Here is a 57,671-nt window from a genome sequence, read left to right on the forward strand (position 1 = left end):
CTGTTTTCATAATTCGAAAATAGAGCGGTGTAACAAGCGACAAAGAGCCTTATCGTTTGCTCAATCCTCTTTGATTTAAATACTCTTTCATAAACAGTCGAGGCAAGCGGGAAAAGCTGCCTATTGCTGTTGTAGACCAGGAGCGTTCAGCATTGGTTTTTGTCCGTTTCGCATAATAGCACTTTGTTTCATCATCATAGGCATGAATGATGTCTTCTTTATTGCGAGAATATGTATTTTCATGATAAATTCCTTCAAATGGTATCCGTGGTTTTTTTTCATTTGTTTCAATAGGATGACCTACAGCGATTCCAAATACAGGATAGACATAATCAGGTAAATCTAGTAGCTCAGTAATTTCGATGATTGCATCTCGCACCCCGCCGATATAGCAAATACCTAACCCCATTGATTCCGCAGCTATCGCCAAATTTTGGGCTGCCAGAGAAGCATCAACAGCACCCACTATTGAGGCATCAATTCCTGACAACGTTTCTGTCAAATCGATTCCTTTTGCCTCTGCCATCTTTTTTATGCGATACAAATCAGCACAAAAAACAAAAAAGTGCCCTCCCTCTGCAATAAAAGGCTGATTTCCAGCGACTGCAGCAATCTCTTTCATCAGACGTGGATCTTCAACACCGATGATTGAATAAGATTGTTGATAGCTTGCGGTCGAAGCTGCTTGAGCCGCTGCAACGAGTGTCTTGATTTCTTCCTGTGTAAGTTTTTGCTCACTAAACTTGCGAACTGATACATGATTAAGAATCGTGCTTACTGTTTCGTTCATAATACCCTTCTTTCTCGAATAGATACATTTTCTCTCGACCTATTCTTTATTTTCACATCGTACTTGTGTGTCTTTGTCATTAGCAAAGCTTGTGAAATTACTAGATTGTTGCTTAGAAATTGGACCACTACAATAAATTCTTTATCGTAATTTCAGCAATTTGTTGTGCCATCGCCTTGTTTCTCATCGAAGCATTCAAGGTTCGCAGTCCATAATAGGCATTAAGGTAACAAAGAGACAGTTCTTTGGCTGTCTTTGTCGTTTTGATCTCTCCACTAAGCAGACTTTTTTCTATATGCTTTTCAACTTCTGCCTCAAGTTCCTTTGCATGTTGTTCGGACCATAACACCACGGCTGGATCAATACTGCCTCTTTCCATCGCTGCATTGATCAAATAACAGCCATTGCTGTCTTCTTGAAAATCTACTTCAATTGCCCAATTTAATAATGCTGTTAATTTTTCTAAAAGCCCTTTTTCCTGATCCAATAATTGCTTTTGCTCTTGAATCCAGCGCTCATGATATACACGCAATGTTTCTACGTATAAATCGTGCTTACTACCAAATGTGTTATAAAAGCTACCTTTCCCCAGCCCTGTTTCGCGACATAGATTCTCGGTTGAGCAGGCTTCATAGCCATGGGACCAAAATTCATGCATAGCAATCTTCACTGCTTCTTCCTTATTGTGTTTTTTAGGACGTCCTCGCATCTTTCCAGCTCCTTTTCTTTACCGATCAGTACATAAACAGAGTATCATTTATGTACCAACCAGTCAAATATTATTTTGAGTTTTCATCTGCTTGTCCCTTCTCTTTTACACAAATGCTATTGTTAAGCTTCATTTATTAGTTTATTTCTCGTGTTTCTTTCAAAAGCTGAATGATATCTGCCTGTTGTTTGATGATCGTATCTTGTTGCTTGATTTTAATCCAGTTTTGATCGATTTGGATAGCTGCTCCGAGGTCTTTGTAACTGAGTTTGGGGATCTCCATGAACAGTCCGCGGTGAGCAGCTAAGTCATTAAAAATCTGAACAGACAGACCCTCACTCAATTCATGAACCTCTTTTTCTACAATATACTGGTTGATCAGGTCTTCTACAGTCAAACTCTTTTTTCGTTTCTTGCCTTGTGTACCATTCGAATTTTCGGATTTCTTGTTCGTACCAAACATTTTTGTTCTCCTTTCGTTAGGTGATCTTTTCTCCATTTTGTGATTCCGTGTCTCTTCTTCAGTAACCAAAATAAAATCGAGAGAAACCTATACGATATATTTTGTCATAAAACAGCATTGTTATCTACACATTATTGTTTTTAAAGATAAAATTAACAAAGAAGAGATTACGATCAGGTTTTATCTGTCTTAGAATTCCAACTTTATTTCTGCTATAATACCCTCATAAACACATAGGAGGTACTCGATGAAAAAGCATTCCTCAATTGCTTTCTAGGGGACGACGCCAATGACAGTGACTTTGGACTACACTTACTGCTGGGTTGTGGGCTGCCGCAACACAGTGCTTAGCACAAAACGAAAAAACTAAGCATGGTACGGATTGCGAAATCGCATGAAGCTGGAAGCAGAAGTAATCGTTACGGACGGTGAATGTGTCCCTAGCCAAAGAAGCCTGATGAAGAACGAACGGAACCCTTTTCTCTCAAAAGAAATCATTCTTTTGGAGGAAAGCAAAATGAGAAAAGATGAAAATACGACCTTTGTTTGTAAAAACTGCAGTACGCCTGTGGCACCCTTGACCAATGGTTCTTACCGCAACCATTGTCCCCAGTGTCTCTACTCGTTACACGTGGATATTCGCCCGGGTGATCGTCAAAATACTTGCCATGGCTTGATGCGACCGATTGACTATCGCCAACATTCCAAAAAAGGCTATCAGCTCCTGCATGAATGCACTCGCTGCAAAAACCAGCAGTGGAATATCGTGGCACAGGATACGCAACAGCCAGACCATTTTATTGAGTGGTTGACTCAAACCGCTGCGTATCACTAAAAAACCAAAGAAGACCATGCTTAAGGCTGGTCTTTTTTGGTTATCAGAACAACGGACCCCTTATACCACTAACTGCTCATAAACATTGTCGTCATAAGAAGCGCTTGCTTTAACCTAAAAAAACAGCCCGCTGTTTCGTCGATTGGTTGACGAAATTGCGGGCTGTCCTGCTAGTGTCTTCTTGATGATTTTACGTTGGTTTGCGCTTATTCAAAAACGAATTGATTGTGATACAGTTCTGCATAAAAGCCGTCAGCCGCCACCAATTGATGGTGATTGCCTTCTTCAATGACTTTGCCATCCTTCAAGACAACGATGCGGTCGGCATTCAAAATCGTCTTCAAGCGATGGGCGATCACAAAACTGGTTCGACCTTTGATCGCTTCATCCATTGCTCGTTGAATTTTCGCTTCGGTCACGGTATCAACGTTACTGGTGGCTTCATCCAAAATCAACAATTCTGGATTGGTCAAAATCGTTCGGGCAATACTCATCAATTGTTTTTGACCAGTACTGAAAAGATTATTCTCTTCGGTGATCTCCGTGTCATAGCCTTTTTCCAACGTCATAACAAACTCATGGATATTGGCTTGTTTCGCTGCTGCAATGACTTCGGCTTCAGTCGCTTCTGGTTTCCCAAAAGCAATGTTTTCGCGAATCGTCCCTGAGAACAACACGGATTCTTGCAAAACGATTCCCACTTGAGAACGCAGCAGATCCAAGTCTAGCTCCCGGATGTCGATGCCGTCAAAGGTCACAGAACCACCATTCACATCATAGAAGCGATTCAACAGGTTCATGATGGTCGTTTTTCCTGAACCCGTCGGTCCGACTAATGCGACCATTTCGCCTTTGTTGACTGTGATCGAGACATCTTTTAGGACCAATTTTTGACTGTCATACCCAAAGTCCACATGATTCAAAGCAACCGCCTCTTTGATGCCCTTCACTTTGATCCCGTCTTTTGGTTTGACTTCATCAGGTTCATCAAACATTTCATTGATTCTGCGCGCACCGGTGATCGCCAATTGAATCATGCTGTAACCAGAAGAGATCTGCATCAATGGTTGGTAATACTGCTGCGAATACTGGACAAAGGTCACAACTAATCCTAAAGCAACAGAACGTTCTAAGTCACCGTTCAATGCTAACCAGCCACCAAAGAAAATCACGATTGCCGTGTTCAACAAGGACATCCCTTGCATCAAGGGGAAAAGCAGCCCAGAGTAGACTTGCCCTTTGTAGGTAGCTTCGCGGACTTGTTGGTTGTGGACCAAGAAACCGTCGATGGTTTCTTCTTGCAGTCCATTGGTGATGATGATTCGTTGACCACTGATTTTTTCATCAATATAGCCGTTTAATTTTCCGACTTCATCTTGCTGCAGATCGACATATTTGCGGGCTTTTTGGATCACGATCACCGCGATTAAGACCGCAATCGGGGTAGAAGCAATCGTTGCCCATGCCAATTCAACGTTTTGACGGAACATCATGATCAAGATCCCCACCATTAAGACTACATTGGTCAGCACTTGCAACAATGCTTGGTTCAGACTGTTTTGGATGTTATCCAAGTCACTGGTAAAACGGCTCAAAATATCACCGTCTTGATGAGAATCAAAGAATTTGATCGTCAATTTTTCCAGTTTATTAAATAAACCGATCCGCATTCTGTTGGTTGATTTCCCCACCACTTGCGTGAACAAGATACTATAAACAAAATTGGCTGCACTGGCTAAGACATAAAAAATCAACAATTTCCAAATGATCGATAGAAAAGCTGATTTATCATCGACCCCTTGCATCAAACCACCAACATAATTCGCCAACTCTTGGAACGCTTCTCCGACAAAGACTGGCGCTTGCACTTGCAGATACGTTGCCAGAATCACCGTCACAAAAATGAATAGAAACGACCACTTGTATTGTTTTAAGTAATGGTAGAAAAATTTACTCGCTTTGAACAAATCTGTCATGGTTACTCCTCTCCTTTCTGTGTTGCGAAGATTTCTTGATAGATGGCATTGTTATTGGCTAAAAATTCATGGCTTCCTTCACCAACCAGACGTCCATTATCTAAAACGAAGATGCGGTCGGCTTTCACAACAGAGGCAATCTTTTGCGCGATGATGATCGTTGTCGTGTCTTTTAATTGTTTTTCAAACGCTTCGCGAACCAATTTTTCCGAACGAGCATCTAATGCACTCGTACTATCATCCAAAATCAAAATTTTCGGTTCACCGATCACTCCTCGAGAAATCGATAAGCGTTGCTTTTGCCCTCCAGAAAAATTGCTGCTGCGCTCGGAGACCGGCGCTTCAAACCCAGCGGTCAATTTTTGAATAAATTCACTGGCTTGGGCGATTTCCGTTGCGCGAGACATCTCAGATTCTGAGGCGTCTTTTTTCCCTTGCCGCAAGTTTTGGGCAATCGTTCCTGAAAAGAGGATCGCTTTTTGCAAGACAAAAGCGACCGTTTTACGCAAGCTTTGTTCATTGACTTCTTTCAAGTCAACGCCGCCAACTCGCACGACACCTTCCGTTGGGTCAAACAAACGGGGAATCAGCTGCGCCAGTGTTGATTTGCCGGCACCAGTCGCCCCTACGATCCCAATCATTTCGCCAGGTTTGATGGTAAAACTGATAGCCGTTAGGGCATTTTTTTCATCCCCAGGGTAACGGAAACTGACGTTTTCAAAAGCGACACTTCCAGACAACTCTTGTTCTGGGACATCTTGGTATTGCAGATCCGGTTCGGTATCTAGAATCTCTTTGATCCGTTTTAGCGAAACTGCAGCCCGCGATGTCATCATCATCATCATGCCGCCGATAATGATCGCCATCATAATTTGCATCAAATAATTCATGAATGAGGCAATTCCCCCAATCAAGGTTGGATCATCTTTCGCTAGATCACTGACAAAGAAGATCGCGCCGACGACGGCTAAGTTGGCTGCCAGCATAAAGGAGGGGATCATTACAGAGAACAAGGTTCCTACGATAATATTATGCTTCGTTAACGTTTCACTGACTTTGGAAAAGCCTTGTAGCTGGTTTTCTTCTTGAACAAAAGATTTCACCACACGAATCCCCATCAAATTTTCTTTAGCAATCCCATTGATTTTGTCGATCAAGTTCTGGATGATCATAAAGTGTTTGCCCATCCGTGTAAAGGAGAGTGCCGTAATCACTAGGACAGCGATAATTAGTAAGACGATGATCCACCAAAGTTGCGGCATGGTTGTCATCGCCAAAATGAAGGCACCGATAAATAAGAACGGGATGCGAAACAACGATTGCAGCGAGATCATCACTAAGTTTTGAATTTGCGTGATGTCATTGGTCAAGCGCACCACTAGGTTTCCTGCCGAGAAGGTTTCGATATTACCAAATGAGAATGTCTGGATTTTCCGAAACATCTCTTCCCGAATATCGGCACTAACGCCTTGCGCCACTTTCGCAGAAAAAATCGTGTTGATAATCCCTGCAACAAGGCCTAGCAATGCTAGCCCAATCAGCTGCACACCAATTTTTTTCATTTCATCATTGTTTTCGGTAATAATTGATTCTAGCACTTGCTGCAAGAGCTTCGGCTGCCATAATGCAGCAACGACCATTAAAATGACCGATAATAAGGCAATGCCAGTTGCCGCTTTGTACTTTTTGACATGGCGTAAGACCAGATCCATATACGTACCACTCCTTTGTGTTTAGCAGAAAAGACTGCCAAAAAATTTCGGTTGCACAACAATTTACCATGGATCACGACGGGAAACAAGCGAACAAATAAAACAAAAAGAGCTTTCATGAAAGCTCTTTGAAAATATTGCATAAATGTTGTCGAAAATAACGAATAGTAAAGGGATTATGATGATCCTCGATACTGGTTTGATTATTTTTTGTCGCTAAATCTTTGACTTACGATTCGCTGTTTTCCAGCTCACTTTTTTGTTTTTTTGTCAGTTTTTGTTTGACTAAATCGTAGGAAACCAAAATCATTTGTTCGATGTTTTCTTCCATCAAGGCATCAGATGCCAACTTGATGGTATTCCAATGGGTCTTATTGGCATAATACCCTGGAATGATGACGTCAGGAAATTGCTCTCGCAGCGTTTCGTTGACCTCGGGCAGATTTTTCAAAGTCAAAAACGCTGTTTCTTCTGGTTGTGGACTCATGATTCCAAACTGCTTTCCTACTAAATCAAAGTAGATTGCATCCCAATCTTCGCGATAATAGACTTTGGCTCCCGGCAAGCCTTCCCCAAATGCTTGAAATCGCTGCATTTTTTGTGCAATCTTTTCTTCAATCGATGTACTCATTGTGTGTCCCCCACTTTCTGCTATCAAAATCGCCATTTTCTGTCTCAATTTTGACAGATTGAATCGCTTGCTGCTCTATTTCCTACTATTATACATGGTTGTCGTGGAAAAAGGGATTTTTTATCAGTGGCATGTCGACTGATAATGACGTTACATGCAGCTGTAAGCGGCGTTACATTCATTCACCTTTCTCAGAGGACACAAAAAAGCCCTCATCAGCGAGTAAGTTGTACTCGCCAATAAGGGCAATTGATTACTAGATGTCACGGACAAGATTCATTTGAGAATCTTAGTACCAACCATTTGCTTCCCAGAATGCTTTGGCAGCAGACCAAGAACCATAACGTGATGCAACATATTCATCGGCAACCTTTTCTTGGTTAGCAGCTGAATAGTCACCATTTAAGTAAGAGTTGGTTAATTGGTAACGGCCATAGTATTGTCCGTTTGTCGCTGTGTAAGAACCACCAGATTCTTTGTTGGCGATCCATTCTTTTGCTGAAGCTTCTGAGCCGCTAGCTGAAGAGCTGTAGCTTGAGCTGCTTTGTGTGCTTGCAGCAGATTGTGTGTTGCTTGATTGTGAAGCTGCTGGTTCACTTGGTTGTTGTACACTTGCTGCAGCAGTCGTGCTTGCAGATTCTGTATAAGTTGCAGTGCCATCTGTAGGGATGATCAATGCTTCCCCAACAAAAATCAAGTTTTTATCAGCAATCTCGTTTGCTTCAACGATCGCATTGATCGTATCATCAGAGCTATAACCATAAAAGTTAGTAGCGATTGTTGATAATGTATCACCAGATTGAACAGTGTATTGTTCGTCTGCAAAGGCGTCTTTCCCACCTAAGAAAAGGCCGAAACCGGCAAGGACAGCTGTACTAAGTAAAACAGTTTTTAAAGACTTCATATAATTAAATCTCCTTCTTTGAAACTCATTTTGCGTCATTTGAGATGACTCAAGCGCATAAACAAGTCTAACATCGAAGAATATTTCATAGGTAAAGAATTCATTACAGATGATTACGAAAACGACAGTTGCCTTACGTTTCGTAAGAATTTGAGAATCCTATCATATCAAGCTTTGTTCTGCTGTAATTTTCAACATTACAGTTATTTTGTTTTCAGGTAAACCAGTTAACCTTAGAAAACCTTTCCTATATTACAAAAAAACCTCTTTTTACACAGGATTGTAACAAAAGAAGGAACGAGACAAGGTCTCATTCCTCATTTACTTTCTATTTTTTCTTCACTGGGATCAATTTATTCATGACGATCGCCGCAATAGCGCTTAAAGCAATCGGTGAATCTAATAAATATTGTAAGAATTGAGGCGCAGATTCTTTGATTTCTGCTGGCATAAACAACAAGCCGATGGCAATAATCAACGGTACCCCGATAATATACAACTCCCGCTCGGAAAACTCTTCATTCTTAATGACCCGAAAGCCGCTCAACAAAATAATGACGCAGACGACCGCGAACACGCCGCCGATGACAGCAGAAGGTACTGCGTGAATCAAGGCTGAAAGTTTTCCCATGAAGGACAATAGGATAAACCAAATGGACGCCATCACAAAGACTTTTTTACTAGCAACCCCTGTGATCGAAATGATCCCTGCATTGGTAGAATAACCAGTTACAGGTGTCGTTCCAACTAAGGCGGCAACCAAGCAGCCTAACCCTTCACCGATCACGCCTTTATTGATCTGTTCATCCGTAACAGGTTCTTCTGTCACAGAACTGACCGCGTACCAAGTTCCTGTTGTTTCTGCTAGGAGAACCATATAGATCACTAGCATCGTTAAGATCGCTGAAACATCAAAATGCAGGCCATAGTTTAGAAATACCAGTTTTGGCAGACTAAAGAAAGAAGCATCCGCCACCGACTGAAAATCAACGCCTCCCATAAAGGAAGCAATCACGGTACCGATAACCAAAGCAATAATGACCGAACTGATTCGGAAGTATTTTCCCATTCCTGGAAAATAATCGCCTAACATGGAAAACAAGATCAAAATCGCAGCAGTAATCGCAGCTAACAACATGTTTTGATTGGCACTTAGAGTTTCAGTGGCAGGATAGATATTGCTAGTAAATGCTGTTGGCAGCAGCGTCAAACCAACGATCATGATGATCGTTCCACTGACGATCGTAGGAATAAAATGACGAACGATATACTTATAGATGCCAGTAAAACCTAGTAAAATGACTGCTGCGGCACCAACAATGCTGGCACCTAACACCGTGTCCATACCGTTGGCACCAAAATAAATACCGATGATCGCTCCAACGGGTACAAAGGATGGTCCTTGACATACGGGTAATTTCAAGAAAAAGAGGACTTGGATCAAAGAAGCGATCCCTGCTCCTAAAAAGGTCGATTGGATCAAACCTGATGCGTCTGAAGAGGACATTGCCACCGCGGTTGCGATAATAAATGGCGGCACATACACGTCCATTGCCAACACATGCTGTAATCCTAAAAGTACTGCTTGACCAAAGGGAATGTCTTCATTCATTCCGATCGTTAAATGTTTGTTTTTCGTTGATTCCACTGTCTCATTCTCCTCATTTTTCGTGTACTTTTTTTCCTTGGACCCAGACTTGGCGAATATTTTGCATCGTTGCTAAGTACAGGATTTTTTGTAATCTTGCTTCGGGTGAGGTGAACACACCGAAGTCAGGCAAAGGATTTTCTTTTTGTCGCGTATCGATCACTTGCACATCAAACGCATACCCTTCTTTGATGACACCTACTGGTAATTTCAGTGCCTCACCGCCGCCTTTTGTCGCCAATGAGAACGCATCGATCACGGATATACGAGAATCAGCTACTCCTCGTGTGTTTTGAGGAAGCGTGACATCCACGCCATCTTCTAACATTCTCGAAGACATCACAGCTTGTTTGATGTTGTCATACAAACTCGGTGAAAAACCGCCGGAGATATCCGTTCCTAAACCAATCGTGACTCCTTGTTCTTTCAAGCGCTTGATTGGGATCACGCCATTGGCAAAGTAGGCATTTGAAATGGGACAGTGCGCAACTGCGGCGCCGGTTTCAACAAAACGAGCGCCGTCAGCTGGGCTGATGAAATTGCCATGAGCCATCACTGCTTTTTCACGCAACAAGCCGAAATCTTGCAGCACTTCGGTATCCGTTTTGCCAAATCGTTCTTGAACAAAGTCATGTTCCCATTGCCCTTCACTGCAGTGGGTCTGAACATGAACATCATATTTTTCAGCCAATGCGCCTAACCCTGCCAAGCCTTCATCGGTACAGCTGGGGACAAATCGCGGAGTGACCACAGGATAAACGCCTTGTGGGGCGGTCTTTGCGATTGCTTGTACTTCTTGAATAAAACGTTCTGTATCCGCTAATGCCTCTTCTGTTGACGCGTCTCGATAAAAAGCAGGATTGGCTTGGGGATCGTCCATGACGACTTTTCCGACTAATCCCCGTTGACCAAGAGTGGCACAAGTCTTCGCCAATTGAAGGCTCGCTTCTAGATGGATCGTTGCAAAATAAAGAACCGTTGTCGTTCCTCTTGCCAATAGCTGTGCCACCAAATCTTGATAGACAGCTTTGGCAAATGCTGGATCGGCATATTTTGCCTCCAGCGGAAACGTGCATTCATCTAACCAGACATTTAACGGTTCATCTAACGCGATCCCTGCTTGCGGCCATTGTGGGGCGTGGACATGCAGATCGACAAATCCTGGTAAAAAGCACTGGCCTTCGGATAAAGCCTGAAGATTCTCTGATGCTTTTGCCAGCTCTACCTCATACCCTTGATCTGTTTTGGCAGTAACTTTCGTGATAATCCCTGCGTCATCGACTTGAATCAAAGCTTCTTCTATATATTCTAGTTTTCCATCAGTTGGCGTATGGAAAACATCTCCTTTAAAATAGCGAATGGTTGCCATTTGTTTGATTTCCCCCGTTCTCTAAGACATTGTCAGGAAAAAGCCGTTCATTTAATGTTCCTTTTTCACTAACACGATGTTCTTATTTTAACGCTATTCGAAAATAGTGCAATAAAATTCACTATCATAAAGGAAGATAAAACGCTGAACGTTCGGTTTTTATGCGATTTCAAAAAAAGACACCGTCTAGAAATAAGACAGTGTCAGTTAACGACGCTTATACTTTTGTTTTCTTTAATTGCCGATAAAATACCACCAGTCCACCTACTAGCAAACAGAGTACTCCTGCAATCGATCCCCATTTTGCTGGCTCTAAAAAGCTTTGGATCCTTGAGGTCTGATTCGTTGCCGTCGTTCCTGATAGCTGAAACAAGAAAGCCAGCGGCTGATGTTCAAAACGAAGAATGACAAACAGGAGTGTCATCAAAAGAAATTGATGTACCAGACTCCCTTTGCTTTGTGTGGCATACTTGGCTAAACTCTCCTGCTCGATTGCTTCGGCTTTTGCCGCCAAATACTGTTTCGTAAGCCATTGATTCAATCCCGCATTAAAGAAGCTAATGACGAATAAACTTATTGGAATCAGTGTGTCGCTGCTGAACAGAAGAACACCTGCCATCAGCCCAAGTAAATATGTTGGTACCAGCTGTTTTTCTAAACGATGAGCGAGTTTTCCTCCGAGAAACATGGCACCAAAAAGGCCCAGTGCATATGGTAAGTAAACGTGCGTGCTTAGCGCTTGTGCTCCAAGTCGACCGGTAACATACACCGAGCCGAAAAGAAAAAGAAAGTTTCCGATCACCCCACGAATGAAGGTGAGCACATTTAGATGGAGTGGCTGTTTCCACGAGCGGCTGCGTTTCGTTAAAGTGATCAGTAGCAAAGCAAAGAGAAACAAGAAGCCAGTGATCGCCCATTCAAACAGGGCATTCGACTTGATCAATCTTGCTGCTCGCAAGCCAAACAGTAAGAGAAAGAAAAAGAAATACAACAAAAATTGCTTGTTGAATAACTGGTTGCGCTGCATCAACGGTCTTTTTGGGAGGTTGTTGAAGGTTTGACTACTCTTAGCTGCCAGCACAAAGAGTGCAAAATAACTGCCAAATAGGCCAACGCCTTGAAGGTCATCAGACAACCGTAAGGCAAACAGTAAAACGAAAAGAAAGAACAGCGCCTCCTTCCAATCATTTTTCAGCGGCTGTTCAGTGAGCTTGGCTTTTTGGCGTACCATCAGGTCAGCTGGCGGCAGCCAAGAAGCACTGATCCCCAACAAACCAGCCGCTGGCAAGAGTGCCACGCTCCACCAAGTGCTCAAGATACCCACCAATGCGCCGGCGCCGCCGATCAAGACACTTGCTGCTAACAGCGATGGTGCGAAAAGCGCCGTAAGCGTCTGTAAGAAAAAGACCCCTGTCATGCGAAAGGTATAAAAGAGCGCAAAGGCTAATGCTGCACTTAGCGACTGCTCTTTGCTCAAAGATAAAAAATAAAGATACGGGATGATCGTGATCGTATTGCTGATGATCAAAAGTGCGGTATGGGATTTGAAAGCTTTCATCGTCCGACTCCTTGGTTTGATTTAAGGTTCCATCTTTCTTCTATCCTACACCTTCAAGCAATCCTGTCAACTTGAGGGAGCTTCTAAGCGATTTCTCTCGTTTGACAAGCCACTAAATAAAGGCAGAAAAAACATGCAAAGAGGTTTACTGTTTCGTTTCAGACTTACTCTAAAAAACGTAGCACAGATTCCATCAAAGGAAATCGTATGCTACGTTCAATCGAAACACTTTATTCGATTTTCCCCACCGACTGTCGCACTTTTAATTGATGAGGACTAATTTTCCGATGGCTAGTTTCTGCTTGATTGGTGATGATGTCTGCTAGTAATTCAGCTGCTTCATAACCGATTCGTTCCATATCTTGGGCAACGGTTGTTAATTCAGGCGTTACATAACTAGCCAAAATAATATCATCGAATCCAATGACCGAAATATCTTCAGGAACCCGCAAGCCCATATCTTTGATTCCACGTATCGCTCCGATTGCCATAATATCACTGGCACAGAACAATGCAGTGATTTCTTGATTATTTTCTAGCAAATTTTTACAAATCAAGTAGGCAATTTCTTCTTCGTAATTTGCGTATTGAATATAGGATTCATTTACTAGCAAACCGTGAGCTGCCAAAGAAGCGCGATAACCTCTTTCTCTAAGTTCACTGACATTGGCATCACGGCTTCCGTTGATCATGCCAATTTGTCGATGATTATTGGCAATCAAAAAGTCCACTGCTTCTTGCGCCGCTTTTTCATTGTCAATCGAAACCAGACCAATCATAGGGTTGTCGATTTCCATATCGATCAAAACAGTCGGCAAAGAGGTTTGCTGTACTTCTTGGTAGTATGGATCTGTCGTTTTTAAGCCTTGAATCACTACTCCAGTGATATTGTGCTCATTGCAGAACTGACTAAACGTTTTCTGCTTTTGTTTCTCGGTGCTTGTTCCATAAAAGACAAATTCAAAATCTGATTGATCCGTATAGCGATAGACCCCATTCAACACTTCCAAAGGCATCGTTGATTTTCGATTAAAATTCAACTCATTTAAAATCAAGGCGATCGTTTGTTGTTTCTTCGAAGACAGTGTCCTTGCTGCCATATTGGGGGAATAATCTAATTCTTTCGCTATTTTTAAAATTTCTTGCTTGGTTTGCTGGTTGATATCACTATACCCATTAAAAACTTTAGATACAGTCGCTATTGATACGCCGGCTGCCTTTGCCACATCGCGAATCGTTGTTCGCATTTGCTATCTCTCCTTTATCCAGATACCACCATCAGTCTTACTAGCGATCAATCGTGTTTCCTCCGCTAACTGACAGTCAATACATTGATCCTTTAAACTGATTTTAACAGGTTCTCCTTGATAAAAGAGCGTAAATTTTAGTTCTTTTATTTTCTGTGGCAAGTGATTCGCTAATCGCAGCCCTTGATCGTAATACAAACCAGCAAATCCGTAAATCAAGCTCAGCCAGCTTCCGCCCATATTGGCTGCGTGAATGCCATCGACAACATTTTTTTGTAAATCCGTTAAATCCATCAAAGCCGTATCCATGAAATAACGATACGCCTTCTCAGAATCCCCAATTCGACTCGCCATCACGCTGAAAATAGAACGAGATAAGGAAGAATCATGCGTCGTTACTTGCTCGTAATAATCATAATCTTTTTTTAATTGCTCAAGACTGAAATCTCCTGTATAAAGCATTTGTGCCAAAACCGTATCGGCTTGTTTACAGACCTGATGTTTGTAGATGACCATCGGATGATAATGTAACAGGAGAGGATACTTTTCAGCCGGTGTAGTTTCAAACGGCCAGACTGCTTGTTCTAAGAATCCATCATCTTGTTTGGTAATGCCTCGCTGTTCATCGTAGCCAAAATACATTAAATCGGCTGCCTGCTGCCAAGCGCTAATTGATTCTTGGTATTTTCCAAATCGCTGTGCTAACTCAATTGCGTAGTAAAGATTGTTTTGAACCATCTTATTCGTATAAAAATTATTGTTAACAAGAGCGCTGTATTCGTCAGGTCCGGTCACTCCATTGATACAAAAAGCAAGCTTGCCGTCTTTTTCTACCAGATCGCCATAACTCAACCAGAATTTTGCCGTTTCAAAAACAACATCACTACCCACGGTTTCAATGAATCTCTCATCACCTGTCACCCGTTCATACAATTGGAATGCATACACGATATCCGCATTGATATGAACTTGAGCGGTTCCCGCTGGATAGTAAGCACTTGTTTCATGTCCGTCGATTGTCCGCCAAGCAAATAATGCTCCCTCTTGCCCTAGCTCCTGCGCCCGTTGTTTGGCTTGTGGTAAGATGTTCCCTCGATAAGAAAGTAATGCTTTGGCAATTTCAGGATTCGTAAAAATAAAAAACGGTAAAAGGTACATTTCCGTATCCCAGAAGTAATGACCTTCATAGCCTTCCCCCGTCAATCCTTTGGCCGCGAAATTTGTTCTACCATCTCTTCCTGCTCCTTGATTCAAATGAAATAAATTGAATCGAATCCCTTTTTGAAGAATTGGGTCTCCTTCGATTTGAATATCACTGGCTGCCCAAAAATGCTGGTAGCTTAGTTGCTGCTCTTGCAAGAGAACTTCAAAATCGGCTAACTCTTGTTTAAAAGGTGTTTCGGGATTTTGATTATCTTCAAGTAATTTCATTTGGAAAACCGTCGTAAGCGTATCTTCTGCTTGTAATTGCTTTTCGCCATTGATCACGCGAATTGCTATGCTTCGTTGACTAGTTTCAGCGGTCCAAATCGCATAATCCTGATAATCAGCTTTTCGTAAGCGATGTGCTTTACTGGCAACCCGCGGATCATCTGTTTGAACAATTGCTGCTTTTTGTTCTAACGGATGTGTCATGGAAATTGGCTCTGAGAAATTGGTGTTCTTGATTTGATACTGACATACGTAAAGTTCACTTCGTGTCACAGAGGCAAACGACTGCATCACCAATTCAAAAGTTTTACCTAGTGGCGTTACTACTTTATAGGATTCATCCAACACACCTTTTTCCAAATCCAAAGTCATTTGTATAGGCTTTACTTGCCATTCTGAAGCACTAGAGTCCTCGTCACCAATCTGTAAACGTACGCCTCTTAAATTCGGCAGCTTGATGATCGTCTGATGCTCTTTGGCATAGCCGTATGCCCATTCACCATATTGGATTGGCTCACTATCAAAAAAGCCATTAACAAAGGAGCCTGGGTTTCCCTCGTAAAGCTCATTGACTTTTAAGGGGTGACCTGCACGCACGCCAATTTGACCATTGCCAACTGCAAACAATGTTTCTAGGTACTCAGGGGTTTGATGAGAAAGTTCCTCTGCACTTACTTTAAACGAATCATTTTTCGCCATCCATTCGCACTCCTTGTAAGAAATATTTATTGAACAGCAAATAAATGATCACAATGGGAATGATCGTGATCACACTTGCCGCCATCGTCTGATCCCATCGTACACCACCATTTCGACTTTGGAAAGTCTGCAACCCTAGAGTCAAAGTATATTTACTTGGCGTAGTCAAATAGAGCATTGGTTTCATGAATTCATTCCAAAAGCCCATAAAAATAAAGACAGCTTGTGTCGCGATCGATGGTTTTGCTAATGGCATCACGATACGAAAGAATGTTTGAAACCTTCCCAAACCATCGATCGCAGCAGCTTCTTCCACATCTTTAGGAAACGACAAAAAGAATTGGCGCATCATAAAAATATTCCCGATATTGATGGCAGCCGGTAAAATCAAGGCCGAAAAGCTATCTAACATCCCTAGATTCATCAAGATCAGGTAGTTGGGAATCAACAAGACTTGAGCTGGCACCATCATCAATGCCAAAAAACCATAGTAAATTCGTTCACGTCCTGGAAAATTTAACCTTGCTAAGGCATAACCAGCCATCGTATTTAATAAAATATTGATCGTCGTTCCAATAACCGATATGATCACGGAGTTTAAAAACCAGCGCATAAACAAGGAGGAGCGCCCTAAGACATAACGAAAATTGTCTAGAGTAAACTCATTCGGAATCAAGCTCATATCTCCAGAAACAATTTCTCTATAAGGCTTGAAAGATGCAGCGATTGCCCAAATAAAAGGATAAAACGTCAACACTGCATAAAGAATCAAGATTATATAGAGAAGGATCTTCAATAGTTTTGTTTTCTCTTTTCCTTTCATTGACGTTACCCTCTTTCTTTGTTCAATTTTTCTGCTAGAAGTGATGTAGTAAAAATAATGATTGCCAATACAATCGCTAACGCAGCCGCATAGCCCATCGTGTTCATTTGTCCAAAGGCGTATTGGTAAATCATTAGTGACAAGGTCAGAGTCGAATTGTTGGGTCCTCCTGATCCGTTCGAGAAGATATACGCCTGATCAAACATCTGAAAGGTACCAATGATGCCCGTCAGCAATACATAGGTAGTGATTGGTCTTAGATAAGGAATCGTAATATATCGTAATTTATCCACGGTTGTCGCGCCATCGATCTCCGCTGCTTCGTACAACGAATGAGGCAGATCAACTAAGGAAGCCAAATAGATCGTCATATAATAGGGCACGGTCGACCAAATATTCATCACCATAATCACTTTCAACGCATAGGCCGGTTCTTGTAAAAAATTGATTGGTTCTGAGTAAAATCCTAAATTCATAAATAAGTCATTGACTGGACCGTAAATATTAAAAATAAACATAAAGATGATCGTCAACGCTGAACTAGAAGTTAGAGTCGGTAAAAAATAAATCATCCGAAACAATTTTTTCCCTTTGATTCCTCTGCTACTTAAAATATATGCAATGATCAAAGCAAAAATCGTTTGTAATGGAACGACGACCAACGCGAAAGTGGCCGTATTTCTAAGTGCGATTCGTGCTTTTTGATCGGTAAAGATACGTACATAATTCTCTATCCCTTTAAAAGAAAACGTATTGGTAAACAAATTGACATCGTTGAATGATAGATAAAAAGCAAAGAGAACAGCTAAGACGAAAAAGATTCCTACGACAATAATTGCTGGAGCCAGAAAGAGCCACGCCTGTCGGATTTCTTGCCATTGGCTTTTTGTATAGTTGTGTTTTTTTCGTTCCATCGTGTTGTCACCTTTCTCCAAAGAAAAGAGGGAGGGTCTCCCCCCTCTTTATAATGTCTGACTAGTTTGCTGTAATATCCGCATTCGCTTGATCATCGGCAGCTTCCATCGCTTCTTCAAAGGTCATGCTTCCATTCAAAGCATTAGGTAAAAAGTTTTGATACGCTTTGTTGATGGTATCTAGAGTGGTTCCATTTTGCCAAATCGTTGCATAATCCCATGCCTCTAAGTGAACATTCAAGTCACTATTTTCAGTGATTTTCGCTGCATCTGCAACATCTTGGCGACTAGGCAAGGTTCCTGTCCCTTCTACCCAAGCTTGCATACCACTTTGTCCAGTAGCGTGTTGAATCCACTTATCTGCCAAGGCACTTTTTTCAGTCCCAACATATTTTCCCCAACCGACAGAAAACATCATTGACCCTTCCGTTCCTTTATACGTTGGCATTTCTTTTACAACAAAAGGAATATCAGGAAATTCTGTCTTCAGAGTCTCATACACCCAGTTTCCTTCATCCATGATCGCAATTTTTCCAGAACCAAAAGCTTCGCCGTTCCAACCTGTTCCGATGTCTTGCGGGGTAACCGCTGCTTTCGTATCGACCAATTCTTTTAAAATTGAAAGATTATCAACTACTGCTGGGTCAGCCAAATTAGCCGTCCCGTCTTCATTGATTGGTTGAGCATTTTCACGCGTTGCAAGATGGTAGTTACGAGCCATATCTTGGTTATAACTCATGGCAAAAACATTCCCTTCACCATAAGCTTCATTGATTTTTTCTTGAAACGATGGCAGCCATTCGACATACGCTTCAAGAGTGTCTGGTACTTCATCGATAGATACACCAACTTCATCAAAAATCGCTGTATTGAAATAGAGTGCTAAAGTTGACATATCTTTAGGAACAGCCTGCAGTTGTCCATCCGAGGTCGTAAAAGCATCGATCAAGCTATCATAAAACTGTTCACTTTCAAAATCAGCCGGATCCAATTCTGCAAGTGTGCCATTCTCCGAGAACCATGGGAACATATAGGCATCCACATAAAAAACATCAGGTGCAGTTCGACCTGCCATATCAGCTTGAATTTGGGTGTTATAATCGGTATATACTTTCTTTTCAACTGTAGCACCCGTTGCTTCTTCAAAAGATTGGATCATTTCATCCAACGATTTTTCTTCCGCCTCATTTCCACCCCAAACACCGATCGTTAACGAATCCCCCGTGAAATCCGTTTGATCTGTCGAACTACTGGTGTCTTCGTTCCCGCCACAAGCTGCCAGCAATGCTGCTACAGACAATAGAAGCCCTGTTCCTACTACTTTTTTCCATCCAGTCATTTTGTTTCCTCCTAAAAATTGATTTTGATTTGTTCTTTAAGCTGATAAACTTTATCAAAAGCGATAAACTCGATCGCTTGCTCCCCATGGTTAGTGACCGTAAAACCTTCCTGTGTGACTTCAATCCGTAATGGCTGTTGGTGCCACATAATACCAAAATCAAGTGCTTCCCAAGCCTTTGGTAAATGTGGTTCAATTCGTAACTGGCCGTCTAAACAACGCACGCCCCCATAACCGAAGACTGTCATTTGCCAAATCCCACCGAGTGATGCTGCATGGATCCCTTCATTGGAAGACAGCATATTCTCCCCCATATCGATATTGATCGCTTGTTGAAACAGGTCATAAGAAAGTGCTATTTCCCCTAAATCAGCAGCGAGGATGGCATGTGTCGATAATGACAAGGAGGAATCATGGAGCGTTTTTGGCTCATAGTAATCCCAATTCAACCGTTTCTCTTCTTTTGGAAAAAGGTTCTCAAATAAGAACAAGAGCAAGAGGACATCGGCTTGTTTTGATACTTGCATTTCATTGACTTGTTCTAAGTTATACTCGTGGAACAATGTGCCTACTTGCGAATCATTTTTATACTTGGTGAGATCGATTTCTTTTTTCGACAAATAGGTATCGTCTTGTGGAATGATTCCTGCTTCATTCGGCTGTGGTAAATAAATTGCAGCTACTTTCGCTTGCCATTCTTGATACGCCTCATTTAACGGCAGTTTTTCCGACAGTTTCCCAAAAAGTTCCGACTGGTTCTTTTTCAGCTCGTCATATAATGAGATTGCTAATTGAATGTTCCAGTGCGCAGTATGATTCGTGAATGCATTATTATCGACATGCTCCTTATATTCATCTGGTCCAACGACGTCTAGAATTTCATAGCGTTTGTTTTCATCGGACCACTCTAAACGACTCGCCCAAAAAATCGCCGTATCAAAAATCACTTCATAACCTTTTTCCCCCGCGAATTGTTGATCATTCGTTACATCGATAAATTGCTTGATGCCATAAGTAACATCACTGGTAATATGCTGTTCAATAAACCCTGACCAAATTTTTGTTGGTAAGCCTGTGATAATATCCGCAGCGCCCCAAACTGGCGTAGTTTCACCATCTTCAGGCCAAGCAGATTCCCACGGAAATTGGGCGCCTTGATAGCCGTTTTCAGCAGCTTTTTTGTGGGCACCAGCCAAACCTAAATAGCGGTAAGTCACTAATTTTTTGGCGATTTCTGGGTGTGTGAAGGTAAAATAAGGCAACATAAAAATCTCAGTATCCCAAAATGTATGTCCTTTGTACCCTTCTCCCGACAGGCCTTTGGCACCTATGTTCATGCGTTCGTCATGGGCTGGTGTCATCACATGCAGGTGGTATTTCGCAAAATGAATCGCTAGTTGATCTAGTGGGTTCTCTGTCTTAATGTTGATTGGAAAAACGGACCAAACTTCTTTGTCCCATGCCGCGGCTGAAGCTTTTGCTAATTCCTGATAGCCGTTTTTACGAATCTCTTTTAGCTCTTCAAGAGCAATCCTCTTCAACTCTTGTGGTGATTTTCCTAAATATTCTTTATCGATACTGGTATAAACAGAAGAAAACTTCTCAATCTTCAACATCTCATTTGCGGCTAACGTTTGCCAATAACGATTGTAGATTTTTCGTCTACCCATCTCGATCCGTTTCTTGGTTTCATCATAGCAATCTACTGTTTTTTCTAAATTATGTGCTGTGGAAAGAACAAAGGCGATGTTAGATTGAGTGGTTTTTGGCATCATTTGTAAAAATCGATTATCGACGAGTGATTTGTCTCCTTCAGTAAAATGCTGCGAACCACTATTTGTCATCTGTCCATCAATACCAGAAATAATTTCCAACGTGACTTCTTTTCCTAAATTCTTGATCATCACTTGTTGCGCAAACACATGCTTTTGTGCAAAGGAAACACATCGCTTAAAGGTCAGTTCGACATTGATCTGACCATGCTTCCATTGAAAGGATCGCGTTAGTTCCCCTGTTTTCAGATTTAAGCAACGTGAATAGTTTGAATAAGTGCCTTTTGATAAATCTAATCGTTCGCCATCAAAAAGGAGTTCCATCCCTAACATATCAGGTACATTGGGCAGCTCAGTCACTTCATTTTCGTCAAATTTATTAAAGGTTCCTGCGACAAAAAGATTACGGGTTTCACCAACATATTTCTCTTCTGTGGCAGAGCGCATCCCCAGATACCCATTGCCCAAGCACATAATCGCTTCTGCCTTGCCTAACCATTTTGTATCAAAGGCCTTTTCTGTAATTTTCCATGGGTCTTCTTTTAAATACTGCATTGCTGTTTCCATTTTTTCCTCCTAGATCTTAAGAAAACGTTTTAGTTTCTTTCAAAAATTTTTTTATTTATAAAAATAATTATTGGACCGAAATAAAAGCACAATCAAGCCCATTAAATAACTACCAATTACTAGAACAATTGCTGCGTTAAGAAAAACAAATCCTACGATTAAGTGAAGTGGCGCATAATAAGCATAATCTCTAATTACTTTTGCGGCTTGGTATTCGTTTCGCCACTTCCAAGCAATAAGACTCGCACTAGCCCAGGCAAGAACAACTAACAAAAACAGAGCTTGTGTATTGATTTCTACTAAAGGATTTCCAGCTAACAATTCATCGAAGGAGGTTTCGCTCATAGTGATCATTCTCCTCTTTCTTATTAAATCCCACCGTACTCTGTCCTAATATATCGTGTAAAGTTTTTTTCGTACCCAAATAGACTAAGAAAGAACCAATGAAAAACAACCAACCGATCATTGGCAAAAAGTAGAGCAATTTTGCTACTTCCCTCATCCCCACCGTTAGTAGATCACGCTGATTCGTAAAAACAACAAGTTTCGCAAAATGCTTTCCAATCGTTTTTCCTTCAAAACTACTCAAGCAAACCATGTTGTAGACCACAAAGAGCAATTGAGGCAAAACAATAGTTATTCCAGCAGGCACCATTAGAAGATAGCTAAGCATTGTACTAGGAAGAAAAATAATTATTCCATCAATTAAAAATGCTAGCAATCTTAAGATCAGCATAAGTACCCTCCTTTCGAAAACCTTTTCGTTACATCCACATATTACCAGACATTTTTTCTCCATTCAAGCGTTTTCACAAAAAAATTCTGAGAATATTCCTATTACCAGAGAGAAAAATAGCTATATCGCTAAAACGTTTTAGTTTGTCTGTTTTTTTGCAAGCGATTTGATTGGGAACCAGCCGCGGTTATGATACCATGAAGCAAACACGAAAGAAGGCGATTTCTTGGATTTATGGCTTACAAATGTTCAACTTGAGATGAGTTATTTAAAAGAAGGCGACTGGTCTTATGGAACCAAAACAGAAAATACAGCAATCGGGATCAATGATGGAAAAATAGCGGAGATCGTGCCGATGTCCGAATGGCAGGCATCAAGTGAGGCGACGATCATTGATGGGGAAAATCAGTTATTGTTGCCAGGATTGATCGAAAAACATTGTCATTTGGACAAAAGTAAATTAGGTACTCCTTGGCGTCCAGTAACGCCAGCAGCTAGCTTGGTGGAACGATTCGAAACTGAGATTCCCCAATTAGATGCCTTACCGTTATCAATCAAAGAACGCGGACAAGCGCTGATTGATTTAGAACTACCTCACGGTGTGGTGATGTTCCGCTCACATATCGATATTGAACCAATGACTCAGCTGCGTTATTTTGATGCGATCACTGAATTAGTCGCCGAACAACCTTTTGGCTCGGAGTTGGTCTTATTCCCACAACATGGCTTATTGCGCTCAAATGCAGCTTCTTTGATTGAAGAAGCCTTAGCAACGGGCAAAGCTTCTTATATTGGCGGTGTTGATCCTTATACACTCGATCAAGATTATAAAACTTCCTTACGGACAACTTTTGAACTTGCTCAAAAAGGGCATGTCGGTATTGACCTCCATCTTCATGATCGGCAAGAAGCTGGCAGAGCGACCGTCAAAGAAATGATTCGTTTGACGAAGGAATTCAATATGCAAGGAAAAGTAGCGATCAGTCACGCCTTTGGTCTAAATGACTTTGAGGGAGAAGAACGCAAAGAAGTCTTTCAAGCCTTAGCAGACTTAGAGATCCATATCATTTCAAGTATTCCCATCAGCCCAGGAACGATCCCGCCACTGAAGGAATTGCAAAGCTATGGCGTGGCTGTTCATATCGGTTGCGACAATGTCTATGATTCTTGGTCTTCTCTTGGCGACGGTTCTTTACAAGAAAAGCTGGCGCGCTATTTAGAGATTTTTGCCGTCAAAAGTCAGGAAGACTTGACGCAAGCCCTAGGTCTGGTTACTGATGGCAAAGTGCCCTTAGATAAAAACGGTGCGCAGCAATGGCCTAAGGTTGGTGATTCGGCTGATTTCTTGCTGACACCAGCTGCTTGTACGGCAGAATTCGTTGCCCGCAAAGGCTTCGTCAGCAAAAGTTTTTATCAAGGAACGGTTGTCTTTTCAGCTGAATAAACTATCTGATAACAACGAAAAGAAAAGCCATTGTCTGAACTCAGCAGACAATGGCTTATTTCTTTCGATCATTAAACGTTTCTCAAAAATTCCATTTTACCCAATCAGCAAATAATTCTGGCCAACGGACAACCGACGCTTCGATCCCATGTTGATCGCTGTTGGCGGTTTCTGGCGTTCCTAAACTTAACCCGTGACCGCCCCGAGGGAAAATGTGTAGCTCATAAGGTATATTAAATTTGCGCAGCTGTTCGGCAAAAAGGAGGCTGTTTTCCGCCAAGACTAATCCATCTTCTAACGTATGCCAAAGAAACGTTGGTGGTGTCTGTTCATTGACTAAAGTCTCTAAAGACAAGGCGGCTTTTTCTGTTTCGTAACGATCTGCTAATAATGAACGGAAGGAATCTTGGTGCCCAAGTTCTCCACTAGATAATACTGGGTAGCTCAACAGTAACCCGTTAGGCCGCCATTCTTCATTGGCTCCTTGTAAAGCCTCTGCTAGAAAAGGTTGCTGCCAAGACACACCCAAGTTAGCAGCTAAATGGCCACCAGCTGAAAAACCAGCAACGATGATTTTTTCAGGATCGACGTGCCAGGTGTCATGATTGGTGCGGACAAGACGAACGGCAGCAGCCAATTCCTTTAAGGCTAACGGATAGACAGCCGGTTTGATACTATAATGCAACACAAAGGCTTGGAAACCAAAGCTCATCATTTTGATGGCGATAGGTTCCGCTTCTCGATCCGACAACATTTCATAGCCGCCGCCAGGACAGATGATGACAGCTGGTCGGACACGATCTGGTTCCATTTCAGGAGAATTTTCGATGACATAGGTAGTTAAACTTGCTTGGCTTTCTGGTAAAAGTGCAGATCTTTTTTCATGTATCACGGGTTGCGCCTCATTTCATTGTAATTTTATAGACAATTGGTTGGTCGGTTTCAATTGGTTCAAAAGTTAGTTGCAAGCCTTCATCGGTCACTTGCCAATCAACAGGCTGTTCTTCGTATCCTAGAATCGTGACGGTTTTGATGATGCCGTGAAATTCTGGCAAATTTTGGTCTTTGGATTGTGCCAGTGCTTGGATCCTTGCGTGTCCATTCTCAGGACTTGCCATGCCAATCGCATACAACGAATCCCCCTGAACCGTAAAGCGGAAATCCTGGCTCGTGTATGTCGTCGCCTGTGCTTCTTGAAATTGGCCCGAAACTACGGTCGTGGGCCCTTCCCCTGCTTTGCGCCATGGTTTCGCTTCATAAATGGCTTCACCATTTACATCCAGCCACGCACCGATTTCTTTTAAGATCGCTTGATCTTTTTCTGGGATCGAACCATCCCCTTTCGGCCCGATATTCAAAAGGAGATTGCCGTTTTTACTGACGACTTCGATCAAATCCTGTAAAATCTCACGTGTTGTTTTATAATCCAATGTCGTGGTATAGCACCATGAATTACGAGCGATTGCTGTGTCTGTTTGCCAGTAAAAAGGTTGTGGTTCGGCAAATTTCCCCCGTTCAATCTCCACGATACCGCTACCAAACATCATGGCATCGTGCTTGTAGCAAATACCAACTTGTTTGCCCCATTCAGCCCCACGATTGTAATAGTAAGCAGCGAAAAGTTGCAAATGCTCCTTGAAGGCTTCATGTTGGATCCACCAATCAAAATACAGCAGCTCTGGTTGATAGTTGTCGACGAGTTCACAGGTTCTAAGCAGCCAATCATCTAAAAATTCTTTTGACGGGTATGGCTCGCTAAAGAGACTTTCATGGTCTGGCTCTGGCATCGCTGGCCAGTAAAAGTCGCCTTTTGCCAACGGCTCCTTGATATCACTGTCAAAATCCTTACCGTGTCCCATAAAAAACCAATGTTCGGCACGATGAGATGAGGTACAAAAATGCAGGCCTTGCTCCTCTGCTGCTTCTTTTAGTTCCCCAAGAATATCTTTTTTCGGCCCCATAACTGACGCATTCCATTCAGACAGTTCGCTTTTATACATCTGAAACCCGTCGTGATGTTCTGCAACGGGAAAAATATAGTTGGCACCGGCTTGTTTGATCAAGCGAATCCATTCATTTGCATCAAATTTATCTGCGGTAAACATCGGAATAAAGTCTTTGTAGCCAAAGTTTTTTTGTGGACCATAGGTTTCAATATGGTGATCATATTCTGGATGGCCTTTGATGTACATATTTCTTGAATACCATTCATTGTGAAAGGCTGGAACACTGTACAGTCCCCAATGAATGAAGACCCCAAATTTTGCTTTGCGGAACCATTCCGGTAGAACAAAAGCGCCCAATGACTGCCAATTTGGAAAAAAGGGGCCTTGATGTGCGACTTGCTGGATCGTTTCTACTGTGATCATTGTTTTTCCTCCAAAATACCGACTGTTTCCAGCCATGTTTTTGCAATCAACACATGTCCTGCAGTCGAGGGGTGCACGCGATCACTGCTTAAGACATAGGATGATTGATAAAGCAAAAAATCATCAAACTTTTCCTGCGTATCCCCTAAAAGGATACCATACTCTTGCGCTACTTTGGCAAGCACTTGTTGGTAATTGGCAAGCATTTTTCTTAATGGATCTTCTTTGTTGGCTTCAACCATAAACGGGCTCAAAAGAATCATCCCCTTGACATTTGACAAGGTCTGCTCGATCAAATCACGCAGCTCTGATTCAAATCTCTCGAGCCCCACTAGTTCCGTTTGAGCAAAGGTTCCATCAAAATGCCGCCACACATCATTCACACCGATCATGATCGTTACCCAATCTGGTTGAAATGCCAACACATCATCCTTCCAGCGCTTCTTCAAATCGACAACCGTATCCCCACTGACACCCCGGTTGACGATCATTAATTCCATTTGCGGGAGTAATGCTGTGGTATAGGCGTTGATCAGATGAACATAGCCGTCCCCCCATGAAGACCAACCTGCGGGTATCGCTTGATAATTTCGATTGCTATCTGTGATCGAATCCCCCATAAAAAGCAAACGATCTTTTTTATCCACTATCATTGTTTTCCTCCTTAAAGAAAGAAGACTGATCCGCTGGTGCTGGATCAATCTTCTTAAGTGATTGCTTATCCAAAGGCTGTATACTCACTTTTGCCAAGGAACCGTTGGCAAATCACTCGAGCGATTCTTTGTTTGTTTTTGATTAGTCCCCAAATTCTTTCGCTACTTCTATCCGTTTTTCGTTTTGATCTTTTGCATTGTTCATGTCAAATTCCAAAACGGTTTGATAGCCAAGACCATCTGCTGTTTCTTGCATTTCTTTTAGCAATTGATCAAATTCTGCTTCATCTTTGGCAAAAACCATTCGCCAAGAGTACTCGATGATCGTCGCTTTGGCTTGGTTACGCAACGTAGAGATCTCTGAACTATCTTCTGGCGCTACATAGCTGGCACCAGGGGCAACTAACAATTGGTCGTTCTCCTCTAAATAGCCAATGGTGGATTCTGCACCACCCATATTTTTTGACCAATCTTCTTTTACAGGATCGGTTGTTTCATTTTGGTAGCTTTCCCACATCGTATAAGCATAAGGGAAGCCTGTATCAGGATTGATATCGATCGGTAATACCGTATTGACGTTGAGTGCAGATACGCCATCTTTGTAACTTCCGCCACCGTATTCTTCTGGCACATCCCCATCACCATCTAGCAATGCTTGTTTTCCGAACTCAGTTAAGACAGGCTCGCCGTCTTTCATTTCCCAAGTCAACCCTTCTGGACCACTACTGCCGCTTGTTTGAGAAGAATTTGCTAACACACCTTCTGATGAGTAGAGCCAGTCAATGAAGGCTGCGATTCGCTCTGGGTCTTCGGCATTAGAACCGATCCCGATAAATTGTTTGCCACCGTATACTTCCGCACCATAAGAGAAGATTTTTTGATCTTGGATCGGTGCCAACATAAAGCCTTTTCCTTCAGTCAAGTTCGTGGTCGTATTAAAGGCCGCTTGACCTAACCAAGGCCACCATGAAAATAACACTTGTCCTTCTTGAAATTTTGCAAAAAGTGTATCGTAATTTTGCGTCGTTGATTCCGGGTCAACTAAGCCCATTTGATTGGCTTCGAAGTAAAACTTAAGTGCGCGAATATATTCAGAATCACTATCGAGAATGCTTTGATAATCAGATCCATCGGCTTTTGCCAAGACAAATCCTGATTCATCGTACCCATAGTAGGTGACAAGCTGTTTGCCTGCATTCATCATGTTGCCGTCCCAATCGCTGAATAGAGAAAAACCATACACTTTTTTGCCAGAATCTGTTGTTGGATTGTCTTCTTGCATTTTTTGAATCACAGGAAGCAGGTCTTCCAATGTCCCGATTTCTGGGTATCCTTGCTCCCCATAAAGATCCCAACGCACGTAAGCACCAAATGTAGGGTCTAATCCTTCTGAAGGATCGGTGGCCTTTAAGGTAGAAACAGAAGTTGGAAAGCCATACAGCCCATCGGCATCTTTGTTTAGATTTTGAACAGCCGCATCGAAGCGCTGAACGTTTTCCATAGTTTCATAATACTCGCTCGCATCGGTCAACAAACCTGCTTCAACCAATTCGTTGTATTGTTGGCCATTATCAACAATGATCAAATCACCCAAATCGCCTGCTGCCGTTCTCGTTTGATAAAGGGTATCACCGTTTCCAGCAACGTTTGGTGCGATGATGTTCAATTCCATATTGAATTTATCCCGCACGATTTTGGCAAACCACCCTTCTTGCATCCCCATATAGTTGGCTAGCCCATTATAGACATCGATCGTGATCGTTTCATCGTAGCCACTTTCACTGGAAGCAGCATCTGTCTCAGATTCAGCCGCTCCTCCACAGCCGGCTAAACTACCTAGCAATGTCATGCCTAACAAACCTGTTGTTACATATTTGGACATTTTTTTCATTTTCTTCCCTCTTTCTTTTTATTAGCCTTTCACCGCACCCAACATAATTCCTTTAACAAAATACTTCTGGAATAGCGGATAAATGAACATGATTGGTAAAACAACAATGACTGAAACGGTCATGCGGATCGACGTCGGCGTCTGCGTTGTTGCTGCTGAAGCGATGCTAGAAAGTGATCCCGATGTATTTTTGACCATTTGTGCTAACGAATTGGCTTGATTGATATACGTGTAAAGAAGGTATTGCAAGGAGTAGAGACTTTGATCCGTAATGTAAATCAGTGTATCCTGGAAGGAATTCCATTGACCCACTGCCGAGAAAATCGCTACTGTTGCTAAAATCGGGGTACAGTTGGGTAAAATTACCCGAAAGAATACTTGAATGATGCCAGCTCCATCCATTTCAGCTGCTTCTTGCAATGATTTGGGGATCGACTCAATATAGGTTTTCACCAAGATGATATTAAAGGGCTGAACGACAGCCGGCAAAATATAGACCCAAAAGTTATTCGTTAAACCTAATGTCTTCATCGTGATGAATAATGGAATCAACCCTGCATTGAAATACATTGTAATCACGACAAAGCGATACCAAAATTTTCGTTTCCACATTTTTTCTTGGGTAAACATGAAGCCTAAGAAGGCTGAAGCTAAGACAGTCGCGGCGGTACCAATCACCGTTCTAGCCACCGAAACCGTTGCGGCTAGAGGCAATCCTTTTAGCTGTAACACTTGACTATAGTTTTCAAAATGGATCTCTTGTGGAAAAAAGCGAATTTGGCCTAACGCACTCAACTCATTATTACTGATTGAATTAATGATCAAGTAATAAAAGGGATACGCGCAAATCAACGTAATCAAAAAGAAAAAGGTATAATTGAGGATACTAAACGTCAGGTTTTCACGTTTGCGTACTTTTTTCGCCTTTTTCTTTTCACTAATCGATAGTTCCATTGATATCCTCCTCTTCTAAATAATGGATGTCCCCCGAATTTTTTTCGAAGCAATATTGACGATGGCTAACAAGGCAACAGAAATGACGCTTTTTAGCATACTGATCGCGGTCGCTAGCGATAGACTATTTCCGCCCATCCCTAAATTGTAGACATACAAATCGAGGACTTGGATCGTGTTTCGATTGAATGCATTTTGGAAGACAAAGTACTGATCCATTCCGTTGTTCAGCAAGTTGGCGATAGACAGCATCAACATCACAAGGAACGTCGGCATCAAGGCAGGTAGTGTGATATGACGCATCAGGTGGAAACGATTCGCCCCATCGATTCGTGCCGATTCATACAATTCGGGGTCAATTCCTGAAATGCCTGCAAGATACATGATGGCACCCCAGCCCAAGCCTTTCCAAATATTCCAAAGACACATCATCAGCCACGTATGATTGCCGCTATCCAAAAATTTGACTGGATCGGTAACGAAGCCCCATTCTTGCAGCAACGTGTTTACCAGCCCTGTTGAAGAAAACAAGCTAAAGGCAATCGTATACACCAAAACCCAACTGATAAAATTCGGCAGCGTGGTCAGCGTTTGGACCAAATTTTTAAACCATTTGCACTTGATTTCGTTCAGTAAAATGGCGAAGCCTACTGGTAGGATCGAAGTGGCGATCCCTAAAAAACTCATGGCAAAGGTGTTTTTCATTACTTGTACGATCTGATCCACTTGTGTTGGACTAGAGACAAGAAGTCGAAACCATTTGAAGCCTACGAACTCGCTGCGCGCTAAACCTAATGCTGGTTTGTAATCATAAAGTGAATAAATCCATCCATGCAAAGGAAAATAAGAGAACAAAAACACGAGAATCAGAAAGGGAACGATACATAAAAACAAAATCTTCCCTTCTCGTGTCACCCGCTTATTTTTTCTTGGGACACTGCTTAGTTTACTTTCCATTTTCCTCCCCCTTTTTTTGTAACCGCTTTTACATTTTTAATACTAGCACCTGAATGCTTATTTGCCACCTGTGAAAAATAGAGGTCAATCCGTACATTTTAGACTTCATTTTTCTTTTATTTATAAAGAACGTTGATCTATCAATGTTTTCGCTAGAAACCGCTCGAATGGTAAGGCTTTCAAAATTTGTTTTTTGCGAGTACTATAGGAATATATCAATTTTGGAGGGATAAAAATGAAGTACAATCCTGATGGTCAACTGTACAAAATAACCACCGTTTTTTCACAATTTACATTGTTAAATTTACTATATATCATTAGCTGTTTGCCAATTATTACGATTGGTGCTGCGACAGCTGCCCTTTATGAAGTGACGATTCGTTATGCGGATGAGGAGCGTGGTGAATTGATTGTAGGCTATGTGCGAGCGCTACGAGCAAACTTTATGAAAGCCACCGGTAGTTTTCTCCTTCTTGGGCTCCCCATGGTAGCACTACTGTATAGTAGCTTGTTTTGGTTTTCCTCAAAAACCATTCTTGCCAGTATTTTTGCTTTCGTTCTAATTGTTACAGCTATTTATCTGTTTATTGTGTTAGTCTATTGCCTTGCCTTAATTGGACGTTATGAAAACAGCTTTAGGCAAACACTAAAAAATGCGTTTCTGTTACCGATCGCGGACCCTGTCCGTTCGTTAGCTCTCGCACTTATTCCTATCGCTGCGTTTTGTTTTGTTGTTTTATTTCCGTTGTTTAAATTTCTCTTGTTGATTTTCGGCTTTTCTTTTGTTATTTATTGTAGTTCGTTCCTGTTGCTTTCTATCTTTCGTAATCAACAAGCATGAAAAGAATCAGTCATCTCTCACTTTTTCGTCGTCTGAGTCAGTTTTCCATTCGGCGACAATTGTTCATTCTTTATCTACCTGTTGTTTTTTTATCCACAGTGACTATAGGTCTCTTATTGGTCTACGATTCAACCAAACAGCTGACAGGCAATTACCAACACTTGGCAGAGTTGAATGCTCAGCGTGTCAAATCTGTTCTTTTTGATACAACAAACACGCTGACCAACACGGCGAGTTCCTTATCAAACGATACCCATCTACGTCAACTTTTAACTGCCAATTACCTTGACGATCAAGAAGCGATTGTGGACATCAATAGCTATGATCAGCTAGATGAGATCAGAAATCTTCAAACCTCGATTGCGAAATTAACTATCTATACGACGAATCAAACCATTCCGAACTATAAATATTTTCAACAGGCAGATGACACGATTCAAGCGACCGCCTGGTACCAACGAGCGCTCAAGCAACCCGATGCTTTTTTGATGACGATGCCAGAGGATTACAAAGCAAATCGTTTGAGTCTTTATAAAACGTTACCTTTGCCTTTATCAAAAGAAACAGCCGTTTTGGAGATCCAAGTCGATTACAATTATCTCAGTAACCGACTTCGTAATTCATCCTATGAATTGGAATTACAGTTAAATGATGATGTCATCTTTTATAGCGACAAAATCAATCAAGTTGGGGAACCGGGACAGCTGACAGCTCTTTCTGAGCCGCAAACGAGTGCTGCCTTTTTAAAAAATGATGGTACCAAGGTGATGCTCACCAAAAGCACCTTACCCATGAGTAACAAAGAAGACATCATCACGATTTATAGTGCGGATACCAATGCCTACAGCAATCTACGCACCAATCTGATCCGGTGGAGCACGATCGTTTTGGTGATTTTGATCACTACTTTCATCATCGTCTTTCTCTTTGCTCGATTCTTTACTAAACGAATCTCTCAACTGCAGCAGGCGGTCTACTTTGCCTCGATCGAGGATTATGATTTCTTTCAAAATATCAGCGGCGAAGACGAGATTTCACAGATCTCTCTTGATTTCCACAAGATCATTCAACGAATCAAGAAAAAAGAAGAAGAGATCTACCGTTCACGTTTGGCACAGCAAGAGCTGTTGACTCAGCAGCAGCAAATGGAATTTAATATCTTAGCGGGGCAGATCAACCCCCACTTCTTGTTCAATACATTAGAAACGATTCGTATGATGGCGCTGACTTCTGGCAATTCTGACGTCGTTTATGCCATCAAGTTACTGGCAAAATCGATGCGCTATACGCTAGAAGCCCACGGAACCAAGCGAACGAGTTTAGAAGAGTCCTTAGATGCGGTTCACGTGTATGTCAAGATCCAGCGGATGCGCTTTGGCGATCGAGTCAACTTTTCCTATTCAGTCTCCAATGAGATCGACCAAAAAGAAGTCCAAATATTGCCCCTCCTGATTCAACCATTGGTGGAAAATGCCATCTCCCATGGTTTGGAAGGCATCACCTATCCAGGGTTTGTCCGTTTGACGATCACCAAAGACGGCCATGATCTGGTGATCGTGGTACAAGACAACGGCAGCGGGATACCGCCAGAAAAACTCGAACACTTGCAGCAAAAAATCAAGACGCCCTCCACCCATGCCAAAAAGAACATTGGGCTAGCCAACGTCAATCATCGGGTCAAAATGTTTTATGGACCTGAATACGGCTTGACGATCGAGAGTGTGTTGGGCAGCGGCACACAAGTCACCTTGCGGATCCACGATCTAAGCCAAGATTCATCTTCTCCTCACTAAAACAGCAAAGCCCCCCTTCGATTCCTGTTTCAGAAATCGAAGGGGGGCTTTTGATTGATTAGAAATCCCGCACACGAAGGGTTTGTTGGGATGAAGAGGCGCTGGCATAGCAGCCTACCATGATCCCAGTAAAGACACCGCCAACTTCAGTAGTCAGATATTTTGTTTCTCCACTGCCTAAAGGCTGTGCTTGTCCTTGCTCATCAACAACAGAAAAACGATAAGTTTCTTTATCGGCGCTCAGCTGCAAGGTGACTGTATCTGCTGCATAAGGCAGTTTCTTTTCCACTTTCCATAGGGAGCCGATTTGTCGGCGGAAAACTAGCTGCTGACTGGACGCCGTTTTTTCCAGGTATCCCTCATAGTGATGGGTGGCATTTAAGAAAACCGTCAATCCCGCTTGTCCATCCGTTAGTTGCCGACAATCAAAGGTTGCTTGAAATTGTTGATCAAAGGCGGTTTGCCGTTGGAACACAGCCGCAAGTTTGCCTTGATCAGACAGACCCGTCTGATTAGGATGCAGCAAGAAGCCATGCGGCTCTTCTTCAATCAACGTCGGGTCCCATTCGAATAAAGTCACGTAATCAGGCTTGCTGCTCTTCTTTTGTGTTTCCTTTGGTGCCGCTGCTGTGTCTACCTGAATGGTTTCTGGTAGATGACCTTCCTCGCCAAACACCGGCCATGGGTTTGACCAGTCCACTGGCAGCAGGCATGTTTCCCGCCCTAACAAATGCCTCAAAGGATAGCTGATGGGGCGTACTGCTAGACAGACTGCCCACCAGTTGCCTTTAGTATCTTGCACGAGATCCGCATGCCCTGCGGCTTGCAGTGGCAGATTCGTACTGCGATTGGTCATCACTGGATTGTTGGGGCATGCTTCATAGGGTCCCGTCAAGGAACGGCTGCGGGCCATGGTCAGCATATGCCCATAGGACGTTCCGCCTTCGGAGATCAACAGGTAGTAATAACCGTCTTTTTTATACAAGTGGGGGCCTTCTGGATCAGCCGCTCCGCTGCCCGTCCAAATATTTTGCCGCGGGCCTAGTTCTCCAGAAGCCAAATCGATCGTCCGCAGATAGATCTCCTTATGGGTGCCTAAGTAATAGGTCTGCCCATCGTCATCTACGAAAATTGTTGGGTCGATCCCAGGGGTGTCCAGCCAAATCGGGTCAGACCATTCACCAGCGATGTCATCCGTCCAAATCAGAAAATTGCCTTCTCCTCCTTCGTTTGCGCCAACGTTAGTACAAACGAGGTAAAAGCGGTCCTTGATGAAACGCAAGGTTGGGGCATACAGACCAAAAGCATTGGGGTTTTTCGTCGGTAGCTTCAACTGCTCAGGTCGCGAAAGTCCATGGCCAATCAGCTGCCAGTCTGCCAAGTTTTTACTGTGATAGATTGGTAATCCAGGAAAATATTCAAAGGTACTCGTCACCAGATAAAAGTCTTCACCGACACGGCAAATACTGGGATCTGGATGAAAACCAGGTAAAATTGGATTCGTGATGGTTCGCATGGGCATCTAAAACTCCTTTATCGTGGTTTGGTCAGCCGTCAGCTCATGGCTCGTTTTTCCAGCAGTCGTGTGTATCTGCAAGAATGCTTGCTGGATGCCAGTCAGCTTGACGATCAATTCTTGATCGGCTCTTTCGACAGCCACCTCGCCAAGCCACTCACCGTGGTGATCATAGATAGCGGCAGCGGTCTTGTCTTGCGGATCAAAAAGATGGATCGTTGGCTGTTGGGCATAGTCATAGACTGCTTTGGTTTGTTCATGGCCTTCGATAATGACTTGATTTGGTCGGACTAACAGTGGCAAGTGGAAATAGTCATAGGTTTCTTGGTACCAGCGTCCGCCCTCGTATGCTTTGCCAGATAAATAGTCGATCCAGTGCCCCTTCGTTTTCGGTACGTAAAAGGAGACTGTTCCTTGATCATTAAAAATGGGCGCCACTAAAAGGTGTTCCCCCAGCATGTATTGGCGATCCAAATGATGGGTCATCTCGTCTTCAGGAAACTCTAAGACCATTGCCCGCATCATCGGAATCCCCGTTTGAGCGGTTAGCACCGATTGGGCTTGCAAGTAAGGCATCAAGGACAGTTTTAACTTGGTAAAGGCTTTAGCTACCGCCACGGCTTCGTCGTCATAGACCCATGGCACTTTGTATTCCCAGCTGCCATGGTAACGGCTATGGGAAGACAGCAGACCAAATTGTGTCCAGCGCTTGTAGAGGTCTGGAGTTGAGCCAGCTTCAAACCCTGAGATATCGTGGCTCCAATACCCAAAGCCGCCTAACCCAAAGGACAGACCTGCCCGCAGCGACTCTGCCATCGATGGATAATCTGAGGTACTGTCGCCGCCCCAGTGTACAGGCAAGCGTTGTGAACCAACCGAAGCTGCCCGCGCAAAAACGATGGCTTCTTCTGCTCCCTTGACTTCTTTCAGCAAGTCAAAGACGACCTTATTGTATAGATAGGCGTAATAATTGTGCATTTTTTCTGGATCAGAGCCATCATAGTACACCGCATCGGTGGGAATCCGTTCACCAAAATCCGTTTTGAAGCAATCCACACCCATGTCTAATAAGGCACGCAGCTTGCTGTTGTACCAAGCGATCGCTTCAGGGTTGGTGAAGTCGACGACCGCCAAACCAGCTTGCCATTTGTCCCATTGCCAGACATCTCCATTGGCGCGTTTCAAAAAGTAGCCATTCGCCATCCCTTCATCAAACAAGGGTGATTTTTGCCCAATGTAAGGATTGATCCAGACACAGATTTTCAATCCTTTGGCTTTCAAGCGCTGCAGCATTTTTTCAGGTTCTGGGAAAGTTCGTTCATCCCATGTGAAGTTGCACCACTCGTATTCTTTCATCCATAAGCAGTCAAAATGAAAGACCTCAAGAGGGATATCACGTTCTGCCATACCGTCTACAAAAGACGTCACGGTTTGTTCATCATAATCCGTCAAGAACGAGGTACTTAGCCACAAACCAAAGGACCACGCAGGCGGCAACGACGGTTTCCCCGTCAAATCAGTGTAGCGCTGAATCACTTGTTTTAACTCATCGCCGGCAATCACAAAGTACTGCAGCGATTGTCCTGGATTGCTGAATTGAACACGCGAAACTTTTTCACTCCCCACTTCGAATTGCACCCGATCTGGTGAATTGACAAAGACGCCATACCCTTTATTACTTACATAAAAAGGAATATTTTTATAAGCTTGCTCTGTACCAGTCCCCCCATCGGCATTCCAAATATCAACACTTTGGCCATTCTTCACGAAATTAGTAAAGCGTTCCCCTAAACCATAGATCGTTTCTCCCACATCCAGAGTCAACTGCTCGCTGATATGGGTATTTGCTTGCGGATCGATCACTAAGGCTTTGCTGCGAGGCTTGCTTTGGGTAATCAGCTGTTCTTTGTAATAAAACGAAGCTGTCACATTTTCCTCTTTGGTGATTACGACTTGCAAGTCTCCCGAGCGAAAAACATAGGATTGCTCGTCTTCTGAAATATCAGGAGTGATCGCTTCTGTCATCAATTCAAAATCGGGGGCTTTGGCTTGGACCCCTTTATAGTTATAGAGGGTGATCCCAATGATATTGCTTCTAGGGGTAGTGACTTCCATCGTTAACAATCCGCCATCCAGCGTTGCCCCTTTATGCCCAACATAGCTATAAGGCAGATATAAGACCAATTTGTTTTCTTCTTTACGGGCATCGTAGACATGCACCGCAAATTTCACATCAAATCCTTCACGAAATAACCAACCGCCATCTGAAAATTTCATTTTTTTCCTCCTTGTTGGATCAATGTCAACGCCCCTAACAGACCAGAATCATTATAGTAACGACAAGTCTCGATCGGCACTTGGAAATCTGGCCAATGGGGGTTCTCATTGATTGCTTGTTTGATTATAGCTAATAGATCAGGGTGTTGGCTGATGCCGCCGCCGATCAGTATTTTTTCGGGATTCATCGTGACAGCTAGGTTGTAAATCGCAAGTGCGACATAACGTGCCCACTGTTTCAGGATCTCCTGCGTTTCAGGATCACTCGACCGCTGTTGCATGATGGTTTCGCCTAGAATCTCCTCTGATTCAGGAATCGCTTTTGCCCGCCGATAGGCAGCAATCAGTCCTCTCGTTGAAGCTAGATCATGGAGGGTCGCAAAAGAAGATGCTTGAAAATCAGTGATCATCATTCCGAATTCTCCTGCCCGAAACCCATGTCCGTGAATCAACTGGCGCTGATGAACGAGCGCGCCACCAATACCGGTGCCTAATGTGATCATGACAAAATCTTGTACGTCAGCAGCATTGCCGGTAGAAAGTTCTGCTAAAGCAGCACATTTTGCATCATTTTCGATCCAGATCGGATAGGACTTGGTTAAACGCTGCTGCAGCTCTTGTACGACAGCACAGCCGTGTAAAGGAGCCAACGCCCCCGCCATGATCGCTCGGCCATTGACTGAATCAATGAAACCAGGAAAACTCAGCCCGATCCCTTCGATGACATGCGCTTGCTCGACTTCTTTTATTTTGGCAGCTAAGGCAGCAAAAAATTCATCCCGCGTATTACTCGGGGTTTTGATTTTGCCTCGGTCCAGCCATTGATTCTTCTCCGTAAAAACCCCGAATTTGATATAGGTCCCCCCTACATCAAAGCACAGGCGTACATCTGTCATTTCTCCTCCTCCGTTCGAAAAGCGCTTACAGTTTCATTTAAATTATATAAAAGAAAAAAAAGAAAGCCTACTTCTTAGAATAGACTTTCTTACTATAAAAATTAGCTTTTTTCTGTCTCCGATAGGCAATAGGATACTTCTTTTTTATTTCAGTATTGCTCCATTTGAAGCAATGACTTCCTTATACCAATCAAAAGAATCTTTCTTGATTCGATCAAGCGAACCATTCCCTTCATTGTCACGGTCTACATAGATGAACCCATATCTTTTTCGCATTTCACCTGTAGTAAATGAGATGAGATCAATACAGCCCCATGCTGTATACCCAATCACATCAATGCCGTCTTCCTCGATGGCAAGCATCATTTGTTTGATGTGTTCAGCTAAATAGTCAATCCGTTCGGGATCATGAATGCCGGTTTCTGTCATTTGGTCATTAAAACCAAAGCCATTTTCCACAATAAAAATCGGCAGTTCATAACGGTCCTGCAAGAGATTCAGCATATAGCGCAATCCCATGTGGTCAATCGTCCAGCCCCATTCCGTCATCGTTGCATAAGGATTCGTTGTTAGCACACTGCTGCCCAACAAAGGATCATGTAGATAGTTTGCATCTGAGCGGGTAGATACTGTATTGCTTAAATAATAAGTAATACCGATATAATCAACGGTGCCCTTTGCCAAATCATCAAGATCGGCTTCTGTCACATCGATCGTGTACCCTTTTTTCTGCCATTCATTGAGAATTCTTTTTGGGTAGTGTCCACGGACATGTACATCTGTGAAATAGAGTTGATTATTATCTTCTTGTTGTGCTAACAATTGATCACGAGGATCAGAAGTCAGCGGGTAATTAGGCGTGGCAGCTAAACAGCAGCCAATTTGAAACTCAGGATTGTTTTTTTTCGCAGCTGTGACGACACGAGCTGAAGCAACAAACTGATAGTGAGCAGCTTGGTACATGCCTGCTAGTTTCTCCTCATCCTCGTCAAAGATCACACCAGAATTGGTAAAACTGTAAATTGGATTATCGATGATCCGCTGATTGTTGATCTCGTTAAATGTTAGCCAATACCGCACTTTTTCTTTGTAGCGCTCCATTACAGTTTGCGCAAAACGTTCAAAAAATCCGATCATCTTTCTGTTGCGCCAAGCCCCATAGGTTTCAACTAAATGATAGGGCATCTCGAAATGAGACAACGTCACAACAGGTTCTATTCCATATTTTTGCATCTCGTCAAAGACCTGATCGTAAAAATACAGCCCTTCTTCGTTCGGTAGTTGTTCATCTCCTAAAGGAAAAATTCGTGTCCATGCGATACTGATTCGCAAAGCTTTGAAACCCATTTCCGCAAAAAGTTTGATATCTTCCGGGTAACGATGGTAAAAATCAATGCCTTCATGATTCGGGTAATATTCCTCAGGCAAGATTGTGTTGGTAATTTTCCGAGGCCGATCTTTCGTTCCTGCTGTCATCACATCGGCAATACTGATCCCTTTCCCGCCTTCTTGCCAAGCACCTTCCACTTGATGAGCGGAGATCGCACCGCCCCATAAAAAGTTTTCTTTCATTTTCAAACTCCTATCCTTCGTTGTTTACGGTAAACAGAATCCCTTCTACTTCAATTGTTCCGGCCGTTGTTTCGTACTCGATTACTGTATCTGGTCCACAATTTGTAACGATCACGGGTGTCGATAATTGATAGCCTTTATCCAGAATCGCCTGCCGGTCAAAGGTCAACAAACGATCTCCTCGTGCAATTGTCGCACCATTTTCGACGTTAACATCAAAAAACTCACCATTTAGATTCACGGTATTCAATCCAACGTGGATCAATAATTCAACCCCTTGATCAGATTTAATACCAATCGCATGCTTAGAAGGGAAAACAGCAACAACAGTACCTGCAAAAGGTGCCCGAATGATTCCTTCATCGGGGATGACCGCAATTCCTTGTCCAGCGATTCCGCTGGCGAACACATCGTCTTCCACTTCTGCTAAAGGCATCACTTGTCCTTTTACCGGTGAATAAATCGGAGTTGCTGCATTGGTTAAGATACTTTCTACCTCTGATTCAGGCTCTGCTTCAAATTCTGTTAGTTCGCTTTCCTTCACGCCGAAGAAATAAGCCAGTAAAGCTCCTGACAACAATGAAACGGTGATTCCGATCAGATAACCCACCAAAGGACTGTAAACAGGCAAGGAAAAAATATTATGGAAAACATACGCATTCATCGTCACACCAAAAGCACCTAACACTGCTCCGCCTAAACCACCGGAAATAGCTACGATCGGCAAAAGTCTTTTGTAACGAAGAATAATCCCATAGACGATGGGCTCTGTCACGCCGGCAAAGAAGCCAGTCAATGCAACTGGGCCTGCCAAAGCCCGCATTTTCGAATGTTTTTTCGCTCGTAAGAAGAAGCCAACTGCAATCCCGATTTGAGCAAAAACAGCGGCCAATGCCATTCCTTCAATAGGGTCTCCACCTAATCTTGTCAGATTATCTAACGTTACAGGTGTAAAGCCCCAGTGCAAACCAAACATAACCATGAAGGTCATCCCGCCGCCTAAAACGATGCCTGAAAGGATCCGGCTTTTTTCAAATAACCACATTACACTTCCTGATAAAAGATCCCCGAAAAAAGTGCCGAATGGACCAAAAAGGATAACGGTCAATGGAATCATGATCATCAAACTAAGCATTGGTACGGCAAACAATTGAATGTCTTTATAAATAATCTTTTTCAAAAATTTATCTACAAATTGATAAATAAAAATAGCCGCAAAAATCGGAAATAGGGTTGTGGCATAGTCCACGGCTTGAACTGGTATCCCTAAGAAATTTGTATTTTCAACGCCAATCAACCCAGTAAACTGAGGTTCCAACAATGCTGCACCAATCACACCGCCAACGTACATGTTGGCACCTAATCTTTTCGACAACGTGATCCCTAAGAAAATCGGTAAAAAATAAAATATTGCATTACTCGCGGCACTCAAAATGACATAAGTAGAAGATTCTGCTGATAACCAATTAAATTGGGTCAAAACCGTCAGCAGTGCTTTTAGCATCCCCGAACCTGCTAGAGCAGGAATTAAAGGAGAAAAAGCACCTGAGATAATTTCAAATACGGCGTTCAAATTAAAACCTGTTTTTTTCGAAGAACCTGTTTCTTGATCTGATAACCCAGCCATAGCTGAGATCGTCGCATAATAATCTGATACATTGCTGCCGATTACGACTTGATATTGTCCTCCACTTTGTACAACGGACATCACATAGGGTAGTTTTTGAAGTTCCCCTTTATTGGCCTTGGCGTCATCCTTCAAGCCAAAACGCAATCTCGTTGCACAATGAACCAAGCTGTCGATATTTTTTTCACCACCGATCAAGCGAATGATCGCGGCACTTTCGTTTTCAAATTTCATAGTTACTCTCCTTTTGCGTATAATAAAAAGCGTGATCTAGAAGACACCTCAAACAAAAGACTCGTTTGAGTGCTCACTCTAGGTCACGCCTGCTTTACCAGTAACGATCCGTTAAGATGCCAATCGATTTAAATGTAAGGTTAAATACAACACTTCATCTTCAGTGATTTCCCACTGATACCTATTTTCCAGAAATTGCTTGATTTTCATAGCACACTCATAATCCAACGGATATTTCAGTTGAATCACATCTAATAAACTAGACGCTGGTTGAGCTGGTAGCTCATTGCTCATCTGTCGTTTAACAAAGTAGCGAATGTGAGTGATGAATCGGGAAAAATAAATAGAGTCTTGTCTGAATTCTTTGCCATAATGATAATTGATGATCGTCAAAATATCTTTCATGACTTTGGAAATCAGCATTGTTTCTTCCATTCCGTTGTTATCGCCTAAAAAATTCACGAAATGCAGCGTAATAAAAGCAGCCTCATCTTGCGGAATATTCAGATGTGTTCGCTTTTGCATCAGCTCAACCGCTTGAAGACCAATTTCATATTCTTTCGGGTACACCTGCTTTAATTCCCATTCTAAGGGTGTTTGAATTTTCATCCCTTCTCTTGCCCTCGTCAGAGCAAAACCGATATGGTCTGCAAGTGCCACTAGCAGTGCAGGATTGCTTTCGCATTGAAACGCTTCCTCAAACAATTTTAAAATATCGCTGGCCAGTTGCAGATCACGATATTCAATCCGTTTAAGCAGCTGTTCCAAATCTGCAATGCTTTTTTGGTCGTTAATGATGAATCGCTTTTCTATTTTCTTTTGATCGACAGTGTCGCCTGGCTTCAAACCAAAGCCGATGCCACTCCCCATCACAACTTCTTCTTGGTGATTGTCGTTCAGGACTAATGAAGCATTATTATTAAATACTTTGACGATTTCCATGGTCAACACCTCCTAAAATAAAACAAAAAAATAACGTCACCAACTAGCTATGATCTTTTTCCAAAACAAACGAATGGAGAAAATCTCATACCTGTGGTCACGCCTGCATTATCAGTAACGATCCGATGCACTTACTATACTTCAAAATGAAAACGACGTCAATAGCTTTTTTAAAGCATTTTCTTGTATGAGCTTCTGACGAGATTATTCAAAAAAATGGCGACAAAAAAAGACGTGTTGTCTCTTGCTGCCGCCATGCGAACCTGTAATGCCGCTTTTTCTTTTCACAAATTTCTCTTTTCATTGCCTATGCGATGGACTGTTTTCCTGAAAAATAGCTGCTCATGTATCAGCGAATTTTCTTATGTTTTCCGAAACTCATTCGGTGAAACCTGATGGTATTGTTTGAACTTTTTGTAGAAATAATCAACATTGCTGTAGCCCACCAATTCAGCAACTTCGTAGACCATTAGATTGGAATGACGCAAGATTTCCACCGCTTTTTCCATTCGAACTTCATCCAAGAACGCCAAATAATTTTTCCCAGTTTCTTTGCGAAACTTCTTGCCTAGATAGGCACTATTGTAATTGAAACGTTCCCCGATTTTTTTCAAGGTCAAATCTTCTTGATAATGCTTTTTCGTGTATTGGATCAATTCTGCAATGATATCGATTTGGTTCAAACTGCTGGCGACTGTTGCTTGCAAGTCTGTTAGTTTTGCGGTGATCACCTCTTGCAGCATTGGAAACGTCTGGACGAGAAAAATCTGCTGATGCACTTCGTCTGTCGACCATTTGATTGCTAAGGCTACTTTTTCACTGATTTGATGCTGCAGCCATTCGATGTCACCATTGATTTGCCATTTGATCTCTTCTTCCAATGCCAATGAATGATAAAAGGTTTGATAATAGCGGGATAACGGCTGTTCTAACGGATCGTTTGCCAAAATCGCCTTAACTAATTCTTCACGCAAATCACTTCGTTCTTCTGCTTCTTGCGTCGTATCCAAAACATGGTGAGAAATGACTTGATTGGGAAATAAGAAAATCAATTTACTTAATGTCTGGATATCGATCATCAATGGCTTCAAGTTATCTTGCGCCGCAAACCAGCGGGAGATCAAGATTTCTTGGTGAGCCAATTTTTTACGGCACCACGCATCGATCGCCTCGTCGGGAAAGCGCTCCTCGTTTAACAAAACCAAATACCGATGATGCCGATGGATCAAGGTGACGACTTGCGCCACTTGCTCCTGCAATTTCTCAACCAGCTTTTGGGCATCTGCCTCCTCGGAAAGACGCAATAGCTTGATGGCTTGTGCGTCTTTGATCCCCGTTTGATCCCCGCCAAACAATTTCTCCATCAACTGACTCTTCTGATTTTTCTGCTGATCGGTCTTGGCTTTTTGATCGATTTTCGTCAAAATACCGATCAGCTCTTCTTCATCAACTGGTTTCAGCAAATAGGTCACAGCGCCCAGTTGCAAAGCTTGCTTGGCATAGTCAAAATCTGAGTAGCCGGATAAAATAATGGCAAAAAACAAAAGCCCTTCCTCCGATGCTGCTTGCACCATCTCAAGACCATTTTTTCCCGGCATACGGATATCAGCGATCACAACGTCTGGCTTCAATTCACGGATCATTGCCAAGCCAGCTTCGCCGTTTTCCGCCGACCCGACGATTTGATACCCCAGACGTTCCCAATCGATGATCAGAGGTAGCCCATTTCGGATCGATGCTTCATCGTCAACGATCAACACTTTACGCATTTTCCAACCTCCATTTTCAGCTACTCCTTCGTTACATCATGTTTCACTTGTCAAACTTGCCCCGTTGGTGCGAATCACCTCTTGATACCAATAAAAACTATCTTTCGGGATGCGCGCCAACTGACGTTCGCTTTGATTGTCGCGATCGACATAAACAAACCCATAGCGTTTTTTGTATCCATTCAACCAACTTAGTAGATCTGTAAAGGACCAAGCACAATAGCCGATCAGCTCAACCCCATCCGTAATGGCCTTTTGCAATTCCACCAGATGTTCCTGCAAATAGGTAATGCGGTATGGATCATGGATCTGCTTGTCTTCTGTCAATTGATCGATAGCGCCTAACCCATTTTCAGTAATAAAAATCGGCAAGTCATAATTGGCTTGGATGCGGCGCAAGGCTACACGGAAACCAACGGGATCGATCTCCCAGCCCCAATCTGTTTTTTTCAAGTGAGGATTTTCTGCTGTCGCAAACATGGTTTCTTCGGGTGAGAACTCACCAGCTGCCGCTTGCATCAAATACGGATCGACTTTAGAAAATTCTTTCTTTTCAGCTGACTGCTTTTGCAAATTGTTTTGCTGGGCCGTCCCACCGTGATAGTAATTGATCCCTAAGAAATCAGGTTTTGCCTGTTTTAATAGTGCTTGATCTTCTGGAGTGACTTCAGGAGCCAAGCCAACTTTGGCTAATTGCTTGTACACAAATTTCGGGTATTCGCCTTTGCAATAGACATCTAAAAACCATGCGTTGTTGAAGGCTTCGCCATTTTCTGCTGCCAGCACATCTTCAGGGTCACAGCTAAACGGATACATCGGTCCATAGCCAAAACTTGGACCGATCTTGCCATGAGGAACCAGCTCATGGAACAAATTGATCGCCTTAGCATTGGCAAGGTTGATGATATGATTGGCTGCATACATCCGTTTTAAGTCCTTCAAGCCTGGTGGATGTGCCGCCCAACGGTACCCAAGAGAAGTGAAGACATTTTGTTCATTCATCGTGACCCAATAGGTGACTTTCTTTCCTAGGCGTTCAAAAAGGATTCGGCAATACCGTTCAAATGCTTCTGCTGTTTCTCGGCCTTCCCACCCTAAGTATTTGTCTTGCAAAGCCTGGGGAAGGTCCCAATGATACAGCGTCAAAATCGGCTCTACTCCTTGCCGAAGCAATTCGTCCACCAGCTTTTCGTAAAACGCCATACCCGCTTCATTGACCGCGCCTTCGCCATCAGGCAAGATTCGCGACCACGCCACGCTGAAGCGATAGGCTTTCAAGCCCATTTGCTTCATCAAGGCAATATCTTCTTTGTATCGATGGTAATGATCGATCGCCACTTTGCCGTTGGTTTCCTCAAAAGTATTGCCAGGAATTTGGGCATAGGTGTCCCAAATCGACGGACCTTTGCCGTCTTCTGCCCATGCTCCTTCAATTTGATAGGCCGCCGAAGCTGCCCCCCATAAGAAGTTTTCTGGGAAAGGATCTAAGTTTGTGTGAAACATCAAGTTGCCTCCTTCATTTCCTAAACCGAAATAAATCGGTTACATTTTATCGTATCATAATTTGGTTGATTCGTAACAATTGCTAAAAGATATTTTTAGGTGAAAAAACTGCCGCTCCTCAGAACGACAGTCGTTTCTTATTAAAACAGGTAATCATTCAAACGAGATTTCACATATTCAATGTGGCTGGATTCTAATTCGATTTGATCATGAGCCAATGCGTAATCTGTCAGTGTTTCTAAGCTTTCCTCATCAGCAACGATCTTCGCTCCGATGCCTTCTTGGAAAGAGGCGTACCGTTTTTCCTTCAACTCGTCTAAGAAGCGGTCTTCTTTTAGTTTCGCTGCTGCTTTCAACGCTCTGGCATACGTATCCATACCAGCGATGTGGGCTAACAACAGATCTTCCATTTCAAATGACGAACGACGGACTTTAGAATCGAAATTGATTCCTCCCGGCGCGATGCCGCCGTTTTCTAAGACTTCGTATAAAGCGAGTGTGGAGTCAAAGACGTTGGTTGGGAATTCATCCGTATCCCACCCTAACAGCATATCTCCTTGGTTGGCATCCAGTGAGCCTAATGCGTTATAGCTACGGGCAACGGCGATTTCATGTTCAAAGGTATGGCCAGCTAATGTTGCATGATTGGCTTCTAGGTTTAATTTGAAATCTCCTTCTAAGCCGTAGTGCTGAATGAAGGCCATCGTTGTCGCTGCATCAAAATCATATTGATGTTTTGATGGTTCTTTTGGTTTCGGCTCTAATAAGAACTGCGGTTTATGACCGATTTTTTCGCCATAAGCGATCGCCATTTTGAATAGACGGGCGATGTTGTCTTGTTCAAATTTCATGTCTGTATTCAACAAGGTTTCATAGCCTTCACGGCCACCCCAGAAGACATAGTTTTCGCCGCCTAATTTTTTCGAGATATCTAAGCCTTTTTTGACTTGGGCTGCCGCATACGCATAAACTTCCGCATTATTGGTGGAAGCAGCGCCGTTATTGAAACGAGGATGTGAGAACATATTTGCTGTATTCCATAATAGTTTGATTCCCGTTTGTTCCATTTTTTCTTTGATCAAATCGGTGATTTCGTCTAAGTTTTGGAAAAATTCTTCTAACGTTTCTCCTGCAGGTGCCACGTCAACATCATGGAAACAGAAGAACTCTGCCCCTAATTTTTCGCAAATCTCGAAGAAGGCTTCTACTCGATTTTTCGCCGTTTCCATTTCGGTGTCACCGATCCACGTCCGTTTGTTGACAGGTGCGCCGAAAGGATCAGAGCCGTCTTGCGTCATCGTATGCCAATAGGCGATTGCAAAACGTAGATGATCTTTCATTTTCTTGCCTAAAACAACTTCTTCGGCATCGTAGTGGCGAAATGCAAACATATTGTCTGTTTTAGGACCTTCGTAGCGGATTTTTTCGATCTCTGGGAAATAAGTCATTGTTGTTGCCTCCATTTTATGTTTTTTAGTGTAATAAACTAACTTACTTGTTTCCAATCATTTAGAACCAAAAACGATTCCTCGCTTTGATCATGTAGATTGCCTGCTGCCATTACGCTACTCGATTTGCGCCAATGCATGGCAGATAGGTGCGGTTTGTTGGTAGACGGTGCGGTAGATCGCATAAATTTCTTGGTATTTGGCGACATTTTCAGGAATCGGTGCAATGGCCTTGCCGTATTTGACAAAGGCGTTAACACAGGCAGCTGCATCTGGATAAATGCCGCTGCCGATTGCTGCCAGCATTGCTGCTCCCATACCTGGACCTTGCTCAGTAGACAAAGTCAGCATTTCTGCATTAAAAATATCGGCTTGCATTTGCAGCCATTCGGCATTTTTCGCACCGCCCCCCACAGAAACGATCTGGGTGAATTTCCGCTGTGCCCGTTCTTCCATGATCATTTGGGAATCTTTCAAAGAGAAGGTGATCCCTTCTAAGACCGCACGACTGAAATGCTTTTCGCGATGCCGTGTGTCGATGCCGATAAAACTACCCCTGATTTGGCTGTCGGTATGCGGTGTGCGTTCGCCCACGATATAAGGCGTAAACAGCAGGCCTTCTGCCCCTGGGTCTACCTCACTGATCGCTGAAAGCAATTCCTGAAACGATTGGTTGGGGGCAAACGTATCACGATACCAGCTTAAGGAATTTCCAGCGGCTAACGTGACCCCCATTGAATACAACTTGTCTTTGATCGCATGACGGAAAAGGTGTAGATCTCCTTGATAATCAACCTCTTGCGCTTCTTCAAAGGATAAGAACACACCGCTAGTGCCAATCGACACCATGCCGACACCTTCGGCGATGATCCCTGAACCTAATGCAGCACAGGCATTGTCTGCGCCACCTGCATAGATCGTCACCTCTTGTTCAAACCCAAAGGCTTCTTGCAGCTCTTTTCGCATTTGCCCTACAGGCGCTGCTGATTCAAAAAGCTGCGGCAGTAAATCCGATGCGATAGCGAATTTTTCTAAAATGGCTTCAGACCAGTACTTCTTTTCGATATCCAGCAGTAACGTACCCGCTGCATCGGAATAATCCATCGAATAGTTCCCAGTCAGCCAAAAAGCCAAGTAATCTTTTGGCAGCATCATGTGACGAACTTGTTGCCAATGTTCAGGCTCGTGTTCTTGGACCCATAAAATTTTTGGTAAGGTGAACCCTTCCAAAGCAACATTCTTGGTGATTGCTTTTATTTCCTCTCCAAAGGATGCCATGATTTCTTGGCATTGTTTGGTGGTCCGAACGTCATTCCATAATATTGCCGGACGAATGACTCGGTTTTCTTCATCCAATAAAACAAGACTATGCATTTGCCCAGAAAAGCTGATGCCGATCAATTCCTTCTGCAACGTTGGAAGCTGCTGGATCAAGGTTTTGATCACCTTATCTGCCGCCTCTTGCCAATGCACCGGCTCTTGCTCACTGAACCCCGGTCTTGGGGATGACAATGGATAGTCAGCACTTGCTGTTCCTTGGAGTTCCCCGGTTTGATCAAAAACTAAGCCTTTTAACGCACTTGTTCCTAGATCCAACCCTAAAAAATAAGCCATCTCTTCTCTCCTTCCTCTGTTTGAAGCAGTTAACCATTGACTCTCAAACGGTTAATTAGCATTCAAAACTAACTAATTGGATAGTAAACGATTCTCGCATTCATGTCAAGCGCTTTCAACGAATCTTTCATGGTTTTTCCTTCTCAAACTGCTGCTCCTACATTCTGCGTCTTTTCTTTATTCTTCAACTTGCACAATATTAATTTGCACGGTAAACTAACACTAATCACATCTACGAAGAGGAGAACACATGATTATCAATAAAATGGGCATACGCGAACAAAATGAAGCGGCTGTATTGAAGACGATCATTGACAATGAAAATGTGTCACGAGCGGAAGTGTCAAATTTGACCCATCTCAATAAAGCGTCTGTTTCTCAAATAACCAAAAAACTGATCGACACGGACTTCGTGCGCGAAGTCGGCATCGGTGATTCCACTTCGATCGGTGGTCGCAAACCGATTCAATTGCAATTCAATCACCGTAGCAGCTTAGCTGTTACCTTTGACATCGGCTATAACTATGTTCGAGGGATGCTCTCTTATATCAATGGCGAGATGATCGCCTCTGCCGACCATTCCCATGAATTGATCACCAAAGAAAATGTACTGGCGACGATCGATTCCATGATGAAAGAGTTTTGGCCGCAAATGCCGCAAACCACTCATGGATTAGTAGGAATCTGTTTGGCGATCCACGGCATCGTTCACAATCAGACGGTCACCTTTGCCCCCTACTACGACTTGGAACACTTTGATTTGATCGCCCCTTTGAGCCAAAAATACAATACGGCGGTCTATATAGAAAACGAAGCCAATCTGACGGCTTTAGGCGAGTACTGTTTTTCTTCTGATTCCACGAATTTACTGAGCGTCAGCGTCCATAGTGGGATCGGTGTCGGAATCATCGTTGATGGGCAGCTGCAAACCGGTACTCACGGCATGGCGGGGGAAGTTGGCCATTCTACGCTCTTTCCTCACGGCAACTTGTGCCCTTGCGGCAATCGAGGCTGCTTAGAGCAATATGCGTCGAACAAAGTCTTGTTTGACACCTACAGTCACTATACAAAAACTGCGTTCGTTAATTCGGATACCTTTGCACAAGCCTATTATGCCGGAGAAAAATCAGCAGTCGAATTGGCGCAACAAAATGTTGAGTTTCTTAGTATTGGGCTAAACAATGTCATCACTTTTTCTGATCCCGAAGAAGTCTATATCAACAGCTCGGTCTATCGCAAAATTCCTGATTTATTACTGGCGCTGCAACAAAAATTGACCAGCCAGTTCACCAAAAACACGAAGATCAAAAACAGTCGATTAGGCGATCAGGCCCCGCTGTTTGGCGGCAATGTTTTAGTGGCGAAACATTTCTTGAATATCAACGATTTGCGCTTTGCGGCACTTGATTTGTAGCAACTGATACGCTAAATAAACGCTGGACTGAAGGAGCAGTCCAGCGTTTTCTCTTTTCACAGTAAAGAACTTTCGCTATTCTTTGAATCCTGCGACAGTTATAATACCAATTCTATACTTCAATAGAAAAAAGTCATCCAAAAACTTATTGATCGCTGACTACCTGTTTTTGCGAGATGCTATGCAGGAAAATCCGTACGATTTGATCAATCCCAAGAAAAATGATTCGCGACGAGCCAGTCTTTGACTTCCGTCAGATCAGAAAAAGTTTTCACCTGTGCAGCTACTTCTTGCTCAAGTTTTGGCTGTTTAAGCAAAGGATACTTCCCATTTTTCTTGACTGGCAAAGCACTCAAATCATCCGCAATCAGAAAAGCTGGGATCTCGGCTTGTTTTGCGGCTTTTATGCCAGCTAGAGAATCTTCTAATACCAAGGCTTCTTCAGGCTTTACGCCTAATTGTTGGCAAGCTGTTAGAAAGATTTCTGGATCAGGTTTGCCCTTTCGCACTTGATCCCCAGAAACCACCGTATCAAACCAATCTGGCATCTGTTCCATTTCAAAGTACGCCTTGATTTTTTCTTTCGATGAAGAGGATGCCACGGCTATCAAGCAATCTTGTTTTTTTAATGCTTCCAACAGGTCAAGAAGGCCGGGCTTTTTGAACACCCGTTTTTCTTCAGCTAAAATCACTTCTTTCTGACGATTCATCGCTGCTCGCCACCGATCCGTTGGTACTTGATTGCCATAAAGTTCCTGCATCCCTATACGAATATCTGCTTCCGTTCTGCCAGTCAGGTAATAATAAACTTCTTGGCAAACTTCAAAATCATATTCCTCCGCGGCTCTTAAATAAGCGCGGTAAGCTAGACGACCTGTTTCAAACATCAAACCGTCCATATCAAAAATCACCAGTTTTATCTTTTTCATCCTATAGCCTCCTTTACTTTTCTGCGAATAAAAAAGCAATGGTACCAAAATCCTTTGGCACCCATTGCTTCACCTTGTTTATTTACAGCTGACTGCTCAACTTAGCAATGATTTTACATGCGCCAAATGGCTGTCAGCCTTTTCCCGACCTTCTTTTATTAATGATTCTGAAAGAATGAAGGAGCCGCCAACTGCTAGCACCTGCGGATCAGATAAATAGTCTTGCATATTTTCGAGGTTGATTCCGCCAGTTGGGACAAATCGAATATCATAAAATGGACCCCTGAGGGCTTTGATTGCCGGCAAGCCCCCGTAGATATCCGCGGGAAAAAATTTCACAACTGATAAGCCATAAGTCGCTGCTCGTTGAATGTCATTTGGGGTAGCTGTTCCTGGAAACACTGGAATGTTTTCGGCAAGACAAAATTCCACCACATCAGGTACAAGAGCAGGGGAAACAATAAAGCGCGCCCCTTTCTCAACTGCTGCTTTCGCTTGTTCTAAGGTGCGCACCGTGCCTGCGCCTACGATCAATTTGCCTGATTGAGAGAGTTTTTCAATCGCTGCTAAAGCAAGGTCACTGCGGAAGGTCACTTCAATAAAGGGTAGTTCATGTTCGATCAACAGTGATTCTACTACTGGCAAATAGGTAAGATCCGTTGCAGTGTAAAGAGGCAATACCCTTGTTTTTGCCAATTGTTCATCGAGTGTCATACACTCTTTCCTCCCTTCGTTTCCTTCGATTGCATTTGCTCTTTCAAGACGGCTTCATGAAGCCCTTGAAGATAACTGATCCCAATCGCGCGATCATACAGACCATAGCCTGGCATCGCCACTTCCCCCCAGATCGTCCGCCCGTGATCTGGACGGATGACGCCATCAAAACCGACCTCAACCAAGGCTTTCATGATGGCATACATATCTAATGATCCTTCGGTGGACAGATGGGCGGACTCTTTAAATTTACGTTCCCCCATAAACAACACATTGCGGAAATGAACAAAGTTGATGCGTCCTTTTAAGGCATGAACGATCTCCACCATGTCGTTTTCTGGATCGGCACCTAACGAACCGGTGCACAACGTTACCCCATTATAAGGCGAATCCACGATGGCCATGATTTTTTTCAAGTCCTCTAAATTTTTGGTGATTCGTGGCAAGCCAAAAATTTCCCAAGGTGGATCGTCGGGATGGATCGCCATTTTCACATCTACTTCTTCACACACAGGAATGATCCGCTTTAAGAAATAGCTTAAGTTATCAAAGAGGATCTCTTGAGTGACCCCTTCATAAGTTGCCATCAAACGCTGGAACTTTTTCAGTCGTTCTTCTTCCCAACCTGGCAATTGAAAGCCTTTTGATTGGCTATGGATCAGCGTATACATTTCACTAGGTTCCATATCATCCACAACGGCTTGATCATAGAGCAAGGAGAAGCTGCCATCCTCGTTTTGATAAAATAGATTTGTTTTGGCCCAGCCGAAGATTGGTTTGAAGCTATAGCAGATCATATGTACATCACAAGCTGCTAAATTCCGAATCGTTTGAATATATTGATCGATGTAGTGATCCCGTTCCTCTGTTCCAGCTTTGATCGCATCGTGGATCGCCACACTCTCAATCCCTAATAGCGAAAGATGCTCTTTTTCAATTGATGCTTTTAGTGCGTTGATTTCGGAAATCTCCCAGACATCTCCGGGCATTTTATTCAGAAGTGTTCCTACAATGCCGTGCATTCCTGGAATTTGTCGAATATTCGTTAACGGGATCGTATCCCCTTCCCCGTACCATCGAAACCCCCATTGCATTTGCTGTCATCCTTTCGTTTTTAAAAATCATCGTCCTCATCAGTTTCTTCGCTACTATCACCTGCTGAAGAATTGTGCCAAAGCGCTACACTATTTTCTCCTTGCTCGATCACTGCTGCCACCGCCTGTTCAATCGGTGTTGCCAAAAATTGGTGATTGATCGCTTCTAATACCATCGGCAGATTCACTCCGCCGATCACATACGTCTTTTCCTGAAGAGGTTCTTCTAATTGATTGATCGTTACAACCGACTGATTGTAGGGACTCGCACTCAATAGATCAGCAAACACCACTACACCGTCCCCTTGATCTGTTTCGTGGATCGCTTCATGGATTTTGTTTCCCAGAAGTTGAATATCCTCTCCGTGGTTCAAATTAACGACCGCAATATTTTCGACACTGCCCATGATCACCTCTGCAGCATCTTTAAAACCAGTACTCAGCTGTCCGTGAGTTGCCAATACGATTCCTAACAAATGTTGTTCCTCCTTTTTCGCTTCCTAACCAAATAACGCAAGGACTTTTTGCATATTCCTACTATTCAGCTCTTTTTGCTTTAATTGTTTTCTAGGCAACACATACGTCTGATCCTGCTGCTTTTCTGCACAAAACAGATAGTTGATGCTGTCCATCGCTTCACTATTGTGTTCGATCGCCAGCTGCTGCAGTTGCCCTTCATTGAATTGCTTGCCGATAGCTCGAATCGGAGCATCGGCGCCGATAGAATCTAAATAATAAATCTTCGCATTCGGCCCTACTGAATCACGTAACACTTCCAACCCGCGTTCTCCAAAACTTCCTTCATCAAGAAACGCAAAAGCAGTCGCTGTTTGATTGTTTTGACTGATCAGTGACAGCAGCGCTAAGATAGAGGACGTATTGCGGGTCAGATTTTGCTCAAATCCTGCCCCGCGGCTTACGCGATTTAATAGCAGAAAATAAATACCGACTCCTAAAGCAAAAAGCGCTGTTTGCCATGACAACAAGGGAAATCTCCCTGATGCAAAGTGGATATAAAGCCAGGTACCTAACAACCCAAAAAGAATCATCACTGCTGAAGCAGTCAGAATAAATTGATTTGTTTTGCGCCCTTGCTCCTGCCGATCAAAAAAATGGTAATCGCCGAAATGCTGTGGCGGTGTATCATAATATGTGCAGATGATCCGTTTTGCTTTGGTCAGATCGCCAACATACAAATTGCGTGAGGCGTTTTTTTTCGTGTGATCATACTCAATCACCTGAAGATCTTTGCGAAACGGAATGATATCTGCGATGAGTGCCTTCAAAAATCTTTGTTTGCTTTTATCCGTGGAACGCGATCGGTAGACATACCGATAACGGAAAAGCCAATCACGAAATGTTTCTGTTTGATTCATGGCGAATTCTCCTATTCACAAATTACTGACAAGGAAGGAGGACTCTATTTTTATAAGATCCTCCGCCTTCCTCTTCAACAGATGACGAACGCGCTCAATGATTACAAATTGAACTGCTTCAACACATCTTTAAGGGTTGATTTCGGTGCAGAAGGTGTTGCTTGAAAATAGATTGATTCCACACCGTACGCTTCGTTCATTTCTTTGAGTTTTTGCGCATCAGCTTGATTTAAATAAACAGATTTTGTTACCAAGAGATCTTTCTCGGGATCTTTTTGGGCGATACCGCCTATGTTCAATTCTTTCATTGGCAAACCGTGTTTGACTAAGTCGTACATCACACTGACGGTTTTAGCGATCAAAATACAGTTGTAATCTTTGAAGTTGTATTCATCCCAGTAAAATTTGGCTTTTTCTGGTGTAACGACGATCGTTTTTTGCCCTGTGCGGCTACCGGCATTTTTGTATAATTCCCGCATGAACTTATCCTTAGCTACTACCTCATCCACTACAAAAATCGAGTTGACTCCGCTTTTTTGTGACAAGGTCATCATGACCTGCCCATGGATCAATCGTTCATCTACTCGTGCTAAATTTACTACACCCATTTTTTCCACTTCCTTTTCTTATAAAATACCGACACCGGCTAAAATAATCAGAATCAAGGTCAGCCATAGTAATGCTTGCGTGACTTTTAATCCTTTCTTTGTATAGAACCAGTAGACGCCCATTACAACTGCTAACGGCAAAATCCCTGGTACAATCTGATCAAGGATATCTTGGATAATAAATTCTCGTCCAGAAATATCAAACTGTAGCGAAGAACTGACTTTGACATAGTTTCCAGCCAGAACCCCCATCATAAATAAACCGAGAACCGACAGTGTTTCAATTGCGGTTTGGACGCCTGTACTCTGCATCAAACCAGTTGCATTGCGCCCCATCGAAAATGCTTGACGGGCGAAAAACATTCCTAGAGAAACTTGATACAGTGCAAAGCAAATGAATGGGAACAACGCACCTAGTGGACTTCCTTGCTGTGCCCAAGGAACAGCAATCGCAATAAAGATATATTGAACGGTTCCTGAGTCGATGGCATCCCCGATTCCTGCTAAAGCACCCATCAAACCAGCTTTCGTGTTGTACATTAGATCATCTTGCATCAAAATCTCTTTTTTCTCATGCTCTTCCTCGGCCCGCTGTTGTTCCATTGATGACATCAGCCCAGTGATGACTCCGCCCCCCCAACTCAGCTGGGTATTGAAAAACAGCAGTTGGCGTTTGTAGGCAGCTTTCAGTGCCTCATCGTCTTTGTAAAGTTTGCGCAAAATCGGCATCATGGCGTATAAAAGCGAGGGTGATAAATACCGTTCAAATGAATGCGGGATCTCATTGGCGAAATGCCATCTTAGGTATGCTTTTGTGACATCTTTCTTCGTGATTTCTTCTGGTGCGCCTTGCGCTTTTTGAATTGATTCGGTCATTACTGCTCCTCCTTATCGATTAGAACCCGTCATCATAGTCATCGTCATCATCAAAGGATGGTGATGCTGTATCCGTTTCTGGGGCTGGGACCAATTTTCCTTTTTGTGACTGAACAAAAATCAACGCGATCAAAATGCCAAAAATCGCATAGGTGACCATGGTAATTTCCAGCGAACTGAAAACTACACTCATGAAATAGGCCAAGAAGAAAAAGACCATATAATCTTTTCGACCGATCACATAGACGGTAGTTGCAATCCCGATCGCTGCCAATCCGCCGCCGACTACTTCTAAAATATGAATAACGACTGTCCCCTCAAGAGCATTGATGACATCAGCAATCAGTGGAGCGCCTAAATAAAGTGCAATAAATACCAGCGGAACAAATAAAATAAATGAAGCCAGCGTTGGGTATAAAATAATTGAACGCGTCATTGCCTTGGCATTAAGATCTTCTACTGCTTTATCCGTATACTTTCCTAAGAAGGTATTGATAAAGAAACGGAACTGATACAAATAACTCCCTAGCAACCCAACAGGAACGGCAACAGCAATCGCTGCTTCTGGTTGCAGATTTCCTAGCAAAGCTACCGGTACGGCAATCGCCGCAGCAATTGAAGGTTCCGCTGGCATGGATCCGCCAGGAGAAAATACCCCCATGTAAATCATTTGTAAAGCGGCAGTAACGATCATGGCTTGAGCCACATTTCCCATCACCAGTCCGACAACTAATCCCGTCATCAATGGTGAAAAACGTAAAGTCAGTGTGGCGCCTCCGCCGAGCCAACGAGACATGACTGCTGCAACCCATAGCGCAATCAGTAAACTTTGTGTAACACTTAATGTATCCATTTTTCCTCCTCCTAAACTTCTTTCAAATAGTTTTCTAAATCAAGAACAGCTTCTTTCAAGCGTTCTTTGGTGATTAAGACTGGAATCAAGTGTACTTTTTCTTTCGAATCTATGAACTGCACCAACTGATCGATGACTTGTGCATCTTCAGGAAAAATACCCATTTGATGTAAACTCATTGGTAAGTGCAATTCTTGATAAAAGGGGATCAACTGATCGATGACCGTCCATTTTTCTTCAAGGGCTAATTGATAAAACATCCCATAGGCAACCTTTTCCCCGTGAAGAAAACGATGACTTTCAGGCAGATATTTACTGATGGCATCATGCATCGCATGCGCCGCTGCATTGCGGGCATATTTATCGCCTAGCCCGCCTACCATTCCAGCAACTGCAATAACGATCTCCGACAAGTGACAAAAGGCGTCTGTCACTTCCTGCCGCTTCATATCTTCAATCGCTTGTTTCGATTGTGTCAAAATAGCTGTTTCGCATAATTTTGCTGTATAGCCTGCCATTTGCAAGAAGGGCTCATTTTTCAAATGTGGTTGGGCTAAGATTGCTTCCGATTCAATCCACTTTGCCAACGTATCTGCTAAACCGGCGATGAAGTAGGAGACTGGTGCATCGATCACTAACGTCGGATCGGTAATCAAAAAAGCAGCCTGTCTTAAATAGTGTTCCGACTTTCCTTCAGATTCTCCCGACTCTTTATACATGACAGACAAGGGTGTCCATGGTGCACAATTACTGGCCAATGTTGGGATCAGTCCAAAGGGTCGATTGACTACATGTGCTGCATATCCCACTAAGTCGGCTAACTTCCCGCCGCCAACCCCCAGAATAAAATCGATCGCCAGTTCTTCAACAAGATCAGCAATCAGCCCAGCGCCATAATAGCTGCATTCTCCCGTGTAGCGATGATAAAAAATTTCCAAATGCGCATCTTCTAAAAAGAGTAATTTTGGTTTTGCTTTTTCCCATGAAACCGTTCCATGTACGAGCAGCAGTCGTTTTACTTTGTACTCTTTTAATACTTCCGGCACATAGTCGATCGCGCCTTCATGGTAACGATAAACTTGCGGTCCAACCTTTACTTTTAAATCCGTTAGCACGAGTTTCACTCTCCTTTATACAGCCAAAAACCGACTTTCCGCTTGAACAGCACGGTCTGGCAGCAGCCCCTTAACGATTCGTTCAATATCCGTTACACATTTGTTTCCCATCTCTTCTAAGCATTCCATAGTATAAGCCGATGTATGCGGTGTCATAACTACATTTTCAAAAGCTAAATACGGATGATCTTTATGACCAGGCTCTTCCTCTAAGACATCGGTGGCAAGACCAGCGATTTTCCCACTTTTTAATCCGCTTACAATTGCCT

General features: G+C 42.9%; 49 protein-coding genes (1 of these 49 cut by a window edge). 5 read left to right on the top strand and 44 right to left on the bottom strand.

Features of this window, described 5'->3' with window-relative positions:
* Window positions 1–49 precede the first annotated feature (49 nt).
* From nfsA to A5867_RS14885, 3 genes are all read right to left on the bottom strand, one after another.
* Window positions 50–790 (bottom strand): oxygen-insensitive NADPH nitroreductase, encoded by a 741-nt coding sequence (nfsA, locus tag A5867_RS14875; protein WP_087627910.1) that lies wholly within the window; start codon window positions 788–790, stop codon window positions 50–52.
* 127 nt (window positions 791–917) lie between these two features.
* Complete coding sequence (locus A5867_RS14880; protein WP_015510260.1) at window positions 918–1,499, bottom strand: TetR/AcrR family transcriptional regulator; 582 nt, start codon at window positions 1,497–1,499, stop codon at window positions 918–920.
* 136 nt (window positions 1,500–1,635) lie between these two features.
* A complete protein-coding gene (locus A5867_RS14885; RefSeq protein ID WP_087627911.1) occupies window positions 1,636–1,962 on the bottom strand; it encodes a hypothetical protein in 327 nt (108 codons plus the stop codon).
* A gap of 517 nt (window positions 1,963–2,479) precedes the next feature.
* Here A5867_RS14885 and A5867_RS14890 point away from each other — a divergent pair.
* A complete protein-coding gene (locus tag A5867_RS14890) occupies window positions 2,480–2,797 on the top strand; it encodes an RNHCP domain-containing protein (RefSeq protein ID WP_170927546.1) in 318 nt (105 codons plus the stop codon).
* A 206-nt stretch (window positions 2,798–3,003) separates the two neighbouring features.
* Here A5867_RS14890 and A5867_RS14895 read toward each other — a convergent pair whose 3' ends face one another.
* The 15 genes from A5867_RS14895 to A5867_RS14965 form a co-directional block, all read right to left on the bottom strand.
* Window positions 3,004–4,773, bottom strand: coding sequence for an ABC transporter ATP-binding protein (locus A5867_RS14895; RefSeq protein ID WP_010749915.1), 1,770 nt, complete (start codon window positions 4,771–4,773; stop codon window positions 3,004–3,006).
* A gap of 2 nt (window positions 4,774–4,775) precedes the next feature.
* Window positions 4,776–6,485 (bottom strand): ABC transporter ATP-binding protein, encoded by a 1,710-nt coding sequence (locus A5867_RS14900; protein WP_060791424.1) that lies wholly within the window; start codon window positions 6,483–6,485, stop codon window positions 4,776–4,778.
* 229 nt (window positions 6,486–6,714) lie between these two features.
* Window positions 6,715–7,116: an MmcQ/YjbR family DNA-binding protein gene (locus tag A5867_RS14905; protein ID WP_010749917.1), complete on the bottom strand. Its 402-nt coding sequence runs from the start codon at window positions 7,114–7,116 to the stop codon at window positions 6,715–6,717.
* 289 nt (window positions 7,117–7,405) lie between these two features.
* Window positions 7,406–8,020: a LysM peptidoglycan-binding domain-containing protein gene (locus tag A5867_RS14910; protein ID WP_005228480.1), complete on the bottom strand. Its 615-nt coding sequence runs from the start codon at window positions 8,018–8,020 to the stop codon at window positions 7,406–7,408.
* Window positions 8,021–8,348: 328 nt separating this feature from the next.
* On the bottom strand, window positions 8,349–9,632 hold the full coding sequence (locus A5867_RS14915; RefSeq protein ID WP_086338707.1) for a solute carrier family 23 protein: 1,284 nt from the start codon (window positions 9,630–9,632) through the stop codon (window positions 8,349–8,351).
* Between the two features lie 49 nt (window positions 9,633–9,681).
* On the bottom strand, window positions 9,682–11,037 hold the full coding sequence (gene guaD, locus A5867_RS14920) for a guanine deaminase (protein WP_074933243.1): 1,356 nt from the start codon (window positions 11,035–11,037) through the stop codon (window positions 9,682–9,684).
* A 217-nt stretch (window positions 11,038–11,254) separates the two neighbouring features.
* Entirely contained in the window at window positions 11,255–12,595 is a 1,341-nt protein-coding gene (locus A5867_RS14925) for a hypothetical protein (RefSeq protein WP_087627912.1), read from the bottom strand.
* Between the two features lie 230 nt (window positions 12,596–12,825).
* The gene (locus tag A5867_RS14930) at window positions 12,826–13,842 is read right to left on the bottom strand and encodes a LacI family DNA-binding transcriptional regulator (protein WP_087627913.1); all 1,017 of its coding nucleotides are present in this window, start codon (window positions 13,840–13,842) and stop codon (window positions 12,826–12,828) included.
* Window positions 13,843–13,845: 3 nt separating this feature from the next.
* Window positions 13,846–15,972: a glycoside hydrolase family 65 protein gene (locus A5867_RS14935; protein WP_087627914.1), complete on the bottom strand. Its 2,127-nt coding sequence runs from the start codon at window positions 15,970–15,972 to the stop codon at window positions 13,846–13,848.
* Window positions 15,959–16,795 carry a carbohydrate ABC transporter permease gene (locus A5867_RS14940; protein ID WP_005228472.1) on the bottom strand — a complete coding sequence of 279 codons (837 nt, stop codon included), beginning with the start codon at window positions 16,793–16,795 and terminating at the stop codon, window positions 15,959–15,961. Before A5867_RS14940 ends, A5867_RS14935 begins: the two co-directional genes overlap by 14 nt.
* A gap of 5 nt (window positions 16,796–16,800) precedes the next feature.
* The gene (locus tag A5867_RS14945) at window positions 16,801–17,709 is read right to left on the bottom strand and encodes a sugar ABC transporter permease (RefSeq protein WP_005228471.1); all 909 of its coding nucleotides are present in this window, start codon (window positions 17,707–17,709) and stop codon (window positions 16,801–16,803) included.
* A gap of 61 nt (window positions 17,710–17,770) precedes the next feature.
* Complete coding sequence (locus A5867_RS14950) at window positions 17,771–19,048, bottom strand: extracellular solute-binding protein (RefSeq protein ID WP_087627915.1); 1,278 nt, start codon at window positions 19,046–19,048, stop codon at window positions 17,771–17,773.
* 11 nt (window positions 19,049–19,059) lie between these two features.
* Window positions 19,060–21,387: a glycosyl hydrolase family 65 protein gene (locus A5867_RS14955; protein WP_087627916.1), complete on the bottom strand. Its 2,328-nt coding sequence runs from the start codon at window positions 21,385–21,387 to the stop codon at window positions 19,060–19,062.
* Between the two features lie 51 nt (window positions 21,388–21,438).
* The gene (locus A5867_RS14960) at window positions 21,439–21,732 is read right to left on the bottom strand and encodes a hypothetical protein (protein ID WP_087627917.1); all 294 of its coding nucleotides are present in this window, start codon (window positions 21,730–21,732) and stop codon (window positions 21,439–21,441) included.
* Window positions 21,710–22,123 carry an RDD family protein gene (locus A5867_RS14965; RefSeq protein ID WP_087627918.1) on the bottom strand — a complete coding sequence of 138 codons (414 nt, stop codon included), beginning with the start codon at window positions 22,121–22,123 and terminating at the stop codon, window positions 21,710–21,712. Before A5867_RS14965 ends, A5867_RS14960 begins: the two co-directional genes overlap by 23 nt.
* 226 nt (window positions 22,124–22,349) lie before the next feature.
* Between A5867_RS14965 and A5867_RS14970 the strand changes: the two genes are divergently transcribed.
* Window positions 22,350–23,567: an amidohydrolase family protein gene (locus tag A5867_RS14970; protein ID WP_087627919.1), complete on the top strand. Its 1,218-nt coding sequence runs from the start codon at window positions 22,350–22,352 to the stop codon at window positions 23,565–23,567.
* Window positions 23,568–23,649: 82 nt separating this feature from the next.
* Here the strand turns inward: A5867_RS14970 and A5867_RS14975 are convergent, their stop codons facing one another.
* The 6 genes from A5867_RS14975 to A5867_RS15000 all read right to left on the bottom strand — a co-directional run bounded on the left by A5867_RS14975 (window position 23,650) and on the right by A5867_RS15000 (window position 30,391).
* Window positions 23,650–24,459 carry an alpha/beta hydrolase gene (locus A5867_RS14975; protein ID WP_010749929.1) on the bottom strand — a complete coding sequence of 270 codons (810 nt, stop codon included), beginning with the start codon at window positions 24,457–24,459 and terminating at the stop codon, window positions 23,650–23,652.
* A gap of 10 nt (window positions 24,460–24,469) precedes the next feature.
* A complete protein-coding gene (locus A5867_RS14980) occupies window positions 24,470–25,936 on the bottom strand; it encodes an alpha-L-fucosidase (protein ID WP_087627920.1) in 1,467 nt (488 codons plus the stop codon).
* A complete protein-coding gene (locus A5867_RS14985; protein WP_087627921.1) occupies window positions 25,933–26,589 on the bottom strand; it encodes an SGNH/GDSL hydrolase family protein in 657 nt (218 codons plus the stop codon). The genes A5867_RS14980 and A5867_RS14985 overlap by 4 nt, the downstream gene beginning before the upstream one ends.
* 142 nt (window positions 26,590–26,731) lie before the next feature.
* Complete coding sequence (locus A5867_RS14990) at window positions 26,732–28,480, bottom strand: ABC transporter substrate-binding protein (RefSeq protein WP_087627922.1); 1,749 nt, start codon at window positions 28,478–28,480, stop codon at window positions 26,732–26,734.
* A 21-nt stretch (window positions 28,481–28,501) separates the two neighbouring features.
* Window positions 28,502–29,434, bottom strand: coding sequence for a carbohydrate ABC transporter permease (locus A5867_RS14995; protein ID WP_005228460.1), 933 nt, complete (start codon window positions 29,432–29,434; stop codon window positions 28,502–28,504).
* A gap of 15 nt (window positions 29,435–29,449) precedes the next feature.
* Window positions 29,450–30,391 (bottom strand): ABC transporter permease subunit, encoded by a 942-nt coding sequence (locus A5867_RS15000; RefSeq protein WP_005228459.1) that lies wholly within the window; start codon window positions 30,389–30,391, stop codon window positions 29,450–29,452.
* Between the two features lie 235 nt (window positions 30,392–30,626).
* On the opposite strand from A5867_RS15000, the gene A5867_RS15005 reads away from it, so the two are divergent.
* Together A5867_RS15005 and A5867_RS15010 are read left to right on the top strand one after the other, a co-directional pair.
* Window positions 30,627–31,232 (top strand): DUF624 domain-containing protein, encoded by a 606-nt coding sequence (locus tag A5867_RS15005; RefSeq protein ID WP_010749932.1) that lies wholly within the window; start codon window positions 30,627–30,629, stop codon window positions 31,230–31,232.
* Complete coding sequence (locus A5867_RS15010; protein ID WP_087627923.1) at window positions 31,229–33,025, top strand: histidine kinase; 1,797 nt, start codon at window positions 31,229–31,231, stop codon at window positions 33,023–33,025. The genes A5867_RS15005 and A5867_RS15010 overlap by 4 nt, the downstream gene beginning before the upstream one ends.
* Before the next feature lie 58 nt (window positions 33,026–33,083).
* Here the strand turns inward: A5867_RS15010 and A5867_RS15015 are convergent, their stop codons facing one another.
* The 10 genes from A5867_RS15015 to xylB form a co-directional block, all read right to left on the bottom strand.
* Complete coding sequence (locus A5867_RS15015; protein ID WP_087627924.1) at window positions 33,084–34,547, bottom strand: glycoside hydrolase family 43 protein; 1,464 nt, start codon at window positions 34,545–34,547, stop codon at window positions 33,084–33,086.
* Entirely contained in the window at window positions 34,548–36,818 is a 2,271-nt protein-coding gene (yicI, locus tag A5867_RS15020; protein ID WP_087627925.1) for an alpha-xylosidase, read from the bottom strand. It lies immediately after the preceding gene.
* Window positions 36,815–37,714, bottom strand: a complete 900-nt coding sequence (locus A5867_RS15025) for an ROK family protein (RefSeq protein WP_087627926.1) — start codon at window positions 37,712–37,714, stop codon at window positions 36,815–36,817. The genes yicI and A5867_RS15025 overlap by 4 nt, the downstream gene beginning before the upstream one ends.
* A gap of 144 nt (window positions 37,715–37,858) precedes the next feature.
* Window positions 37,859–39,286 (bottom strand): 6-phospho-beta-glucosidase, encoded by a 1,428-nt coding sequence (locus A5867_RS15030; protein WP_087627927.1) that lies wholly within the window; start codon window positions 39,284–39,286, stop codon window positions 37,859–37,861.
* 10 nt (window positions 39,287–39,296) lie between these two features.
* The gene (locus tag A5867_RS15035; protein WP_087627928.1) at window positions 39,297–41,147 is read right to left on the bottom strand and encodes a beta-glucoside-specific PTS transporter subunit IIABC; all 1,851 of its coding nucleotides are present in this window, start codon (window positions 41,145–41,147) and stop codon (window positions 39,297–39,299) included.
* A gap of 111 nt (window positions 41,148–41,258) precedes the next feature.
* The gene (locus tag A5867_RS15040) at window positions 41,259–42,089 is read right to left on the bottom strand and encodes a BglG family transcription antiterminator LicT (RefSeq protein ID WP_010749938.1); all 831 of its coding nucleotides are present in this window, start codon (window positions 42,087–42,089) and stop codon (window positions 41,259–41,261) included.
* A 362-nt stretch (window positions 42,090–42,451) separates the two neighbouring features.
* Window positions 42,452–43,858: a response regulator gene (locus A5867_RS15045; RefSeq protein WP_087627929.1), complete on the bottom strand. Its 1,407-nt coding sequence runs from the start codon at window positions 43,856–43,858 to the stop codon at window positions 42,452–42,454.
* A gap of 36 nt (window positions 43,859–43,894) precedes the next feature.
* A complete protein-coding gene (locus A5867_RS15050; protein WP_087627930.1) occupies window positions 43,895–45,361 on the bottom strand; it encodes a glycoside hydrolase family 1 protein in 1,467 nt (488 codons plus the stop codon).
* 140 nt (window positions 45,362–45,501) lie between these two features.
* Window positions 45,502–46,809, bottom strand: coding sequence for a xylose isomerase (gene xylA / locus A5867_RS15055; RefSeq protein WP_005228447.1), 1,308 nt, complete (start codon window positions 46,807–46,809; stop codon window positions 45,502–45,504).
* Window positions 46,810–46,926: 117 nt separating this feature from the next.
* Window positions 46,927–48,423, bottom strand: a complete 1,497-nt coding sequence (xylB, locus tag A5867_RS15060; protein WP_087627931.1) for a xylulokinase — start codon at window positions 48,421–48,423, stop codon at window positions 46,927–46,929.
* 250 nt (window positions 48,424–48,673) lie between these two features.
* Between xylB and A5867_RS15065 the strand changes: the two genes are divergently transcribed.
* Window positions 48,674–49,837, top strand: a complete 1,164-nt coding sequence (locus tag A5867_RS15065) for an ROK family transcriptional regulator (RefSeq protein ID WP_087627932.1) — start codon at window positions 48,674–48,676, stop codon at window positions 49,835–49,837.
* A 206-nt stretch (window positions 49,838–50,043) separates the two neighbouring features.
* On the opposite strand, the gene A5867_RS15070 is transcribed toward A5867_RS15065, so the two are convergent.
* The 10 genes from A5867_RS15070 to A5867_RS15115 form a co-directional block, all read right to left on the bottom strand.
* A complete protein-coding gene (locus A5867_RS15070) occupies window positions 50,044–50,766 on the bottom strand; it encodes an HAD family phosphatase (protein ID WP_087627933.1) in 723 nt (240 codons plus the stop codon).
* Window positions 50,767–50,862: 96 nt separating this feature from the next.
* Window positions 50,863–51,480, bottom strand: coding sequence for a bifunctional 4-hydroxy-2-oxoglutarate aldolase/2-dehydro-3-deoxy-phosphogluconate aldolase (eda, locus tag A5867_RS15075; protein WP_077452043.1), 618 nt, complete (start codon window positions 51,478–51,480; stop codon window positions 50,863–50,865).
* Window positions 51,477–52,574 carry a mannonate dehydratase gene (gene uxuA / locus A5867_RS15080; protein ID WP_087627934.1) on the bottom strand — a complete coding sequence of 366 codons (1,098 nt, stop codon included), beginning with the start codon at window positions 52,572–52,574 and terminating at the stop codon, window positions 51,477–51,479. Before uxuA ends, eda begins: the two co-directional genes overlap by 4 nt.
* 20 nt (window positions 52,575–52,594) lie before the next feature.
* Window positions 52,595–53,050 (bottom strand): PTS sugar transporter subunit IIA, encoded by a 456-nt coding sequence (locus A5867_RS15085; protein ID WP_087627935.1) that lies wholly within the window; start codon window positions 53,048–53,050, stop codon window positions 52,595–52,597.
* Between the two features lie 24 nt (window positions 53,051–53,074).
* Window positions 53,075–53,950: a hypothetical protein gene (locus A5867_RS15090; protein ID WP_087627936.1), complete on the bottom strand. Its 876-nt coding sequence runs from the start codon at window positions 53,948–53,950 to the stop codon at window positions 53,075–53,077.
* 101 nt (window positions 53,951–54,051) lie between these two features.
* Window positions 54,052–54,558 (bottom strand): PTS sugar transporter subunit IIB, encoded by a 507-nt coding sequence (locus tag A5867_RS15095; RefSeq protein WP_087627937.1) that lies wholly within the window; start codon window positions 54,556–54,558, stop codon window positions 54,052–54,054.
* Window positions 54,559–54,576: 18 nt separating this feature from the next.
* Window positions 54,577–55,434: a PTS system mannose/fructose/sorbose family transporter subunit IID gene (locus tag A5867_RS15100; RefSeq protein ID WP_087627938.1), complete on the bottom strand. Its 858-nt coding sequence runs from the start codon at window positions 55,432–55,434 to the stop codon at window positions 54,577–54,579.
* A gap of 19 nt (window positions 55,435–55,453) precedes the next feature.
* Window positions 55,454–56,287: a PTS sugar transporter subunit IIC gene (locus tag A5867_RS15105; protein ID WP_087627939.1), complete on the bottom strand. Its 834-nt coding sequence runs from the start codon at window positions 56,285–56,287 to the stop codon at window positions 55,454–55,456.
* A gap of 11 nt (window positions 56,288–56,298) precedes the next feature.
* Window positions 56,299–57,402, bottom strand: a complete 1,104-nt coding sequence (locus tag A5867_RS15110) for an iron-containing alcohol dehydrogenase family protein (protein WP_005228431.1) — start codon at window positions 57,400–57,402, stop codon at window positions 56,299–56,301.
* A gap of 15 nt (window positions 57,403–57,417) precedes the next feature.
* Window positions 57,418–57,671, bottom strand: partial view of a D-isomer specific 2-hydroxyacid dehydrogenase family protein gene (locus A5867_RS15115; protein ID WP_010749950.1) — the final stretch only. Its footprint extends 748 nt past the window's final position; the window shows 254 of its 1,002 coding nt (coding positions 749–1,002); its start codon lies off the right edge, out of view; its stop codon occupies window positions 57,418–57,420.

The organism is Enterococcus sp. 6D12_DIV0197, from assembly GCF_002174385.1.
GTDB classification, from domain to species: domain Bacteria; phylum Bacillota; class Bacilli; order Lactobacillales; family Enterococcaceae; genus Enterococcus_D; species Enterococcus_D casseliflavus.

What these genes read in the sequence shown, in the direction of transcription:
- nfsA (WP_087627910.1), bottom strand. Translation starts at nt 790, where the DNA reads ATGAACGAAACAGTAAGCACGATTCTTAATCATGTATCAGTTCGCAAG.
- A5867_RS14880 (WP_015510260.1), bottom strand. Translation starts at nt 1,499, where the DNA reads ATGCGAGGACGTCCTAAAAAACACAATAAGGAAGAAGCAGTGAAGATT.
- A5867_RS14885 (WP_087627911.1), bottom strand. Translation starts at nt 1,962, where the DNA reads ATGTTTGGTACGAACAAGAAATCCGAAAATTCGAATGGTACACAAGGC.
- A5867_RS14890 (WP_170927546.1), top strand. Translation starts at nt 2,480, where the DNA reads ATGAGAAAAGATGAAAATACGACCTTTGTTTGTAAAAACTGCAGTACG.
- A5867_RS14895 (WP_010749915.1), bottom strand. Translation starts at nt 4,773, where the DNA reads ATGACAGATTTGTTCAAAGCGAGTAAATTTTTCTACCATTACTTAAAA.
- A5867_RS14900 (WP_060791424.1), bottom strand. Translation starts at nt 6,485, where the DNA reads ATGGATCTGGTCTTACGCCATGTCAAAAAGTACAAAGCGGCAACTGGC.
- A5867_RS14905 (WP_010749917.1), bottom strand. Translation starts at nt 7,116, where the DNA reads ATGAGTACATCGATTGAAGAAAAGATTGCACAAAAAATGCAGCGATTT.
- A5867_RS14910 (WP_005228480.1), bottom strand. Translation starts at nt 8,020, where the DNA reads ATGAAGTCTTTAAAAACTGTTTTACTTAGTACAGCTGTCCTTGCCGGT.
- A5867_RS14915 (WP_086338707.1), bottom strand. Translation starts at nt 9,632, where the DNA reads ATGAATGAAGACATTCCCTTTGGTCAAGCAGTACTTTTAGGATTACAG.
- guaD (WP_074933243.1), bottom strand. Translation starts at nt 11,037, where the DNA reads ATGGCAACCATTCGCTATTTTAAAGGAGATGTTTTCCATACGCCAACT.
- A5867_RS14925 (WP_087627912.1), bottom strand. Translation starts at nt 12,595, where the DNA reads ATGAAAGCTTTCAAATCCCATACCGCACTTTTGATCATCAGCAATACG.
- A5867_RS14930 (WP_087627913.1), bottom strand. Translation starts at nt 13,842, where the DNA reads ATGCGAACAACGATTCGCGATGTGGCAAAGGCAGCCGGCGTATCAATA.
- A5867_RS14935 (WP_087627914.1), bottom strand. Translation starts at nt 15,972, where the DNA reads ATGGCGAAAAATGATTCGTTTAAAGTAAGTGCAGAGGAACTTTCTCAT.
- A5867_RS14940 (WP_005228472.1), bottom strand. Translation starts at nt 16,795, where the DNA reads ATGAAAGGAAAAGAGAAAACAAAACTATTGAAGATCCTTCTCTATATA.
- A5867_RS14945 (WP_005228471.1), bottom strand. Translation starts at nt 17,709, where the DNA reads ATGGAACGAAAAAAACACAACTATACAAAAAGCCAATGGCAAGAAATC.
- A5867_RS14950 (WP_087627915.1), bottom strand. Translation starts at nt 19,048, where the DNA reads ATGACTGGATGGAAAAAAGTAGTAGGAACAGGGCTTCTATTGTCTGTA.
- A5867_RS14955 (WP_087627916.1), bottom strand. Translation starts at nt 21,387, where the DNA reads ATGGAAACAGCAATGCAGTATTTAAAAGAAGACCCATGGAAAATTACA.
- A5867_RS14960 (WP_087627917.1), bottom strand. Translation starts at nt 21,732, where the DNA reads ATGAGCGAAACCTCCTTCGATGAATTGTTAGCTGGAAATCCTTTAGTA.
- A5867_RS14965 (WP_087627918.1), bottom strand. Translation starts at nt 22,123, where the DNA reads ATGCTGATCTTAAGATTGCTAGCATTTTTAATTGATGGAATAATTATT.
- A5867_RS14980 (WP_087627920.1), bottom strand. Translation starts at nt 25,936, where the DNA reads ATGATCACAGTAGAAACGATCCAGCAAGTCGCACATCAAGGCCCCTTT.
- A5867_RS14985 (WP_087627921.1), bottom strand. Translation starts at nt 26,589, where the DNA reads ATGATAGTGGATAAAAAAGATCGTTTGCTTTTTATGGGGGATTCGATC.
- A5867_RS14990 (WP_087627922.1), bottom strand. Translation starts at nt 28,480, where the DNA reads ATGAAAAAAATGTCCAAATATGTAACAACAGGTTTGTTAGGCATGACA.
- A5867_RS14995 (WP_005228460.1), bottom strand. Translation starts at nt 29,434, where the DNA reads ATGGAACTATCGATTAGTGAAAAGAAAAAGGCGAAAAAAGTACGCAAA.
- A5867_RS15000 (WP_005228459.1), bottom strand. Translation starts at nt 30,391, where the DNA reads ATGGAAAGTAAACTAAGCAGTGTCCCAAGAAAAAATAAGCGGGTGACA.
- A5867_RS15005 (WP_010749932.1), top strand. Translation starts at nt 30,627, where the DNA reads ATGAAGTACAATCCTGATGGTCAACTGTACAAAATAACCACCGTTTTT.
- A5867_RS15010 (WP_087627923.1), top strand. Translation starts at nt 31,229, where the DNA reads ATGAAAAGAATCAGTCATCTCTCACTTTTTCGTCGTCTGAGTCAGTTT.
- A5867_RS15015 (WP_087627924.1), bottom strand. Translation starts at nt 34,547, where the DNA reads ATGCCCATGCGAACCATCACGAATCCAATTTTACCTGGTTTTCATCCA.
- yicI (WP_087627925.1), bottom strand. Translation starts at nt 36,818, where the DNA reads ATGAAATTTTCAGATGGCGGTTGGTTATTTCGTGAAGGATTTGATGTG.
- A5867_RS15025 (WP_087627926.1), bottom strand. Translation starts at nt 37,714, where the DNA reads ATGACAGATGTACGCCTGTGCTTTGATGTAGGGGGGACCTATATCAAA.
- A5867_RS15030 (WP_087627927.1), bottom strand. Translation starts at nt 39,286, where the DNA reads ATGAAAGAAAACTTTTTATGGGGCGGTGCGATCTCCGCTCATCAAGTG.
- A5867_RS15035 (WP_087627928.1), bottom strand. Translation starts at nt 41,147, where the DNA reads ATGAAATTTGAAAACGAAAGTGCCGCGATCATTCGCTTGATCGGTGGT.
- A5867_RS15040 (WP_010749938.1), bottom strand. Translation starts at nt 42,089, where the DNA reads ATGGAAATCGTCAAAGTATTTAATAATAATGCTTCATTAGTCCTGAAC.
- A5867_RS15045 (WP_087627929.1), bottom strand. Translation starts at nt 43,858, where the DNA reads ATGCGTAAAGTGTTGATCGTTGACGATGAAGCATCGATCCGAAATGGG.
- A5867_RS15050 (WP_087627930.1), bottom strand. Translation starts at nt 45,361, where the DNA reads ATGTTTCACACAAACTTAGATCCTTTCCCAGAAAACTTCTTATGGGGG.
- xylA (WP_005228447.1), bottom strand. Translation starts at nt 46,809, where the DNA reads ATGACTTATTTCCCAGAGATCGAAAAAATCCGCTACGAAGGTCCTAAA.
- xylB (WP_087627931.1), bottom strand. Translation starts at nt 48,423, where the DNA reads ATGGCTTATTTTTTAGGGTTGGATCTAGGAACAAGTGCGTTAAAAGGC.
- A5867_RS15065 (WP_087627932.1), top strand. Translation starts at nt 48,674, where the DNA reads ATGATTATCAATAAAATGGGCATACGCGAACAAAATGAAGCGGCTGTA.
- A5867_RS15070 (WP_087627933.1), bottom strand. Translation starts at nt 50,766, where the DNA reads ATGAAAAAGATAAAACTGGTGATTTTTGATATGGACGGTTTGATGTTT.
- eda (WP_077452043.1), bottom strand. Translation starts at nt 51,480, where the DNA reads ATGACACTCGATGAACAATTGGCAAAAACAAGGGTATTGCCTCTTTAC.
- uxuA (WP_087627934.1), bottom strand. Translation starts at nt 52,574, where the DNA reads ATGCAATGGGGGTTTCGATGGTACGGGGAAGGGGATACGATCCCGTTA.
- A5867_RS15090 (WP_087627936.1), bottom strand. Translation starts at nt 53,950, where the DNA reads ATGAATCAAACAGAAACATTTCGTGATTGGCTTTTCCGTTATCGGTAT.
- A5867_RS15095 (WP_087627937.1), bottom strand. Translation starts at nt 54,558, where the DNA reads ATGGGTGTAGTAAATTTAGCACGAGTAGATGAACGATTGATCCATGGG.
- A5867_RS15100 (WP_087627938.1), bottom strand. Translation starts at nt 55,434, where the DNA reads ATGACCGAATCAATTCAAAAAGCGCAAGGCGCACCAGAAGAAATCACG.
- A5867_RS15105 (WP_087627939.1), bottom strand. Translation starts at nt 56,287, where the DNA reads ATGGATACATTAAGTGTTACACAAAGTTTACTGATTGCGCTATGGGTT.